We start from the raw sequence: 57671 nt of genomic DNA, 5'->3' as shown, positions 1-57671 counted from the left end.
GTCAGCACGGCCCTGGCGCGCGCCGGCTACGCCAGTGATTTTGAGCAGGTACCTTGGGCGCGGGCGTTGATGGGCGTGGGTGATGGTCGCTATGACGTGTTGGTCAATGCCTGGTACGACGAGGCGCGCACGCAACTGGGGCAGTTTTCCGCTGAATACCTGCTCAACCGCGTGCGGTTTATCAAGCGCCGGGACGACCCCATCGACTATCAGAACCTGGAACAGCTGCACGGTGAGCCCATCGCCGTGGTGCGCGGGTATGCCTATTCGGCGGCGTTCGACCAGGATGCGCAGTTGCAGAAAGTGCCGGTGCATAACTTCGCCATGGCCGTGCGCATGCTCGCGGCGCAACGCGTGAGGCTGACGCTGGAAGACGAGTATGTCGCCCGCTATTACCTGGCACGCGAGTCGCCACGGGTGCGCAATACGGTGGAGTTTTTACCCCAGCCGTTGAGTGAAAACAGCTTGCATATTCTGGTCAGCCTGAAGAACCCCGAGCATGCGCAGATCATTGCCGGTTTCGACCGCGAGATTGCCAAGATGAAGGTCGATGGCAGTTATGCGCGGTTGATGAAGGCGCATGGGATGTAGTTTGTAGTGCTCTTGCGGGCCTCTTCGCGAGCAAGCCCGCTCCCACATTCAACCGCGTACATCCTTTGTAATGCGGTCGAGTGTGGCAGCGGGCTTGCTCGCGAAGGCGGTCTAAGCCGCGCGGGTGTCCTTGATCAGGTGCGCCGCCAGCGTGCGCAACGGCCCCAGCTGCCGGCAGATCAACGCCAATTGTGTCTGCACCAACCGCTGCCCCTCATCGATCTCATCCGGCATCTGCTCCAGGTCCGCCGCCAGGGCTTCTTCGGCGTCGCTTTGAATCGCGATCGGCTGCTTGTTGGCCAGCCCCGTGGCGATCTCGTCGATACTCGCTGCCAGGCTGTTGCCGGCGCCGTCGATCAAGTGCTCACGCACTTCGGCCGGCAGCTGGGTTTCCCGGTGTGCGCCCAGCCCCGACAGGTAGCTGAGCAAGGTGTGCGACAGCACCAAAAAGCGGAAGCCTACGTCAGCTTCTTTGCGAAAGTGCCCAGGCTCCATCAGCATGTTTGCCAGCGTGGTGGACAGCGCCGCATCGGCGTTGTGCGCGTTGCGCCGGGCCAGGCGGTAGGCCAGGTCGTCGCTCTTGCCGGCGGCGTATTGCTGCATGATCTGGCGCAGGTAGATGCTGTTGCAGGTCAGGGTGTTGGCCAGCACCTTGTTCAGGCGCCGGCCTTGCCAGTCCGGCAGGAACAGGAACACCGCCAGGCCCGCGATCAGGCTGCCAATCAGCGTATCGAACAGCCGTGGCAGGAACAGCCCGTAGCCATCACCCACCTGGTTGAAGCAGAACAACACCATCAAGGTGATCGCCGCCGTGGCCAGGGTGTAGCGGGTGGTGCGGTTGATAAAGAACACCAGGCCGGCGGCGATGGCGAACAGCGATTGCACCAGCGGGCTTGGGAACAGGTCGAACAGGGCCCAGGCCACGGTCAGGCCGATGGCCGTGCCGATGATCCGTTGGCCGAGTTTGCGCCGGGTGGCGCCGTAGTTGGGCTGGCACACGAACAGGGTGGTGAGGATGATCCAATAACCCTGAGAGGCGTGAATCGCATGCAGGGTGCCGTAGCCAATGGTCAGCGCCAGGGCCAGGCGCAAGGCATGGCGAAACAGCAGCGAGGTCGGCGTCAGTTGCGTGCGCAGGCGCGTCCACATTTCCTTGAGGTTGCGTGGCGCACGGTCCAGCAGGTTGCTGTCGGTGGCGTCCGCGAGGGCGTCGGGGTTGCTGGCGTCGCCGAGCAGGCGGTCAAGCGTCGACAGGTTGGCTGCCAGGGCGCGCAACGAGCGCAGCAGGCCGCGCCAGGCAGGGTTGCTCTGAATGCGCAGGTGTTCCAGCGAGGCATTCAGGTCGCCCAGCGCTTCGGCAAAGCTGTCGTCATAAATGAATGGCTGGCGCAGCTGGATCGACTCGCCCAGGGTTTCGCAGGCTTTGCCCTGCTGGCGCAACAGGCGCTGACAGCGGAACAGCACGTCGCTGTGGAAAAAGGCGTCGGCCAGGGCGTTGTACGGGTAGTGCGAGGAGCTGGCGCGTTCGTGGATGTCCTGGGCGAGGAAGTACAGCTTCAAGTAGCGGCTGACCTTCGAGCCGGGCCGACCATTGCCCACGCGGTGCAGGATGATTTCCTTCGCCGCATTCAGCGCAGCTACAACGCGCCCGTTTTGCTGGGCGAGTTCCAGGCGGCGCGCCTCTACATCCAGCTGGCGGATCGGTTCGAACAGCGACGATTTGAGCTTGAGATAACGCCCCAGTTCGCGAAACAACCGCGCCAGGCTTTGCTGCACCGGCTGGTTGGAAAACAGTGCCTGCCACAGCACCGAGAGCACGCCATACCACGCGGCACCCGCCACCAGCAGCAACGGTTCGTGCCAGAAATCAGAGACGGCGCCCCCGCGCTGGTCCACACCAATCATGGTGTACACCGACAGAATCAGCGTCGCCGAAGCAATCGCGCCATAGCGTTCGCCCAGCGCACCCAGCATGGTCAGGCAGAAACTGGCCAGGGCCAGGGCGATCGCGAAAATCCACGGGTAAGGGAACAGCAGCTCCACCGACAGCGCGGCGATGCTGAAACACACCAGCGTCACCGCCAGAGCGTTGAGGCGGCCTTGCCAGCTGTCATCGGTCTCGGCCAGGGCGCTGGCGATAATCCCCAGGAACAGCGGGATCAGCAACGTCATTTCGTCCTGATACCAGCACAGCGCCATGCTGCCGGTGAGGGCGATGAACACCCGTACGCTGTAACTGAATTTATCCAGCGCCCACAGGCGCCGCATGGACTGCTTGAACGAGGTCGATGACATGAAGGCTGGAGTCTTCCGGGACGATGCCGCTAAATTGAGCTATCAAGGACGTCACGGCAAGCGTGGCGATCACATCAATTGCGCAAAATAACTTCTACGCCCGCCACAAAACAAATGTGGGAGCTGGCTTGCCTGCGATAGCGATGGTAAATCCAACGCCGCTATCGCAGGCAAGCCAGCTCCCACAGGGTTTTGCATTTCAAGGTTTAAGCGGCGTCAGGCGTATTGCGCGGCGGCGTAGCCCGACGCCCAGGCCCACTGGAAGTTGAACCCGCCCAGGTGACCGGTCACATCCAGCACTTCGCCGATGAAGTAGAGCCCAGGGCTTTTCAGCGATTCCATGGTCTTGGACGACACCTCCCGCGTGTCAACTCCACCCAGCGTGACCTCGGCCGTGCGATAGCCTTCAGTGCCCGCCGGCACCAGTTGCCAGCTCGACAGCTTTTGCGCGATGTCAGCGATTTCGGCGTGGGTGTACTGCTTCATCGGTTTGGACGCAAACCAGGTGTCGGCCAGCAGGTTGGCCATCTTCTTGGTAAAGATCTCACCCAGCAGGGTTTTCAACTCGCTGTTGGGGCGCTCGACCTGTTGCTGTTGCAGCCAGGCGTGGGCGTCGTGGTCGGGCAGCAGGTTGATTTCGACCGTGTCGCCGGTTTCCCAGTACGAGGAAATCTGCAAGATCGCCGGCCCGCTCAGGCCGCGGTGAGTAAACAGGATGTTCTCGCGAAAGCTCTGGTCGTTGCAGCTGACCAGGCAGTCCACCGAGGTGCCGGACAGCTCGCCGCACAAGTCCTTGAGCTGGTCGGTGATGGTAAACGGCACCAACCCTGCGCGGGTCGGCAGCAGTTCATGGCCGAACTGCTTGGCTACCTGATAACCGAACCCGGTAGCGCCCAAGGTCGGAATCGACAGGCCGCCCGTGGCGATTACCAGGGATTCGCAGCGCAACTCACCCAGGGTGGTTTGCAACTGATAACCGGCCTCCAGCTTGGCAATTTCCTGAACCGACGTGTCCAGGTGCATGCTCACGCCGGCTTGTATGCATTCATCGAGCAGCATGCCGAGAATGTCGCTGGACTTGTTATCGCAGAACAACTGGCCGAGCTTCTTCTCGTGGTACGGCACGCCATGCTTGGCCACCAGCCCGATAAAATCCCACTGGGTGTAGCGGGCCAGCGCAGACTTGCAGAAGTGCGCGTTGTGCGAGAGGAAGTTGGCCGGCTCGGTGTACATGTTGGTGAAATTGCAGCGGCCACCGCCGGACATCAGGATCTTTTTGCCGGCCTTGTTCGCGTGGTCGATCAACATCACCTTGCGCCCACGCCCGGCGGCGGTCAGCGCGCACATCAAGCCTGCGGCGCCGGCGCCAATGATCACAACTTCGGTCGAGCGCACAGCAATGTCCTCACAAAAAAATTGATCTGAAATGCAATCAAATGTGGGAGCTGGCTTGCCTGCGATGCATCAACTCGGTCGATCTGTCAGACCGAGTCGCCTGCATCGCGGGCAAGCCCGGCTCCCACATTGATTCGGTTCCTACATCAGGAACGCGGCGTTTTTACAGGATGCGCACGCGCAACGAACGGCCTTTGATTTTGCCGTCGTTCAAACGCTGCAGCGCCTGCTTGGCGATCCCGCGCTCCACGGCCACAAAGGCCTGGAAGTCAAAGATCGCGATTTTGCCGACCTGGGCACCCGGAATACCGGCTTCACCCGTCAATGCGCCGAGAATGTCACCTGGGCGAACCTTGTCTTTACGGCCAGCGGCGATGCACAGGGTGCTCATCTGCGGCAGCAACGGGCCGCCGCTTTGTGGCTTGAGGTTGTCCAGCTGGTCCCAGTTCAGCGGCGACTTCTGCAGTTGCTCGATGGCCTGGGCGCGATGCGCTTCGGACGGCGCCACCAGGCTGATGGCGATGCCGGTTTCGCCCGCGCGGCCGGTACGGCCTACACGGTGAATGTGGATTTCCGAGTCGCGGGCCAGTTCGACGTTGATCACCATGTCCAGCGAGTCAATGTCCAGGCCGCGCGCGGCCACGTCGGTGGCGACCAGCACCGAGGTGCTGCGGTTGGCGAACATCGCCAGTACCTGGTCACGGTCGCGCTGTTCCAGGTCGCCATGCAGGCCGACGGCGGAAATGCCTTTGGACGTCAGGTGATCCACGGTTTCCTGCACTTGCTGCTTGGTAAAGCAGAACGCCACGCACGAGGCCGGGCGGAAATGCGCCAGCACCTTGGTCACGGCGTCCATGCGCTCTTCCGGCGAGATCTCGTAGAAGCGCTGTTCGATCTGGTCGTCGGAGTGGAACGCTTCGGCCTTCACTTGCTGCGGCGCGCGCATGAACTTGGACGCCAGCTGCTTGATGCTCACCGGGTAGGTGGCCGAGAACAGCAGGGTCTGGCGGCGCGCCGGGGTCTTGCTGATGATGTCTTCGATGGCGTCGTAGAAGCCCATGTCGAGCATGCGGTCAGCTTCGTCGAGAATCAGTGTGTTCAAACCGTCCAGCACCAGCGAACCCTTGCGCAGGTGCTGCTGGATGCGGCCCGGTGTGCCGACGATGACGTGGGCGCCGTGTTCCAGCGAGGCAATCTGCGGTCCGAGGGACACGCCGCCGCACAGGGTCAGCACCTTGATGTTGTCTTCGGCGCGCGCCAGGCGACGGATTTCCTTGGCGACCTGGTCGGCCAGCTCACGCGTCGGGCACATCACCAGCGCCTGGCAGCCGAAGTAGCGCGGGTTGATCGGGTTCAACAGGCCGATGCCGAAGGCGGCGGTTTTGCCGCTGCCGGTCTTGGCCTGGGCAATCAGGTCCAGCCCCTTGAGGATCACCGGCAAGCTTTGCGCCTGGATCTGCGTCATCTCGACATAACCCAGCGAGTCGAGGTTAGCCAGCATGGCGGCGGAGAGCGGCAAAGTATTAAAAGCGGTGGCGATGGTAGTCACGGGACTGGCTCTGCAAAACAAAATGTCGCGCAGTGTAGCAGCCCGCCGGGGGTTTTCTCGCAAGTTCTAGACGAGGGGAGGCGGGCAGCGGCAGGTTAAGCGCTGCAAGCCGCAGGCTTGAGGCTTACAGCTTGACGCTTGCGGTTGCTTCTAATGCTCAATGTCGTGCTCACGGCTGACCACGCGTTTGCCGTCTTTTGGCGACAATTGCAGGAAGATCGCCGCCGCCAGCATCGCCATGATGCCCACGGTGACGAAGGTCAATTGGAACGCGCCGAGCACGGTGTCGACCCCATCGTTGCCCACTTCAGCGGTGAAACCACCCAGCAGCGCACCGGCGCACGCCACCCCAAGGCTCAGGGACAACTGCGCCACCACCGATAGCAAACTGTTGCCGCTGCTGGCCTGGGCGTCGTCGAGGTCGATCAGGGTGACGGTGTTCATTGCGGTGAACTGCAAGGAGTTGATCGCACCCAGCACCGCCAGCATTACCAGTAGAAGCGGATAGGGCGTCTGCTCGCTGACCAGGCCCATGCTCGCCAGCATGATGCCCAGCGCCAGGGTGTTGCCGGTCAGCACCACGCGGTAGCCCAGGCGCTCGATCAGCGGCCGGGCGATGGATTTGGCAAACATAGCCGCCGCCGCCAGGGGCAGCATGCTCATCCCGGCTTCGGACGGCGAGTAACCGAGCGCCACCTGCAACAGCAGCGGTACCAGAAACGGCAATGCGCCACTGCCCAGGCGGGCGAACAGGTTGCCGAGTATGCCCACGGCAAAGGTGCGCGTTTTGAACAGCACCGGCGAGAACAGCGGGTTGTCGATATACCCGGCGCGCAGCCAATACGCCGCCAGGCACGCCAGGCCGCCGAACAGCAGCAACATCACGCGCAAATGCGGCAAATGCAATTCGCCCAGGCCTTCCATGGCGATGGTGATCAGCACCATCGCCGCGCCAAACAGCACGAACCCCACGCTGTCGAAACGCGTGCGCTCGCTGCCGCGCAAGTCGGGGATGAGTTTCCACACGGCGTAGCATCCGATCATGCCCACCGGCAGGTTGATCAGGAAGATCCAGTGCCAGGTCAGGTATTGCACCATCCAGCCGCCCATGGTCGGGCCGAGCAATGGGCCGAGCAGGCCGGGAATGGTAATGAAGCCCATGATCCGCACCAGTTCGGAGCGCGGATAAGCGCGTAAGACGACCAGTCGCCCCACCGGCAGCATCAGTGCGCCGCCCAAGCCCTGGATGACCCGCGCGCCCACCAGCATGGTCAAGCTGCTGGACAGGGCACACAGCAGCGAGCCAATGCTGAACAGCATGATCGCGCCAAAGAAGATTTTTTTGGTGCCGAAGCGGTCGGCCACCCAGCCCGAGGCCGGGATCAGCAAGGCGACGGTGAGCATGTAAGCAATCACCACGCCTTGCATGCGCAGCGGGTTTTCCGCGAGGTCCCGGGCCATGGCCGGCAGTGCGGTGTTGAGAATCGTCCCATCCAGCGACTGCATGAAGAAGGCAATCGCCACCACCCAGGGGAGCCAGCGGGCGGTCTTGGCGTCGAGAGGGGCGCGATTGGGCATGAGCTACCTTTTTGTTAGCAGGCTATGTGTCGGCGATTATGCGCCATCCGTCGCTCCTTTTCCCACTGGCGGTTCGTCTAAATCTGACAGTGTCGCGTGCTCTCCGACGAGGTAATCCAGCAGCGCACGGTGCACCGCCAGCGCAGCCTCGCGGGATTCAAGGTCGAGCAAGTGGCCGGTGTGTTCGGCGACGGCGAACGTGCTGCGGCCCACATACTGTTTGAACAGCCGGGCCTCCACTGCCGGGGTGTACTCATCCAGCGCGCCGTTGATGAAATGCACCGGTGTTTCGATCTGCGTGAGCGCCGGCAAGTAGTTGCCATCGCCCAGCCCCAACACCTGGTGGATATGAAAGCGCGCCTGGCGGTACTCGGTGGTAGCCATGTTCGACAGGTGCCGGTGGTTATTGCGCTTGAGCCTGGGTGACAGGTATTTGCCGACCGTCTCGTTGAGCAGGTGACCGACGGCGGACTTGTCATCCGCTTCGATCAACACGCGCACGCGCTCCACATAGTCGAGCATGGCCTGGTTGAGGTTGGGCGCCAGGGCCATCACCACCGAGCTTTCGATAGAGGGCGGGTTGTGCGCCAGGGTCAGCAGCGTGGAGATGCCGCCCCAGGAGGCCGACACCAGGTGGCTGACCTGGAAACGTTCCACCAGGGCACGCAGGATTTGGACTTCGTCGTCCTTGGTGACCAGGTCAAGGTTGCTGTTGTGCTCGCGCGAAAGGCCGGAGAACGGCAGATCGAACAGCAGCACATTGAAGTGTTCCGCCAGGCATTTGCTGGTGCGGGCGAAGGAGCGGGTGGTGGACAGTGCCCCATTGACCATCAGGACGGTTTTCTTTTCCGAATCGTTACCGAGCTGCTCAACGTGAACGTTGTAGTGTTTGAACAGCCCTTCTATGACAAAACTTCCATGGTCCATGTCAACGCTCCAGCTTGCCCAATCCAGGCAAGGTCATGCATCACGTGCGCACACGTGGGGTTAGTGGCGGGGTGCCACTAACCGTTATAACGAGGTTTTTTACGGGCGACAACCGGCCGTGTTCGCGGGCGGCGAAGAAGGGAAATGACAGTAGGAGAGGATGGAAAAGTGATGTATGAAATCAGCGAGATCCCCTGTGGGAGCGGGCTTGCTCGCGAATACGGAGTGTCAGTTAACAGATAGGTCGACTGATACACCGTATTCGCGAGCAAGCCCGCTCCCACAGGGGTGGTGGTGTTTACAGGGTGAGAGTCAGGCGTTTGACCAACGCGCCTGGCAACAAGTTGGACGCGGTATTGCGCTGGCTATACGTACTGGCCGACAACAGCAACTCCCGCTCAGCCGTCAGCGCTTCCAGCTGTGAACCGAGCAACTGATAGACGCTGTCATCAAAACGCATGGTGCTGACCGGCGCCTTGATCTCGCCGTCTTCCACCCAGAAGGTGGCAAAGCGCGTCATGCCGGTCAGGCGGGCGGCCGGCAGGTCGGAGTAGTTCAAGTACCACAGGTTGCTGATGTACAGCCCGGTGCCCAACTGCTTGAGGATATCGGCCTGGGCGAGGCTGCCCGCCGCCATCTGCAAGGCGCTGGGCGACTCGTCGCTGCTGGCGCCGTTGGTGCTCAGGCCGTATTCGGCGGCGCTGCGCGAGTTGATCAACTGGCCCTCGGCTTTGCCCGCGTTGATCAGCGTGACGTCCCCGCGCGGGTAGCCTTCGGTGGAGAACGCCTGGCTCAGCGAGCCGCTGATCTGCTCATCGACTTTTACCAACGGGCTCAACGACTGCTCACCGGCATACAGCTTTTGCAACGAGCTGGCTTTGCTGGCGATGGCCTGAGCGGAAAACCCGCCCCAGGTGATGATGCTGATGATTTCTTCCAGCGCTGCCGGCGCCAGGTAGGCGCGGTACTGCCCAGGGGCGAGCTGGTGCAGCGGGCGCCCAAGAAACGCCAGTTGCTCGCGCGCCTGCTGGAAGCGTGCGGCGAATTCGGCGCTGTTCCAGGTGTGCCCGGCGTAGCTGGCTTTGACCGCTTCGCCATTGGCGTGGAACAGGCTGAAATCGAAGTTGAAACTGTTGGCCTGATGCCAGCCGAACGCGCCGTCGGAACTGGCGAACCCACGGCTGATCGGGCCAGCAGCGTAAAAGCCGACCAGGTCCACACCTTCTGCGGCCTGGCTGATGTCTTCCAACACCTGGGCCAGTTCGGGCAGCGGTCGTAACTGCTCGTTATGGCTTTGCCAGGCGTTGTGGTTCAGCAGCAGGTACGGGTCCTGTGGCAGCAAAGGCAAGGTTTCGCGCAGCTGTTGCAGGCCATCGGCGAGGCGCTGGCGGTCCAGTTCCGGCTCACCGGCCAGGGTAACGCCGAGGTCGGCGTGGCGGCCGTCGTTGATCAGCTTGAGGTTGAGGCTGGCCTGTTGCACCTGGCCGGCCTGGCGCACCTGGGCGTGGTTGAAGCGTACGAACTCGGATGATTCGTCTGCGTAGCCGAGGTGAAACTGTTCCTTGTCGGTGATGGCCTGCTTGAGCCAGTTCACCAGTGCCTTGAAGTTGTTCATCAGGCATCTCCCCCAAATACGTCGACATCACTGAACACACACGCCGGTGACGCGTGACCCACGCGAATCACTTGGTTGGGCTCGCCTTTGCCGCAATTCGGCGTGCCCAACACCTTGAAGGTGCTGGCGTCGCCGACGGCGCTGAGCTTGCGCCAGAACTGCGCGGAAATCGCACGGTAGTTGGGGTTCTTCACCACGCCTTTAAGCTCGCCGTTTTCGATCAGTTGGCCCCACTCGCAGCCGAACTGGAATTTATTGCGCGCATCATCAATGGACCATGAGCGGTTGGTGCTCATCAGAATGCCGCGCTCGATGCCGCTAACGAGTTCGGCCTGGGTTTTGTCGCCGGCCTCGATGTTCAAGTTGGCCATGCGGTCGATCGGCGCGCGGTTCCAGCTGCACGCGCGGCTGTTAGCGACCCCGCCGAGCCCCGAGCGAAATTGCGACAGCGCGCCGCCCAATGGCTTGAGCAGCAGACCGTCGCGGATCAGGAACTGCTTGGTGGCGCGGGTGCCGTCGTCGTCATGGCTGTAGCTGGCGAGCTGCTCGGGGATGTCCGGGTCGAACGTGACGTTGAGCAAGGGCGAGCCGTATTGCAGGTGGCCGAAGTCACTGGCCTTCACGAAACTGGTGCCTGCGTAGTTACGCTCGTCGCCGAGGATGCGGTCCAGTTCCAGCGGGTGACCGATGGACTCGTGGATCTGCAGGATCATCTGGTCGGGCATCAGCAGCAGATCACGCGGGCCGTTTGGTGTGTTGGGCGCGAGCAGCAGTTGCAGGGCTTCGTCGGCCACTTGGCGGGCGGCGCCGGCCAGGCCGAAGCGGCGAATCACGTTCGCACTGCCTTGCTGGCCGAAGTTGGTGCCGCCCAGGGTGCGGGTCTGGCTGTCGTTGCCGTCAAACGCGGTGACGCTCAGGCCCGGGTAGACGAAACGCTGAGCCTGGCGCAGTTCGGCACCGGCGCTGTTGAGGTAGATCTGCTCCACGCGGGTGGTGCCCAGGCTGACTTCCCAACTGACCAGACGCTCGTCCTTGGGCACGCTGGCAGACTCATCGCCCAGCAATTGGTAGCAGTCGCTCAAGGATGGGAAGGGCTGGTCGAGGTCCGGTGACAGGTAGTCGGCGACGTCACTGGAGACCGTCTGCGTGTGCAGGTCGAGCAGGGCGTGGGGCAAGATCCGCCGGGCTTGCTGTTCAGCGCGCTCAAGGGCGGCTTGCAGGCCGGCAAGGGAGATATCGTTGGTGGCGGCGTAGGCTTCCACGCCGTTCAGACGCACGGTGAGCATGGCGCCCTCGTCGTGGTTCAGGTGGGGCGGCTCGGCGACGTTTTTGCGCACTGAGAGGTACTGGCCGGACTCGCGCACGTAGCGCAGGGAGAAGAAGTCGGCGGTGGTGCGCAGGGCACTGAAGTGTTTTTTGAGGGTGGTGTGGTGGTCGAACATGGGGCCTTCCTTGTGGGCGGCTCGGCGCGGGCAGGCAAATAGAGTAGGCCTGGGCTGGGAGCTGATCAAGGAAAGAGGTTTTGCAGCGTCTGGTCGGGCCCTATCGGGGGCAAGCCCCCTCCCACATTTTGACCCTGTGCACCCGATCAAGTGTGGGAGGGGGCTTGCCCCCGATAGGAGCGCCGCGGTGTATCAGTTACTGCGCGGTCGGACCCACTTCACGCATCGGCTTGCCACGCACCGGCGCATCGCCTGCGACGTAGTAGTCGGCGGTGCTGCGCGGCAGCGGCTGACGGCCACGGATCTTGTCGGCGATTTTTTCGGCGATCATGATCGTCGGCGCGTTCAGGTTACCGGTGGTGATGATCGGCATGATCGACGCATCCACAACGCGCAGACCCTGCATGCCATGCACACGGCCTTCGCCATCCACCACAGCCATCTCGTCGGTGCCCATCTTGCACGAGCAGGACGGGTGGAACGCGGTTTCAGCGTGCTCGCGGATGAACTTGTCGAGTTGCTCATCGGTTTGCACTTCAATACCCGGGCTGATTTCGCGTCCACGGTATTGGTCCAGCGCCGGCTGTTGCATGATTTCACGGGTCAGGCGGATGCCGTCACGGAATTCCTGCCAGTCCTGCTCGGTGGCCATGTAGTTGAAGAGGATGCTCGGGTAATCCCGTGGGTTCTTCGACTTCAATTGCACGCGGCCACGGCTTGGCGAACGCATGGAACCCATGTGCGCCTGGAAACCGTGCTCTTTCACACCGTTGCTGCCGTTGTAGTTAATCGCCACCGGCAGGAAGTGGTACTGGATGTTCGGCCATTCGAATTCCGGACGCGAACGGATAAAACCGCCGGCCTCGAACTGGTTGCTGGCGCCGATGCCAGTGCCGTTGAACAGCCACTCGGCACCAATGGCCGGTTGGTTGTACCAAAGCAGCGACGGGTACAGCGACACTGGCTGGGTGCAGGCATATTGCAGGTACAGCTCAAGGTGGTCCTGCAGGTTTTCGCCGACGCCTGGCAGGTCGTGAACCACCGGAATATCGAGGCTTTCGAGCAGTTTGGCCGGGCCGACGCCGGAGCGTTGCAGCAGTTGCGGCGACGCGATTGCGCCGCTGCACACCAATACTTCTTTACGCGCACGGGCTTCAACGCGCTCTTCGGCGGCGCCGATCAGGTAACGCACGCCAACCGCACGCTTGCCTTCAAACAAGACTTTGTCGGTGAGGGCGTGGGTGACGATGGTCAGGGTCGAACGCTTTTTAGCCGTGTCCAGGTAACCGCGAGCGGTGCTGGCGCGACGGCCTTTAGGCGTGACGGTACGGTCCATCGGGCCGAAGCCTTCTTGCTGGTAGCCGTTCAAGTCGTCGGTGCGCGGGTAACCGGCCTGCACGCCGGCTTCAACCATGGCGTGGAACAATGGGTTGTTGCCGGCTTTAGGCGTGGTCACGCTGACCGGGCCATCGCCACCGTGGTAGTCGTTCGCGCCGATGTCGCGGGTTTCGGCTTTACGGAAATACGGCAGGCAGTCGAGGTAAGTCCAGTTTTCCAGACCTGGCAGCTTCGACCAGTTGTCGTAGTCCATCGCGTTGCCACGGATGTAGCACATGCCGTTGATCAGCGAGGAACCGCCCAGGCCCTTGCCGCGACCGCATTCCATCCGGCGACCGTCCATGTGTGGCTCTGGATCGGTTTCGTAGGCCCAGTTGTAGCGACGGCCTTGCAGCGGGAACGCCAGCGCGGCCGGCATTTGGGTACGGAAGTCAAAACGGTAATCCGGGCCGCCGGCTTCCAGCAGCAGGACGGTGACGCCTTCGTCTTCGGTCAGACGGGTCGCCAGGGTGTTACCGGCGGAGCCGGCACCCACAATGATGTAATCGTATTCTTGGGACATAAATGCACCCTCTTTGAAGTGTGGTCAGGTCGGGCCTCATCGGGGGCAGCCCCCTCCCACAATTTGAATGGTGAATACCTTCAAATGTGGGAGGGGGCTTGCCCCCGATGGCGGCCTCAAAGGCAACACAAAGCTCGGGATTTAGAACACCGAGGCGTAGTCGCCCAGCTCAACCTGTACCGATTTGATGCGGGTGAAGTTGTTCAGCGAGCTGATGCCGTTCTCACGGCCCACACCGGATTGCTTGTAGCCACCGACCGGCATCTTGGCGTCGGATTCGCCCCAGGCGTTGATCCAGCAGATACCCGCTTCCAGCTGATGAATCACGCGGTGAGCGCGGTTCAGGTCTTTGGTCACAAGGCCTGCGGCCAGGCCGAAGTCGGTGTCGTTGGCGCGGCGGATCACTTCTTCTTCGGTCTCGTAAGTGAGGATGCTCATCACTGGGCCGAAGATTTCTTCACGGACGATGGTCATCTCGTCGGTGCAGTCGGTGAACACGGTCGGGGCCACGTAGGCGCCTTTGGCGAAGTTGCCATCGGTCAGACGGTCGCCGCCGCACAGGACGCGGGCGCCTTCTTCCTTACCTTTGGCGATGTAGCCGAGCACGCTTTCCATGTGGGCGAAGCTGACCAGCGGGCCGAAGTTGGTGTTCTCGTCTTGCGGGTCGCCAATGCGGATGCGCGCAACACGCTCAACGATCTTGGCTTCGAAGGCTGCCTGCAGGTGCTTAGGCACAAAGACACGAGTGCCGTTGGTGCAGACCTGGCCGGAGCTGTAGAAGTTGGCCATCATCGCGATGTCGGCCGCGCGATCCAGGTCGGCGTCTTCGAACACGATCAGCGGCGACTTGCCGCCCAGTTCCATGGTCACTTCTTTGAGCGAAGAGCTCGAAGCGCTGGCCATGACTTTCTTGCCGGTGTCGGTGCCGCCGGTGAACGAGACTTTCTCGATGCGCGGGTGCTCGGTCAGCCAGGTGCCGACTTCACGGCCGCTGCCGGTCAGGACGTTGAACACGCCTGCCGGCACGCCAGCTTCGGTGTAGATCTCAGCCAGTTTCAGGGTGGTCAGCGAGGTGACTTCGCTTGGCTTGAAGATCATCGCGTTACCGGCAGCCAGGGCCGGTGCGGATTTCCACAGGGCGATCTGGATCGGGTAGTTCCACGCGCCGATACCGGCGACCACGCCCAGCGGCTCGCGGCGGGTGTAGACGAACGAGGTGTCGCGCAGAGGGATCTGCTCGCCTTCGATGGCCGGCACCAGGCCTGCGTAGTATTCCAGCACGTCGGCGCCGGTGACGATGTCGACGTATTGGGTTTCGGAGAAGGCTTTACCGGTGTCCAGGGTTTCCAGCGCGGCCAGCTCATCGTTGCGCTCACGCAGGATGTCGACGGCACGGCGCAGGATGCGCGAACGCTCCATGGCGGTCATCGCGGCCCAGATTTTCTGGCCTTTTTCGGCGCTGACCACGGCACGTTCAACGTCTTCCTTGGTAGCACGTTGCACTTGGGCGAGAACTTCACCGTTAGCCGGGTTGATGGCTTCGAAGGTGGCATCGCTGCCAGCGTCGCTGTAGCCGCCGTCAATGTAGAGTTTTTGCAGTTCGAAACGGGCCATAAAGTCCTCGCAAGTGCATAAGTGGTTGGCGTTACCCGCCGCCGGTGAGCCATGGGGTTTCTGGCAACACTGAGCGGCAGACGTTCAGGGGTTGAGCGGTTATGTGTGCTCTAACTCACCTGCTTGGCCAATTGGAAATCCATGTATTCGTAAGCGATCCGTTGCGCCTGCTCCGTGTCGAAAGCGTCTCCCGACAGGGCGCCGCGCAACCACAAACCGTCGATCAAAGCCGCCAGGCCCCGGGCTGCGCTGCGTGCATCTTCCAGCGGCAGCACTCGGCGAAACTGGCAGCACAGGTTGGAATACAGACGGTGATCGTTGATCCGCTGCAGCCTGTGCAATGACGGGTGGTGCATGCTGGTTGCCCAGAAGGCCAGCCAGGTTTTCATCGCCGGGCCGTTGACTTGGCTGGCGTCGAAGTTGCCGCCGATGATCACCTGCAGGTGGGCACGGGGGCTGTCGTCTTTCAACGCTTGCCGGCGTTCGTGGACGTTCTCGATCAGCACATTCATCAAGTACCGCATCGTCGCGGCGATCAGGCCATTCTTGTCCTGAAAGTAGTGACTGATGATGCCGTTCGAGACGCCGGCCAAACGGGCGATCAGCGCAATGCTGGCATCTCCCATTCCGACCTGATCGATGGCCGTCAAAGTGGCTTCGATCAACTGCTGGCGGCGTATGGGTTGCATACCGACCTTGGGCATGTAGCACCTCTCCTTAGGCCTGCCGGTGGGCGATAAACGTCCGTCGGCTGAAGGCCAGTCTATTTTGTTTTGATTGAACGTTCAATCAACAAAGAATAAGATCTGCGACAAATGGTCGCGACCTGCAGATATTTCCTACCTGTGAGCCACTGCCTCTGACACCTGCAAAAACCCTTGAAACAGGCCGTATCAGGGCCTGGCCACTGCTTCGGCGCGGCTCAAGAATTTTCGGGGTGTCTTTATAACACCCGTCCGTCGACTGCCGAAAAATCGATGTCCCGGGATAACCGTTGCCTTGTGTTTCTCTCTCGCACTGCCTGGAGCATCTGCGCCATGAGTTCTGCCTCTCTTATAAAGACCCCGCCGGAAAAGGTCCGGGTCAACGGTTGGGTGTTCTACACCTCCACCGCGCTCATTCTGTTGTTGACCGCCATTCTGATCATCGCCCCGCAGGAGGCCGGGCGCATGCTCGGCGTAGCACAGGCGTGGCTGTCGAAAAGCTTCGGCTGGTACTACATGGTGGTCATCGCTGCCTACCTCGTGTTTGTGGTCGGCCTGGCGTTTTCGTCCTACGGCAAGTTGAAACTGGGCAGCAAGGACGACACCCCGGACTTCAGCTACGGCGCCTGGGCCGGCATGCTGTTCTCGTCCGGCATCGGCATCTCGCTGTTGTACTTTGGTGCCTCGGAGCCTTTGGACCACTACTTCAACCCGCCCGAAGGCACGGCCGCCAGCAATGGCGCGGCACGCCAGGCGTTGCAACTGACGTTCCTGCACTGGGGCCTGCACGGCTGGGCGATCTATGCCTTGGTCGGCCTGGCTGTGGCGTACTTCGCGTATCGCCACAACCAGCCGCTGGCCTTGCGTTCGGCGCTGTACCCGCTGGTGGGCGAGCGTTGGGTGAAGGGCGCGGCCGGCCACGCGGTGGACGGTTTCGGCATGTTCGTGACCCTGCTGGGCCTGGTGACCAACCTGGGGATTGGCTCGATGCAAGTGTCGTCGGGGCTTGAAAACCTGTTCGGCATGGCGCACAGCAACACCAACCTGTTGATCGTGATCATCGTGATGAGCACCGTGGCGACCATCGCTGCCGTGTCGGGTGTGGAGAACGGCATTCGCCGCCTGTCCAACCTCAACATCGTGCTGTTCAGCGGCTTGCTGATCTTTGTGCTGCTGTTCGGCCCCACCCTGCACCTGCTCAATGGCTTGGTGCAGAACACCGGCGACTACCTCAACGGTATCGTGCTGAAAACCTTCGACCTGTATGTGTACGAAGGCGACGCCGACAAGACCGAGCGCTGGATGGGCCTGTGGACGCTGTTCTACTGGGCCTGGTGGATTTCCTGGGCGCCGTTTGTGGGCATGTTCATCGCGCGTATTTCCCGTGGCCGCACCGTGCGTGAACTGGTGGCCGGCGTGCTGCTGATCCCGCTGGGCTTCACCTTGGCGTGGTTGTCGATCTTCGGTAACTCGGCGCTGGACCTGGTGCTCAACCACGGTGCCGTGGAGTTGGGCAAGACGGCGCTGGAACAACCGTCGATGGCCATCTACCAATTGCTGGAGCATTACCCGGCGTCGAAAATCGTGATCGGCGTGTCGATTTTCGTGGGCTTTGTGTTGTTCCTGACCCCGGCGGATTCCGGCGCGGTGATGATGGCCAACCTGTCGTGCAAAGGCGGCAATGTGGACGAAGATGCGCCGCACTGGCTGCGGATCTTCTGGTCGGTCGTGATCACCCTGGTGACCATCGGCCTGCTGTTTGCCGGCAACTTCGAAGCCATGCAAACCATGGTGGTGCTGGCGGGGCTGCCGTTCTCGGTGGTGCTGATTCTGTTCATGTTCGGTTTGCACAAGGCGATGCGCCAGGATGTGGCCATCGAACAGGAGCAGGCGCAATTGGCCGAACGTGGTCGTCGTGGTTTCAGCGAGCGTTTGACCGCCTTGGACCTGCAACCGAGCCAGGGCACGGTACAGCGCTTTATGGACAAACACGTTACGCCTGCGTTGGAAGAAGCGGCGAGTGTGCTGCGTGACCAAGGGCTGGAAGTGCAGACGCTGCTGGGTAAATCCAAGCGCTGCATCGGTGTGCGTATCGAGATGGAAGAGGGCAACCCGTTTGTCTATGAAGTGAGCCTGGATGCGTATTCGTCGGCACCGAGCGACTTGCCCGAAGAAGAGCGCACACGTTACTACCGGGCCGAGGTCTACCTGCACAACGGACCTCAAGAGTACGACCTGATGGGCTTTACCCAGGAACAGATCACCCGGGACGTGCTCGATCAGTTTGAAAGCCATCGGCAGCTCCTTGGCCGTGTCTATAGCTGATGGTTGAAGACGGGTGGTGTCCTCACCGACACCACTGAGTCCAAATATGTAAACAGAACTAAATGTGGGAGGGGGCTTGCCCCCGATAGCAATGTGTCAGTCAGTACTTCTGTTACTGATACACCGCAATCGGGGGCAAGCCCCCTCCCACATTGACCCAGTTTCTACATTGAGATGTGCAGTGTTTGTCAGCCCAGGTTCTTGCCCAGCAGGGCATGGTAAAGCTCGCTGTCCCCCAATATCCCGACCACCTGGTTGTTGTTATGCAACACCAGCTTGTTCCCGGTGTGATAACGAATCTGCAACGCATCGCGCATGCCGATATTGGAGTCCACCAGCGTCGGTACCCGGCCCAACCCTTCCACGGCTTGCCCCGGTGCCCAGTTCTGCAGGTTCATCACCGCTCCATTCTGGCGGGCGCCCTGGATCGTGTTGCCTTCGGCCAGGTCCAGCCAGGAATCGCCGCCCGGATCGAGGCACACCGAGCCGTTGACCCGCGTGCAGTTGTCCAGCGTGCGCATCAGGCTGCGGCCGCACAGCACGTTCAGCGGGTTGGTATGGGCGACGAAGGTGCGCACATAGTCATCCGCCGGGTTCAGCACGATCTCTTCCGGCACGCTGTACTGGATGATCTTGCCGTCCTTCATGATCGCGATGCGGCTACCCAATTTGAGCGCCTCATCGAGGTCGTGGCTCACGAACACGATGGTCTTGCTCAGCTTGCGTTGCAGCTCCAGCAGTTCATCCTGCAGGCCTTGGCGAATGAGTGGGTCGAGGGCTGAGAAGGGTTCGTCCATCAGCAGGATATCGGCGTCCATTGCCAACGCGCGGGCCAGGCCGACGCGCTGCTGCATGCCGCCGGACAGCTCGTCGGGCTTCTTGTTGCGCCATTGGGCCAGGCCCACCAGCTCGAGCTTTTCATCCACCAGCGCGCGGCGTTCTTTCTCCGGACGGCCCTGCATCTCAAGGCCGAAGCTGATGTTTTCACGCACCGTCAGCCACGGCATCAATGCGAACTTCTGGAACACCATGGCGATGCGCTTGGTGCGCATCATTTTCAGCTCGGCCGGGGTGCACGAAGCGATGTCGATCTGGCGACCTTCATGCTCCACAAACAGCTGGCCACGGCTGACGGTGTTGAGGCCGTTGATGCAACGCAGCAAGCTCGATTTGCCGGAACCGGACAGGCCCATCAGCACGCAGATCTCTCCTTTCTCAATATCCAGGCTGGCTTTTTCAACGCCGACAATCTGCCCGGTCTTTTTCAGGATTTCGTTGCGGTGCATGCCCTGGTCAAGCAGCTTGAGGGCTTCGCGCGGGTCTTTGGAGAAGATCACATCGACATTGTCGAATCGGATAATGCTCATGCATCACCCCCTACTTTGGCGTCGGGTTGTTTGCAGATGCGGTCGAGCATGATGGCCAGCAACACGATTGCCAGGCCGGCTTCAAAGCCCAGGGCGATGTCGGCGGTGTTGAGTGCGTTGACCACCGGCTTGCCGAGGCCGTCAGCGCCCACCAGGGCCGCGATCACCACCATCGACAACGACAGCATGATGCATTGGGTAATGCCGGCGGCAATGCTCGGCATGGCGTGGGGCAGTTCAATGCGTGAGAGCAACTGACGGCGCGAGCAGCCAAAGGCCTTGCCGGCGTCCATCAATTCTTGCGGCACATCGCGGATGCCCAGGTAGGTGAGGCGGATCGGCGCGGCAATCGCGAACACCACCGTGGAAATCAGCCCGGGCACCACACCCAGCCCGAAGAGGGTCAGGGTAGGGATGAGGTAGACGAAGGTCGGCACGGTCTGCATCAGATCGAGCACCGGCCGCATCAGGGTGTAGAACATCGGTTTGTGCGCGGCAACAATGCCCAGCGGCACGCCAATGACCACGCAGACCAGGGTGGCGAACAGCACCTGCGCGAGGGTTTCCATGGTTTCCTGCCAGTACCCCAGGTTCAGGATCAGCAGGAAGGAGGCGATGACAAATACCGTCAGGCCCCATTTGCGTTGAATGAAGTGAGCGAGTAGCGCAATCAGACCGATCAATGCCAGCGGATTGAACCAGGTCAGCGCAAACGTCACGCCGTGGATCATCGTTTCCAGGGTCGATGCGATTGCGTCGAAGTAGTTGGCACCGTGTTGGGTCAACCATTCGACGAAGGCAGCGATGTACTGGCCTAGTGGGATTTTATGTTCAGTCAGCATGGTAGTGAATGTCCACATGCGAAGGGGAAAACATCCCGGGCCAGCGCACCGGCCCGGGGTCAGCGATTACTTGTCCAGGTAAGCTTTGACGGCCTCCAAACCGGGTTTGCCATCCACGGTGGTCACACCGGCCAGCCAGGTGTCGAGCACTTGGGGGTTCTTCTTCAGCCAGGCTTTGGCTGCGGCGTCGGGCTTCATCTTGTCGTCAAGGACGTTACCCATCAGGGTGCTTTCCATGTTCAAGGTGAACGACAGGTTTTTCAGCAATTGGCCAACGTTGCTGCATTCCTGGGTGTAGCCCTTGCGAACGTTGGTGTAGATGGTGGCCTGGCCGTAGTTGGGGCCGAACGAGTCATCGCCACCGGTCAGGTACTTCATCTTGAAGCGGGTGTTCATCGGGTGCGGTTCCCAGCCCAGGAACACGATGGCCTGGTCACGCTTGGAGGCGCGTTCCACTTGCGAGAGCATCCCGGCTTCGCTGGACTCGACCACTTTGAAGCCGGCGGTTTTCAGGCCGAAGGCGTCTTTGTCGATGAGGGTCTGGATGGTGCGGTTGCCGTCGTTGCCTGGCTCGATGCCGTAGATCTTGCCGCCCAGTTCATCCTTGAATTTGACGATGTCGGCGAAGTCTTTCAGGCCCTTGTTGTACAGCGCCTCCGGGACCGCCAGGGTGTACTTGGCGTTTTCCAGGTTGGCGCGCACGGTTTCCACGGTGCCGGCATCACGGTACTGCTTGATGTCGTTTTCCATGGTCGGCATCCAGTTGCCGAGGAAGATGTCCATGTTCTTGCCGTCGGCCAGTGACTTGTAAGTCACCGGTACCGAAATCATCGTGGTGCGCGGCTTGTAGCCCAGACCCTTGAGGACTTCGCTGGTGGTCGCGGTAGTCACGGTAATGTCGGTCCAGCCGACATCGGAGAAGTTGACGGTCTTGCACTGTTCCGGTTCTGCAGCGTGTGCCAGGACTGGCAGACTCAGCATGGCGGCCAACAACAACGAGGGTGAACCTTTCATCGGGGTAGACTCCTGTGTCTTTTCTGGCGGCATTCGCCGCGCTTTATAAGTGTTGCGGTTGGGGCGTGCATCGCGGCGACGGCACGGTGCCTTGCAAACGAGTCGAGACTGATCATGTACCAGTGAAAATCTGACGCCTACAGGGGGCGTCGTATCCAGTACAGGGATGGTCGTATCCAGTGTCGGTGACGTCGCTTACAGGTTTTTCCAATGGCAAAACCGCAGTTTTTACCAATCTGCACCGCTAAAAACGGCCAAAACGCCCGATCGCACGGGAGCGACGCTGGTGAGCATGGTTACGTCGGTGTGAGACGCCGTGAGGGCAAGCAAAAGCTTGATGATGCCGCCATCTGGGCGATCTGAGCGTAGCACCTCGTTCAAGCCTGGCCGTGCTTATCGAGGAGTTCTACCGCAATGGCTATCAGTGTTTTCGACCTGTTCAAGATCGGCATCGGGCCTTCTAGTTCTCACACCGTCGGCCCCATGCGCGCCGCGGCGTTGTTCGTCCAGGCATTACGTGAACGTGAACTGTTGGAACAGGTCAGGCGCGTTGAAGTTCAGCTGTACGGCTCATTGTCGGCCACCGGTATCGGCCACGGCAGCGACACCGCCACCATCATGGGCCTGATGGGCGAGTGGCCGGACGCAATCGACCCGGCGCACATCGGCCTGCGTATTCACACCCTGCGCGAGACCGACACGCTCTTGCTCGACGGCCGCCTGCCGGTGCCCTTCGTCTGGGCGCGCGACATGCGCCTGCTCGACGAAAACCTGCCGTTTCACCCTAACGCCATGACCCTTGTGGTGTTCGGCGATGACGGCGAGCTGCACCGCGATACCTACTATTCGGTCGGCGGCGGTTTTGTGGTGGACCAGGCCCAGGCGCAAAGCGGCGTGGCTGACATGGACCGTACCGAGCTGCCGTATGATTTTTCCAGCGCTGTAGAGCTGTTGCAGCTGTGCAAAACCCATAACCTGCGCGTGGCCGAGTTGATGCTGGCCAACGAAAAGACCTGGCGCAGTGAAGACGAAATCCGCAGCGGCCTGATGAAGCTCTGGCGCGCCATGCAGGATTGCGTGGAGCAGGGCCTCAAGCACGAAGGCATCTTGCCGGGTGGCTTGAACGTGCGGCGCCGCGCCGCCAAGTTGCACCGCAGCTTGCAGGAGCTGGGCAAGCCGAACGTGATTGGCTCGACCTTGAGCGCGATGGAGTGGGTCAACCTGTTCGCCCTGGCGGTGAATGAGGAAAACGCAGCGGGTGGGCGCATGGTCACCGCACCGACCAATGGCGCGGCGGGGATCATCCCGGCGGTGCTGCACTACTTCATGAAATTCAGCGACGAGGTCACCGAAGCCAACGTGGTCGACTATTTGCTCAGCGCGGCGGCCGTGGGAATTTTGTGCAAAAAGAACGCCTCGATTTCCGGCGCCGAAGTCGGCTGCCAGGGTGAAGTGGGTTCGGCGTGCGCCATGGCCGCGGCGGGGCTGGCGGAAATTCTTGGCGCCACGCCGGAACAATTGTGCAACGCCGCCGAAATCGGCCTGGAACACAACCTCGGCCTGACCTGCGACCCGGTGGGCGGGCTGGTGCAAGTGCCATGCATCGAGCGCAATGCGATTGCTGCGGTGAAAGCGATCAACGCCGCGCAAATGGCACTGCGTGGGGATGGCCAGCACTTCATCTCCCTGGACCGGGTGATCCGCACCATGCGCGATACCGGCGCGGACATGCATGACAAGTACAAAGAAACCTCGCGGGGCGGGTTGGCGGTGAGTGCGGTTGAGTGTTGATCCAGTGATACCGCCATCGCAGCAACACTGCTCCCACATTTGGAATGCATTCCCTTGTGGGAGCTGGCTTGCCTGCGATGGCGTTAGTTGCAGCAACACTGCTCATAAAGTGAACACCCGGATCCAAAAGCGCCACCTTTTAGCGCGTCGCAAACAGATAAGTAGCCCCCAAACGATTTCCCGTCCGCCCACCGTGTTCCCGTGCGTGCGGTGACAGACGTTTCCTACGCCCGCAAAGCGCCTTCCCACAAGTGCTACCGATCTGCTCACACCCTGTGAGCGGGCGCGCTCCGACGTCCTTTTCGGGGCCTATCCCGCACTTCCCACGCGGGCTTATATAGACGCGTCATCAGGTCGTTTTCAGGAGTTATTGAATGGCCATTCAATTTTAGGCATGGCATTTGCTCTATCAATTCAAAGCCTCTCCTTTCCAGGGTGAGCGCAATAACAAGAGCCTCGCCTGAGGCCATCACCCGCTTTGTGTGAGGAGATACCGCGATGACGTCGTTCAACTCCGGGGCTCAACCCCAGAACCGTGCGCCTCAATCCATCGGCTTTTTGCTGCTGGACAATTTCACGCTGATTTCCCTGGCCTCGGCAGTGGAACCCCTGCGCATGGCCAACCAGCTGTCCGGCCGCGAGCTGTATCGCTGGACAACCCTGAGTGTCGACGGAAACCAGGTGTGGGCCAGCGACGGTCTGCAAATCACCCCCGATGCCTCCATGCACAAAGCCCCGGCCCTGGACACTGTGATCGTGTGCGGCGGCGTGGGAATACAGCGTACCGTTACCCGTGAGCACGTATCGTGGCTGCAAAGCCAGGCGCGTCAGTCGCGTCGTCTCGGCGCGGTGTGCACCGGCAGTTGGGCCTTGGCCTGCGCCGGTTTGCTCGACGGTTTTGATTGCAGCGTGCACTGGGAATGCCTGGCGTCGATGCAGGAAGCCTTCCCGCGCGTGGCCATGAGCACGCGCCTGTTCACCCTCGACCGCAATCGCTTCACCAGCTCCGGCGGCACCGCGCCGCTGGACATGATGCTGCACCTGATCAGCCGCGACCACGGCCGTGAACTGTCCGCCGCCATCTCCGAAATGTTTGTGTACGAACGCATCCGCAACGAACAGGATCACCAGCGCGTGCCGCTCAAGCACATGCTCGGCACCAACCAGCCGAAGCTGCAGGAAATCGTCGCGCTGATGGAAGCCAACCTCGAAGAGCCGATCGACCTGGACGAGTTGGCGGTGTACGTCGCCGTGTCGCGTCGTCAGCTGGAGCGGCTGTTCCAGAAATACCTGCACTGCTCGCCGTCGCGTTATTACCTGAAGCTGCGCCTGATTCGTGCGCGGCAACTGCTCAAGCAAACGCCGATGTCGATCATCGAAGTGGCCTCGGTGTGCGGGTTTGTGTCCACGCCGCACTTTTCCAAGTGCTACCGCGAATACTTCGGCATTCCGCCGCGCGATGAGCGCGTGGGGTCCAACACCACCCAGCAAGTGGCGATGATGCCGATTCCACAGGCGCTGGTGTTGTCACCGTTGTCCGGGCCGATGTCGGCGTTGAGCCAGGCCAGGAATGAGTCGACGTTTGCGAGTGTGAGGCTCTAGACCGAGTCGGCTTCATCGCAGGCAAGCCAGCTCCCACAGTTTGATCTGTGAATACAGTCAAATGTGGGAGCTGGCTTGCCTGCGAAAGCGATCTATCAAGCGCCAGAGTTCTGCTTGAACTGCACCAACGCCGGCAACAACTGCTTGTCGATCGCCTGGCGCACCGCCGGCAAGATCGTCGCACTGCCGGTGTACATCTGTTCCACCATGCCCTTGAGCGCCTTGGCCCGTGCAGCGCTCAAACCACGTACCGCGCACTCGCAAGCCTGCTCGGCGGTGGCACCGCTGGAGACTTCAAAACCCAGCGAGCGCAGTTGGCCCAGCAGGTCATCCTGGTCAATCAAATCCGCGTGCATCATGACGTTCATCCTGGTGTAGGGAGCGGGGACTGACTGGGATTCTGGTAGGCCCCCGGCCGGTCGGCAAGGGCAGAATTGACGAATGGCTCATATGGCTATGAGCAGGTCGTTTTCGGGTCATTTACCGAAAGAAGTAATAGGCACACTGAATGCCAGGCACGCACCTTGAAGGTTTGGTCACCCTCGGGATGTCACGCTCACACCAAGCACTCTGCCCCGATCCAGTCACGGCTTGATCGGGGCTTTTTTTGCCTGGGGTTTTGTGGTGATTGCACTGGCCTCTTCGCGAGCAAGCCCGCTCCCACATTTTGAATTGTGAACGCAGTCCAATGTGGGAGCGGGCTTGCTCGCGAAGGGCGCGCCGCGGTCTACCGCTGCAACACCAGAATCCTAGAGAGCAACTCATCCCGGTCAACGTAACAACCCTGAAAATGCCGCGCCCCGGAAGCCGGGTCAAACGCATTGCGCGCATGCAAGGTGCGGCGGTTATCAAAGCACCACAACTCCCCCGGATTCAGCCGTTTGACCAGCCTGAAACGGTCCTCGCGGGTCATCGCAACAAAGCGCCGATACGCGCGATACAACAACGGCATCTGCTCCACCGGCGCCTCGAACGGCCCGCGCAGAAAGTTGGCCATGCGGATCTCCGCCACGTCACCCAAGGCATCCAGCGCAATGATCGGCGCCAGGCGGCGATAGTCGCTGTGACGGTCTTTATTGCGAAACTCCACGGGGATTTCACACAACGCGCGAAACGCTTCAGGGTCTTCGCTGCGCAGCGCATGGGCGATGGCGAACCCATCGACAAAAATGCTCTCGCCGCCCGTGGCCTCGTTCACCAGGCAATGCAGAAATTGCAGCCCCGGTTGCAGCTCGCGCGTTGGCAAATCGCTGTGCAACGGCAGGTTAAAGGCGGTGTACGCATTGCTGTCAGCGTCGGCCTTGGACTGCACGTTGAACAGCACACCGAAGTTGCTCTCGCGGATAAACGAAATGCGCTTGGCGATCAGCGCCAGCGAGCCAGGTTCGGTGGGCACGCCACGGATTTGCGTGAGGCCCGAGTCACGCAAGGCCAGCAACCATTGCAGCAGGATGTTCGGGTCTTGCATCACGGCCGCGTAGTCGAAAACGGGCAACGCGAAGGTGCTGTCCCATCGCTGCGATGCGGGCTTGGCTGCACGGCGTTCGGCGCGTGATTCGTCGTCATAGGCATGGGCCCGCAACCAGCCCGGATCGTAGTGGCTGCGATGGCCGCCGCTCCATTGCACACTCAGGCATCCCTGATCGATATGCGCGCTGACGGCCGTCAGGTGTTCGTCGACATCGACAATCTCGAGCACCTGCTCGCGGGTCACGCTGTACACGCATTGCGCGCACGGGCAGTTGTCGCGCAGCCACTGATGATGAAACGGGCTCACCCGCCCATCGGCCCATTGCACGCGTAGCTGATCGGTCAGCACCTGCACCTCGGCGAGGTCGCTGATCGTTGGGTAGGTACGAAAATCGGCAACAGCGGCGGCGGTTTGCATGGTGGCTCCTTATTGTTTTTTGGGCGGCAATCCAATCACGCGGCCGAGGAGGGCGGGGCGCGCCAACTCGGCCTGCTGCGCGCTGATCGCGGTGAGTTTTGCCAGGGTGGCCTCGGTAAACGGCGCCGAATGCGGACCGGCGAGATCGACGTGCAGCAGCATCTGTTCGTTGCCCGCCAATTCCTTCTCGTCGCCCACCAAGTGCAGGCTGTGATAGAGGTGCAGGCGCTTGGCATCGTGGGCGATCAGCTGAGTGCGCACCTCTACCTCGGCACCGAGTTTCACCTCATGCAGGTAGTTCAGGTGCAGCTCCAAAGTGAACAGTGAATGGCCGCTGGCCTCACGGTTTTCACTGTCCAAACCCAGGGTGTCCATCAGTGCGTCGGTGGCGTAGCTGAAGATCAGCAGGTAGAACGCATCGCGCAGGTGGCCGTTGTAATCCACCCAATCGGGCTGGATTTTGGTGGTGTAGGTGGTCAATGCAGGCATGTCTGGGATTCCAGGTCATTACTCGGTCAACTGTGGGAGCGGGCTTGCCTGCGATGGCGGCGGTGAGTCGTACACCGCTGTCGCAGGCAAGCCCGCTCCTACAGGAAATCAACAGCCGTTACTCAGCGAAGCTCATACCGTGTTTGGCTTTGGTGGTCTTCACCGCCTCAAGCACCGCCAACAGGCAATCATCACGATAGCGTTCCAGCGCCGAAATGCTGTGTGTGCCCAACTGCTCACTGGTGCCATCGACCACATCGTCGATCAACTTGTCGGTCAGCTCCGGCGCCGGCAAATACGTCCACGGCAACTGCAGCGCCGGGCCGAACTGCGCCATGAAGTGGCGCATACCGGCATCGCCGCCCGCCAGCGTGTAGGTGAGGAAGGTGCCCATGAACGACCAGCGCAAGCCGGCGCCAAAGCGGATCGCATCGTCGATTTCACCGGTGGTCGCCACGCCGTCATTCACCAGGTGCAGCGCCTCACGCCACAGCGCTTCGAGCAAGCGGTCAGCGATAAACCCCGGCACTTCCTTACGCACGTGCAACGGGCGCATGCCAAGGGATTCATACACCTTGATCGCCGCCTGAATCGCTTCGGGCGCGGTGTTTTGGCCGCCCACCACTTCCACCAGCGGCAGCAGGTAAACCGGGTTGAACGGGTGGCCGACCACGCAGCGTTCCGGGTGGGTGGAACCTTCGTAGAACTCACTCGGCAACAGACCCGAAGTACTCGACCCAATCAGTGCATTCGGCTTGGCCGCCGCGCTGATTTTGCTGTGCAGTTCCAGTTTCAGCTCCAGGCGTTCCGGGGCGCTTTCCTGGATGAAGTCGGCGTCTTTCACGCACGCTTCAATGGTGGTGACAAAGCGCAGGCGGTCTGGAGACGCACCCGGTGCCAAACCTTGTTTCTCCAACGCGCCCCAGGCGTTGGCGACGCGCTTGCGCAGGGCCGCTTCGGCGCCGGGCGCGGGGTCCCAGGCGACCACATCCAGGCCGTGGGCGAGGGCGCGAGACACCCAGCCGCTGCCGATAACGCCACTGCCGAGGGCGGCGAAGGTTTTGATTTCAGTGATAAAGCGCATGGCAATTTCCTAAAGTATTCGCAAATTCTGTGTGAGGAACCGGTTCAAATGTGGGAGCGGGCTTGCTCGCGAAGGCGGTGTGTCAGTTGTTGCATTCGGTGACTGATTCACCGCCCTCGCGAGCAAGCCCGCTCCCACCTTTTTAATTCGGTTTTGGCAGGAAGTTAGCCGCGCTTGGTCAGGCCCATCTTGATTCGACCTTGCGCCGGGGTCATGACCCGTGCGCCGAGGCGGCTGAGGATTTCACTGGCGCGTTCCACCAGTTGGCCGTTGGTGGCGAGCACGCCCTTGTCCAGCCACAGGTTGTCTTCCAGGCCGACGCGCACGTTGCCGCCCAGCAGCACCGCTTGGGCCGCCATCGGCATTTGCATGCGGCCGATACCAAAGCCGGCCCACACCGCGTCGGCGGGCAGGTTGTCGACCATGGCTTTCATCGTGGTGGTGTCGGCCGGCGCGCCCCAGGGGATGCCCAGGCACAGTTGGAACAGCGGGTTGTCGAGCAGGCCTTCCTTGATCATCTGCTTGGCGAACCATAGGTGGCCGGTGTCGAAGATTTCCAGCTCGGCCTTAACGCCCAGCTCCTGGATACGCTTGGCGCCAGCACGCAGCTGGGCCGGGGTGGAGACGTAAATGGTGTCGCCATCGCCAAAGTTCAGCGTGCCGCAGTCCAGGGTGCAGATTTCCGGCAGCAGCTCTTCCACGTGCGCCAGGCGCGTCAGCGGGCCGACCAGGTCGGTGTTGGGGCCAAACTCCATCGGGTGTTCGCCGCCGCCGATTTCCAGGTCGCCGCCCATGCCGGCAGTAAGATTGACGATGATGTCGATGTCGGCCTCGCGGATGCGCTCCATCACTTCGCGGTACAGCGCGACGTCGCGGCTGAATTTGCCGGTTTGCGGGTCACGCACGTGGCAGTGCACCACGGTGGCACCCGCCTTGGCGGCTTCCACGGCGGCGGCGGCGATTTGTTTGGGCGTGACCGGCACGTGTGGGCTTCTGCCGGTCGTGTCGCCAGCACCGGTGAGTGCGCAGGTGATGATGACGTCGTGGTTCATGAGTCGGTTCCTTACAGGCGGGCGTAGTGATGCCGCTCGCAGCCAACAGCGGCTGCGACGCGGTGATTCGGATCAGGTTATTGGCTGGTCAATTGCAGGTTGGCTGCGGCCGGTTTGCCATCGAAGGTGGTCACGCCTTCAAGCCAGCGCTGCTGGTCCTGCGGGTGGTCCTTGAGCCACTGCCTGGCGGATTCGAGCGCGTCTTTGTGATCCAGCAACGGCTGCATCATTCGGCTCTCGTCGGCGGCGGTGAAGGTCAGGTTGGTCAGCAGCTTGTGCACGTTCGGGCATTGTTCGGCGTAGGTCGGCGAAGTGACGCTCCACACCGTGGCCATGCCTTCGTTCGGGCCCAGGGCGTCGTCGCTGCCGGTGAGGTAGGTCATGGCAACGTTGACGTTCATCGGGTGTGGCGCCCAGCCAAAGAACACCACGGCTTCCTTGCGGCGTACCGCGCGGTCGACGGCGGCGAGCATGCCGGCTTCGCTGGACTCCACCAGCTGGAATTTGCCCAGTCCGAACTGGTTTTTGGCGATCATCGCCTTGATCTGGGTGTTGGCGCCCGAACCTGGCTCGATGCCGTAGATCTTGCCGCCCAGTTCTTTCTCGAACCTGGCGATGTCGGCGAAGGTTTTCAGGCCCTTGTCCGCCAGGTAAGTCGGCACGGCGAGGGTGGCGCGTGCGTCTTCCAGGCTGGGTTTTTCCAGGACTTTGACTTGCTTGGCGTCGACAAATGGCGTGATGGTCTGGGTCATCAGCGGGTTCCAGTAACCCAGGAACAGGTCCAGGCGTTGGTCGCGAATGCCGGCGAAGATGATTTGCTGGGAGGCGCTGGTCTGTTTGGTCTTGTAGCCGAGGCCGTCGAGCAACACTTGGGTCATGGCGCTGGTAGCGATCACGTCGGTCCAGTTCACCACGCCCATGCGCACGTTCCGGCAAGATTCTGCATCGGCCGCGAGTACGCTGGTGCTCAAAATGGCGCTGGCGCTGAGTGCAAGCACGCAGCGGCTGATCAGTCGGTTCATGGTGGTTCCCTCGGCAGGTCGTTATTGTGGGTTCCGGCGTCTTTGTGCGCCGTGGCATCAAGTTACGTACCTTCGGGCTCGACAAAACGCACGGCGGCGACCCGCTCTTGCACTGCAGCGACCTGTGCTCTTGAATGGCCGGTTGAACTGGCGTATCACAGTGAACACGCTGCCCGTCTTACGAGAGCGCCACCATGTCCCAGGATTTCTATTTCTTGCTGATGCCGGGTTTCTCGGCCATTGGCTTTATCTCTGCGCTGGAACCGCTGCGCGTCGCCAACCGCTTTCGCGGCGAGCTGTACCGCTGGCACGTGCTGAGCGCCGATGGCGGCGCGGTATTGGCGAGCAATGGCATGTCGGTCAACGCCGACGCCGCATTGGAACCGCTGAAAAAAGGCGCGACCTTGATGGTGGTTGCCGGCTTCGAACCCTTGAAGTTCACCACGCCTGCGCTGGAGCACTGGCTGCGCCGCCTCGACCACGACGGCGTCACCCTCGGCGCCATCGACACGGGCGCCTGTGTGCTCGCCGAGGCCGGCTTGCTCGATGGCCACCGCCTCACGCTGCATTGGGAAGCCATTGACGCCTTTAAGGAATCTTATCCACAGCTCACCGTGACCCAGGAGCTGTTCGAAATCGACCGTCGTCGCATCACGTGCGCGGGCGGCACGGCGTCCATCGACCTGATGCTCGACCTGATCGCCCAGGCCCACGGCCCGGACCTTGCGATCCAGGTTTCCGAGCAATTCGTACTCGGGCGCATCCGCCCACGCAAAGACCACCAGCGCATGCAGATCGCCACGCGCTACGGCATCAACAACAAAAAGCTGGTGCAAGTGATCGGTGAAATGGAACAACACACCGAACCGCCGCTGACCACCCTGGCACTGGCCGAGGCGATCAAAGTCACCCGGCGCCAGTTGGAGCGGTTGTTTCGTCTGCATTTGAACGACACGCCAAGCAACTTCTACCTCGGCCTGCGCCTGGAAAAAGCCCGGCAGCTATTGCGTCAGAGCGACATGAGTGTGCTGGAGGTGAGTATTGCGTGCGGGTTTGAGTCGCCTTCTTACTTCACGCGCAGCTATCGGGCGCGGTTTGCCAAGTGCCCAAGGGAGGATCGGCGACGAGAGGTGGTTTGACGGGCAATTATAGTTAATTATACTCGCCACTATAATTTATAGTCCTTTCCATAATTGAGTATAAAGCATGTCGAAGAACAGCGGCTTCGTGTTTCGCCGCCCCGCCCTGGCAAGCAGCATTGCCGATGGTCTGGTGGGGGCCGGTATTCAGGATTTTACCTCTGGCCTGTTTCTCGCGGCGCCGCGCCGCACCGGCAAAAGCACCTTTTTGCGTGAAGACCTGATCCCCGAGTGTCAGCTGCGGGGTTGGCTGGCGGTGTATGTCGATCTCTGGGCCGACAAAGAGAAAGATCCGGCGGAATTGATCGCCAGCGCCATTGCCGCTGCGCTGGTTCCCTTTGAGAAGGGCATTCGCAAATTGGCCAAGAACATTGGCATCGAGAAACTAAGCTTTCTGCGCACCCTGTCCTGGGACTTCACCAAGCCACAATTGCCCGTCGGTGCCACACTGACCCAAGCCCTGGAGTTGCTGCACAGCGCGGCGGAAAAACCTGTGGTGCTGGTGATTGACGAAGCCCAGCACGCCTTGACCACCGAGTCCGGTATCAACGCGATGTTCGCGTTGAAGGCCGCCCGGGATCAGCTCAACCAAGGCCGTGACGAGGAGGGCAGCGGCTTGCGCCTGGTGTTCACCGGTTCCAACCGCGACAAGCTGGCGCATTTGGTGTTGGGCAAAAGCCAGCCGTTCTTCGGCTCCAGCATCACGCCGTTTCCCTTGCTCGGCAAAGCGTTCACCCAAGCCTACACCGCGCACCTCAACGCGCATTTGGCCAGCACCAATCAGTTCGACGCCGCCGACATTGATGAGGCGTTTGAGTTGGTCGGCCGTCGCCCCGAGATGCTGCGCACCATCATCGGTGAAGTGGCGCTGGAACTGGGTGAGGCCAGCAACCTGGGCCAATTGCTGCACAGTCGCGCCGAATTCCTGCGCGCGGGCGTGTGGACGGAGTTCGAAAGTGCCTGGAACAACCTCACCGTCCCCCAGCGCGCTGTGCTGGAGGTGATGGTGGCGCGTTCACAAAACAATGAACCCTTCGCGCCCTTTACCGACAGCACCCTCACGGCGGTCAGCAAGGCGCTGGAAGACATGGGCAGCGATGTGGTGCCGGGCACCCAGACCATACAGGCGTGCATTGATGCGCTGCGCGACAAGGAGCTGGTGTGGAAGTCGAGCCGTGGCGGGTATGCCCTGGAAGACAAGTCATTCGGGGATTGGCTGCTGCACAAGCGCTGAAGCGCACCACAAAACCAATGTGGGAGGGGGCTTGCCCCCGATAGCGGTGGGTCAGCAGCCTATAAGTGACTGACACCCCGACATCGGGGGCAAGCCCCCTCCCACATTTGATATGCGTCGTGGTTTATTTCTTTACCAGCGCCGAGCACGCCGCTTTGTAAGCCTCGTGCTGATACTTGTTCAGCGAAGCCGGCAACTCAAAGTTGTGCTTCTTGTTCTGCGCATTGATGGTCTGCGGCGACAGCAGTGTCACCTCAACCCCCTCCAGCAACTGAAACACGCCTTCAATCTTGAACGTGGTCGGGCCACCGGCAAATTCGCCTTTCTTGCTGCGCTTCTTGATCGCGATGCGGGTGATGGCGTTTGCCTGCACAAACGCCTTCACCTGGGCGGCGAAGGCTTTGACGTTCGCCGCTTCATCGTCATCTTCAAGCGCGATTTTCTTGGTGGCCAGGGCGACGTGGGTCAGCGCCTGATTGTCCTGAGAGGCGACAGCAATGATGGCTTCGCTGCCTTTGATTTCGATGCCGCAGATAGTCATTCAATGGCCTATTAAAAATGGGGCTGAGTGGCGAGTATCAGTAATGCCGGTCTTCTTCTTGATGTTGATAGATCTGATGCGCCGTCCAGAACATCAGTATCGAGAACACCACCATCAGGCCGACGCTTACGCTCATGATGTAGAAGTTAGGCGAACTCGATTTAAAGTTCGCCTTGATGTTATGCACCGTCGGAAACCATTTTGAGTACACCACGGGGACCGGGCCGCCCACTTCGTAGCCAGGGTCGTCGACGTAGCTGCTGTTGTTCACCATGCCTTCGATGCGTTGGCCTTCATGCTCGAAGGCGTAATACACGTTGATGCTGGAGGCCCAGGCGCTGAGGCGTTCCAGCTGGGTGATGTGCCCGATGGTTTCGATGGGCGCCGCCTTTATCAGTGCAAAAGGTGCGCCCCGGCTCACCGACAAACTCAGCATCAGCGACAGTATCAGCATGGCCAAAAACAGCAGGGCGGCGCGCGTGTAGAGGAAATCCCTCTGCGCTTCGCGTGGGTAATACATGTGAATTCCTTTTCAATAATCCTTGGCGCTTGCAACCGGCTTATTCCTGGCCGATCGACTCCAAAAACTCCGACCGCTCATCACTCATCCGTGCCAGGCAGTCATTCTGCTGGATCGCGTAGTCCTTGCTGCCATTCACCGCCGGAAAGGTGTCCACTGCGCAATCGGCGTCACGCAGTTTTTCCCACTTTTGCTGAGCATCCTTCAGACGAGCGGTAATGTCGGCCAATTGCGACTTGTTACTGCCATAGGTCGAACCCATGCGTTCCAGCAGGCCTTGATAGTTGTCTTTGAGCAATTGTTCGGCGGTGGTTTTGTTGTAAGTGGCGCATTCCAGGGTTTGTTTGTCGTTTTCGATGCCATCGCAGGGCGTGTTGTCGGTGTCTTCGGCCGCGTGGACGCCGGTTGCGATGAGTGCCAAAGCCAGGAAAATCGATTTCATTGCGCCGTCTCATTTCAGGTGATGCGGAATTCTGGCTCAAGCGTAAGACAAAGAACAGTCGTCAGTCAGACGTGTCATGTAGGCCTTTGTCGCGGATTGACGCTTTCGGCAATTCCCCTGTCGTTTTTGCACCCGGTTCGTTCAGCCCCTGGGCATATGCTGGCCCCAAAGCGCCGGCAGACGATTCGGCGCATGAATCGCCAATAAGGGGACGCCTGATGAGCCCAGCGCAATTGCACGCCGACAGCATCGTTATCGACGGGCTGATCATTGCCAAGTGGAACCGCGACCTGTTCGAGGACATGCGCAAAGGTGGGCTGACCGCCGCCAACTGTACCGTGTCGGTGTGGGAAGGCTTCCAGGCCACGATCAACAACATCGTGGCCAGCCAGACCCTGATCCGTGAGAACAGCGACCTGGTGATCCCGGTGAAAACCACCGCCGACATCCGCAATGCCAAGGAGCAGGGCAAAACCGGCATCATCTTCGGCTTCCAGAACGCCCATGCGTTTGAAGACCAGTTGGGCTACGTCGAGATCTTCAAGCAGCTCGGGGTTGGCGTGGTGCAGATGTGCTACAACACCCAGAACCTGGTGGGCACCGGTTGCTACGAGCGCGATGGCGGCCTGTCGGGCTTTGGCCGTGAAGTCGTCGGCGAAATGAACCGCGTCGGCATCATGTGCGACCTGTCCCACGTCGGCTCCAAAACCAGCGAAGAAGTCATCCTCGAATCGAAAAAGCCGGTGTGCTACTCCCACTGCCTGCCGTCCGGGCTCAAAGAGCACCCACGCAACAAATCCGATGAAGAACTCAAGTTCATCGCCGACCACGGCGGTTTTGTTGGCGTGACCATGTTTGCGCCATTCCTGGCCAAGGGTATTGATTCGACCATCGACGACTACGCTGAAGCCATCGAATACACCATGAACATCGTCGGCGAAGACGCCATCGGCATCGGTACGGACTTCACCCAGGGCCATGGCCAGGATTTCTTTGAAATGCTGACCCATGACAAGGGCTACGCCCGCCGCCTGACCAGCTTCGGCAAGATCATCAACCCGCTGGGCATCCGCACCGTGGGCGAGTTTCCGAACCTCACCGAGACCTTGCTCAAGCGCGGCCACAGCGAGCGCGTGGTGCGCAAGATCATGGGTGAGAACTGGGTCAACGTCCTCAAGGACGTCTGGGGCGAATAAGCCACCGCCAACACTTCTTTTCCCCAGGCCATCCGGTGCCTGGGGCATTCAAACGAATTTTCTGGAGTTAAGTTTCCATGGCCAAGATCGCCCCGCAATTGCCTATCGAAGTCGACAGCGAAACCGGTGTCTGGACCTCCGACGCCCTGCCGATGCTGTACGTGCCGCGCCATTTCTTCGTCAATAACCACATGGGCATTGAAGAAGTGCTGGGCAGCGAGGCCTACGCCGAAATCCTCTACAAGGCTGGCTACAAATCCGCCTGGCACTGGTGTGAAAAAGAAGCTGAATGCCACGGCCTGGAAGGCGTCGCGGTGTTCGAACACTACATGAAGCGCTTGTCGCAACGCGGCTGGGGCCTGTTCAAGATTCAGGACATCGACCTCGACAAAGGCACCGCCAGCGTCAAGCTCGAGCACTCGGCATTTGTCTACGTGTACGGCAAGGTCGGGCGCAAGGTCGACTACATGTTCACCGGCTGGTTTGCCGGCGCCATGGACCAGATTCTGCAGGCGCGCGGCAGCCAGATCCGCACCGTGGCCGAGCAAGTGTACGGAGGCTCCGAAGAGGGCCACGACGACGGCCTGTTCACCGTCAAGCCGTTGTAAGTCGAGGAACCGTGCCATGGCTTTCGAAGCAATGTTCGCGCCGATCCAGATCGGCAAACTGACCATCCGCAACCGCGTGCTCAGTACCGCCCACGCCGAGGTGTATGCCACCGACGGCGGCATGACCACCGACCGCTATGTGAAGTATTACGAAGAGAAAGCCAAGGGCGGGATCGGCCTGGCGATCTGCGGCGGTTCTTCCAGTGTGGCCATCGACAGCCCGCAAGGCTGGTGGAAATCGGTGAACCTGGCCGACGACCGCATCATCCCGCACTTCCAGAACCTGGCCGATGCCATGCACAAGCATGGCGCCAAGATCATGATCCAGATTACCCACATGGGCCGTCGCTCACGTTGGGACGGTGAGCATTGGCCCACGCTGCTGTCGCCGTCTGGCATCCGCGAGCCGGTGCACCGCGCCACCTGCAAAACCATCGAGCCGGAAGAAATCTGGCGCGTGATCGGCAACTACGCCAGCGCGGCGGCGCGCGCCAAGGCCGGTGGCCTGGACGGCGTGGAGTTGTCGGCGGTGCACCAGCACATGATCGACCAGTTCTGGAGCCCGCGCGTCAACAAGCGCACTGACGAATGGGGCGGCAGCTTCGAAAATCGCATGCGTTTCGGCCTTGAGGTATTGAAGGCTGTGCGGGCTGAGGTCGGCCCGGATTTCTGCGTCGGCATCCGCCTGTGCGGCGATGAATTTCACCCGGACGGCCTGTCCCACGAGGACATGAAACAGATCGCCAAGTATTACGACAACACCGGCATGTTGGACTTTATCGGTGTGGTCGGCTCGGGCTGTGATACCCACAACACCCTGGCCAACGTGATCCCGAACATGAGTTATCCACCGGAGCCGTTTTTGCACTTGGCCGCCGGCATCAAGGAAGTGGTCAAGGCTCCGGTGCTGCACGCGCAGAACATCAAGGACCCGAACCAGGCCACGCGCATTCTGGAAGGCGGCTACGTGGACATGGTCGGCATGACCCGTGCGCACATCGCCGATCCGCACCTGATCGCCAAGATCAAGATGGGCCAGATCGACCAGATCAAGCAGTGCGTCGGCGCCAACTATTGCATCGACCGCCAGTACCAAGGGCTGGACGTGCTGTGCATCCAGAACGCCGCGACCTCGCGTGAATACATGGGCGTGCCGCACATCATCGAGAAATCCACCGGGCCCAAACGCAAAGTCGTGGTGGTCGGTGCCGGGCCTGCCGGGATGGAAGCGGCCCGCGTCGCCGCCGAGCGTGGGCATGACGTGACGTTGTTCGAGAAGAAAGAGTTTATCGGCGGGCAAATCACCACCGCTTCCAAAGCGCCGCAGCGCGACCAGATTGCCGGTATCACGCGCTGGTTCCAGCTGGAGCTGGCACGCCTGAACGTGGACCTGCGCCTGGGCGTGGCGGCGAACGCCGATGCGATCCTCGACTTGCGCCCGGACGTGGTGGTGCTGGCCGTCGGCGGGCACCCGTTCCTGGAGCAGAACGAACACTGGGGCGCAGCAGAAGGCCTGGTGGTCAGCAGTTGGGACGTGCTCGACGGCAAGGTCGCGCCGGGCAAAAACGTGCTGGTGTACGACACCATTTGTGAATTCACCGGCATGTCGGTCGCGGACTTTTTGGCGGACAAAGGCAGCCAGGTCGAGATCGTCACCGATGACATCAAGCCGGGCGTGGCCGTGGGTGGCACGTCGTTCCCTACGTACTACCGCAGCATGTACCCCAAAGAAGTGATCATGACCGGCGACATGATGCTGGAAAAGGTCTACCGCGAAGGCGACAAGCTGGTGGCGGTGCTGGAGAACGAATATACCGGCGCCAAGGAAGAACGCGTGGTCGATCAAGTGGTGGTCGAGAACGGCGTGCGTCCGGATGAAGAGATCTACTACGCGCTCAAGCAGGGTTCGCGCAACAAAGGCCAGATGGACATCGAAGCGCTGTTCGCGATCAAGCCGCAGCCGTGCCTCAGCGAGCCGGGCGAGGGGTACTTGCTGTTCCGCATCGGTGATTGTGTGGCGCAGCGTAATACCCACGCCGCGATCTATGACGCCCTGCGCCTGTGCAAGGATTTCTGACGAGGTGAACTCGGCCAAAAAGGTGGGAGGGGGCTTGCCCCCGATGGCGGCGGGCCAGGTGATACAGCTGTAGCTGACCCACCGCTTTCGGGGGCAAGCCCCCTCCCACATTCAGGCCAGTTTCACAGTAGATATGTGCGGTTTGTGGGAGCTTCACCATGTTGAACACCTTGCTGCCTGTTCTTTTGTTCGCGGCGCTGGGCCTGGCTTTGCTGGGCGCCCTGCGCCGGGTGAACATGTGGCGCCGCGGCCGTGCCTCCAAGGTCGACCTGCTCGGCGGCCTGCTGGCCATGCCCAAGCGCTACATGGTCGATCTGCACCACGTGGTGGCCCGCGACAAATACATCGCCAACACCCACGTCGCCACCGCCCTGGGCTTTGTGCTCTCGGCGTTGCTGGCGATTCTGGTGCACGGTTTCGGCCTGCATAACCGCATCCTCGGCTACGCCTTGCTGCTGGCGTCGGTGCTGATGTTTGTCGGCGCCACGTTTGTCTACCTGCGCCGTCGCAACCCGCCGTCGCGCCTGTCGAAAGGCCCGTGGATGCGCCTGCCGAAAAGCCTGATGGCGTTCTCGGTGAGCTTCTTCCTGGTGACTTTGCCGGTGGCCGGGATTCTGCCGGCCGACTTCGGCGGCTGGCTGCTGGCTGCATTACTGAGCCTGGGCGTGCTGTGGGGCGTGTCGGAAATGTTCTTCGGCATGACCTGGGGCGGCCCGATGAAACACGCCTTCGCCGGTGCGCTGCACCTGGCCTGGCACCGCCGCGCCGAACGCTTTGGTGGCGGCCGCTCCACCGGCCTGAAGCCGCTGGACTTGAGCGATAAAACCGCGCCGCTGGGCGTGGAAAAACCCAAGGACTTTACCTGGAACCAACTGCTCGGCTTCGACGCCTGCGTGCAGTGCGGCAAGTGCGAAGCCGCGTGCCCGGCGTTCGCCGCCGGCCAGCCGTTGAACCCGAAGAAATTGATCCAGGACATGGTCGTCGGCCTGGCCGGTGGCACTGATGCCAAGTTCGCCGGCAGCCCGTATCCCGGCAAACCGGTGGGCGAACACGGCGGCAACCCGCACCAGCCGATCGTCAACGGGCTGGTGGATGCCGAAACCCTGTGGTCATGCACCACCTGCCGCGCCTGCGTGGAAGAGTGCCCGATGATGATCGAGCACGTGGACGCCATCGTCGACATGCGCCGCCACCTCACCCTGGAAAAAGGCGCGACGCCGAACAAGGGTGCCGAAGTCCTGGAAAACCTGATCGCCACCGACAACCCCGGCGGTTTTGCACCGGGCGGCCGCCTGAATTGGGCGGCGGACCTGAACCTGCCGCTGTTCAGTGAAAAAGGCAGCGCCGACGTGTTGTTCTGGGTCGGCGACGGTGCCTTCGACATGCGCAACCAACGCACCCTGCGCGCCTTCGTCAAAGTACTGAAAGCGGCCAAGGTCGACTTCGCGGTGCTCGGCCTGGAAGAGCGCGACAGCGGCGACGTCGCGCGGCGTCTGGGCGATGAAGCCACGTTCCAACTGTTGGCCACGCGCAATATCCAGACCCTGGAAAAATACTGCTTCAAGCGCATCGTCACCTGTGACCCGCACAGCTTCCACGTACTGAAAAACGAGTACGGCGCCTTCAACGGTAACTATCGGGTGCAGCACCACAGCACCTTTATGGCCGAACTGATCGGCGAAGGCGCGTTGAACCTGGGTCAGCACAAAGGCAACAGCGTGACCTATCACGACCCTTGTTACCTGGGCCGTTACAACGGCGAATACGAGGCGCCGCGCCAAGTGCTGCGCGCGCTGGGCATCGAGGTCAAGGAAATGCAACGCTCGGGCTTCCGCTCACGCTGCTGCGGTGGCGGTGGCGGTGCACCGATCACCGACATTCCCGGCAAGCAACGTATTCCCGACATGCGCATGGACGACATCCGCGAAACCGGCGCCGAGCTGGTGGCCGTGGGTTGCCCGCAGTGCACGGCGATGCTGGAAGGCGTGGTTGAACCACGCCCATTGATCAAGGACATCGCCGAACTGGTGGCTGACGCTTTGCTTGAGGACGCAGCACCGGCCAAGTCTGCAACCCAACGTGAACCTGCGGAGGTGCATTGATGAGCGATATTATCCGCCGCGACCCACGGGCCGAATGGATCGCCCGTAACCGCCTGCACCCACTGCATGCGGCGATGCAGCCGCAGCAACACAGCTGGATGGGACCCAACGGCGTCATCCGCAAGAACGTACATGGGGTCGGTTTTATCGGCCCTAACGGTATCAAGCGTATCGACCGCAGCGGTGCCCAGCAGGGCGGCGCGGCCAAGCGCACAGCGGCGGTGGAGGTGCTGTTGCCATTGCATCAGGTGCCAGCGCCAGCGTTTTACATCAGCGTGGTGCCGGACATGGTCGGCGGCCGCCTGAGCAGCCACGACCGCGACGTGCTCGGCTTGGCGCGGCAACTCGCCGGCAGCGACGGCGCCGTGCTGGCGGTGGTGTTTGGCGAACACAAGGAAAGTGCCTTTGCCACGGCGGGCGTTGATCGCCTGCTGGTGTTGGAAGGTCACGCATTCGACGGTTATTCACCGGAGCAACGCGTGCAAGGCCTGCGGGCTGTGGATAACCAGTTCAACCCGCGCCACTGGCTGCTGCCGGACAGCCGCAGCGGCGGTGGTGAGCTGGGGCGGCGCTTTGCCGCGAGCCTCAAGGAACGCCCGGCTACCCGGGTGTGGCAGATCAAGGGCGAGGAGTGCATCGGCCGCGCGGGTGCGGGCCAGGAAGACCTGGCCCGGCCATTGCCGCGCCTGATCCTGGCGGCCGTGGAGTGCGCCGAACCGGTCAGCGAAACACGTCACGAAGCGTTGCCCGTGGAGTTATCCACACCCTTGGCGCGCAGCTTGCCGCGTATTGAAGACCTCGGCGCGGTGGCGGTGGACCCCGGCGCGACTCCCATGGCCGAAGCGGAGTTTATTTTCTCCGGCGGCAATGGCGTGAAGGACTGGGCACTGTTCCACCGGACCGCCGCGGCGCTGGGCGCCACCGAAGGCGCCTCGCGGGTGGCGGTGGACGATGGCTTTATGGCGCGTGATCGACAGGTCGGCGCCAGTGGCACCTGGGTCACGGCGCGGGTTTACGTGGCCGTGGGCATTTCCGGGGCGATCCAGCACCTGCAAGGCATTGGCGCCTGCGACAAGGTGGTGGCAATCAACCTCGACCCCGGCTGCGACATGATCAAGCGTGCCGACCTGTCGGTGATCGGCGAGAGCGCCGCGATTCTGCAAGCCTTGATCGCTGCGGTCGAGGCCTACCGTAACGGCGCCAAGCGCGATGCGGCTTAAGGACATGACCATGACAACGCCTGTAATCAGCTTGGTATCCATCGGCGCCCACCCCACTTCCGGCCGGCCACGCCGCGCGGAGCAGGATGCCCGCGCCGTCGAGTTGGGCCTGCAAATGGCAGGGGATAAGTTGCAGGTGCTGCACGCCGGCAACATTCACGAGCCGACGTTGCGCAGTTACCTGGGCATGGGTTTGGCGCAATTGCACGTGCTTGAGCAGCCGGCCGGCGCTGACGCCTTGCCGGCCCTCAGCGATTACCTGCGCGATGCCGGTGCCCAGGTGGTGCTCACCGGCAGCCAGGCGGAAACCGGCGAGGGCTCGGGCATGTTGCCGTTTCTGCTGGCCGAGCAACTGGGCTGGCCGCTGATTGTCGGGCTGGCGCAGGTGGAGTCCATCGACGGCGGCATCGCCCACGTGCTGCAAGCCTTGCCGCGCGGCCAACGGCGGCGCTTGAAAGTGCGCCTGCCGTTTCTGGCCACGGTGGATAACGCCGCGCCCAAGCCACGGCAAAGCGCCTACGGGCCTGGGCAGCGCGGCGAATTGGCCGCCCATGACGTCGAGATCGAGCAGGACGAGTTATTCACAGGTGCGGTGCTGCAGCCGGCCAAGCCTCGGCCCAAGCGCCTCAAGGTGATCAAGGCCAAGAGCGGCGCCGACCGTATGAAGGCCGCCACGGCCAAGGCCAGCGGCGGCGGTGGACAAGTGCTCAAAGGGGTGAGCCCCGAGGCGGGTGCCGAGGCCATTCTCAAGCTGCTTATTGAAGAAGGCGTGGTGCGCTGATGCCCTGTGGGAGCTGGCTTGCCTGCGATAGCCTCACGTCGGTCTAACTGATAAACCGAGTTGCCTGCATCGCGGGCAAGCCCGGCTCCCACATTTGATTAGTGGGCTTACCCACAATCCCTGTTGATCCACCTGTGGATAACCTGTTCGCGGCTGTCCACACTCCCTGTATATCAAGCCCTGCAGCCCGCTGTACGAAAAACAACCAGCCTAACCGACGGTTTTTGCTTGGGTTTTTCCACAAGCGTGGGCATCGCCCGAGACACACTTGCCCCCATAGTCTGTTGGCGCTTCTGTGGATAAGATGTTCGCTATCGGCTACAGGCCTTATAAACAAAGGCTTTCAATAGGTTGTTCAAAATATGATCAATTTGTCTGGTTTGCCGACGAAAACCCCTGAATCGCCTGAATTGTGAAGCTTTGACGCGGTTTTCCACAGCATTGATAAAGTTGCCCCCAAAGTCTGTTGGTGCTTCTGTGGATAAGGTGTTTGCGTACTTCTACAGGCCATGCAATTAGAGGCTTTCAGAGGTCTGGTTAATAAATGATCAGGTGCTGTGAAAACTGCAAGACTTGAATAAGTCACGGATTTTCTTCATTTAATTCAAAGGGGAAGGAGCACTTGCCCACAATTGCTGTGGGTGGCTTTGTGGATAAGTTGTTGGGCGAAGGCTGGAGGGCAGGGCTGTAAAGGGTTGCAAGGCAGTTGATCAACTTTTGAACAGTGCGCAAACCTATTGTGGGAGCGGGCTTGCTCGCGAAAGCGGTGTGTCAGTCGCCAGATGGGCTGGCTGATCCGCCGCATTCGCGGGCAAGCCCGCTCCCACATTTTGATCGGTCGCGTGTCAGTTACTCGTGTACGGCCACGCCCTTGAGATACGGCGCAGGCGCAGCGCCCAGGTTGCTCAGCAAACGCTCGCTGTACCAATCCACAAAATTCACCACACCAAACTCATACGTCTTGGAGTAAGGCCCTGGCTGATAGGCGGTGGAGTTGATCCCGCGCTGGTTTTCTTCAGCCAGGCGACGGTCTTGGTCGTTGGTGGCGTCCCACACCTTGCGCATGCGCTCCACGTCGTAGTCCACGCCTTCGACGGCGTCCTTGTGCACGATCCACTTGGTGGTAACCATGGTTTCCTGGGCGCTGATCGGCCACACGGTGAACACGATGATGTGATCGCCCATGCAGTGGTTCCACGAGTGCGGCAAGTGCAGGATGCGCATCGAGCCCAGGTCCGGGTTCTTGATGCGGCCCATCAGCTTGTTGCAGCCTTGTTTGCCGTCCAGGGTCATCGACACCGTGCCCTTGAGCAGTGGCATGCGCACGATGCGGTTACGCAGGCCGAAGCTGGCGTGGGCGTAAGGGATCTTCTCGGCATCCCACGCGGCGGCGGAAGCGGCGACGTGGTCCTTGAAGGCCTGGTCGGCGCGCGGGTCGGTGACGTCGTCCCACTCCAGCAGGGTTTTCAACAGTTCCGGGTGCGAGGCGTTGCAGTGGTAGCACTCGCGGTTGTTTTCCAGCACCAGCTTCCAGTTGGCCTTTTCGAACAAGGTGGTCTGGATCGCCACCTTGGTGTTTTCCATGTCGTAGGGTTCCATGTAGTGGTTCAGCGTCGACAGGAAGTCGTCGATGGCCGGCGGGTTCTCGGCCAGGCTGATGAAGATGTAGCCGCCGGCGGTCTTCACGTTCACGGGTTTCAAGCCGTACTGCTTCATGTCGAAGTCGGCGCCCATCTCGGTGCCGGCGAACAGCAGGCGGCCGTCCAGCTCGTAGGTCCACTGGTGGTAGTGGCAGACGAGTTTGGCGACCTTGCCCTTGTCGCTGGTGCACAGGCGTGAGCCACGGTGACGGCACACGTTGTGAAAGGCATGCACCACGCCCTCGGCGCCACGGATCACGATGATCGGGTTCTTGCCCACTTGCAGGGTCAGGTAGTTGCCCTTGGTGGGAATCTCGCAGGTCATGCCGGCGATCAACCACTCTTTCTGGAAGATCTCCTGCATGTCGATATCAAACAGCCGCTCGTCAGAGTAAAACGGCTGCGGCAGCGAAAAAGTGCGCTCGCGCTCTTGCAGCATTTGCGCGGTGGCCTTGCGTGCGGGTTCCAGCGGATCGCCCAAGCTTAAGGTTGCGGTGACGTCCATCGTGTGTGTCCTCAGGGCCATTCTGTGTGGCCGGCGAAAAGTGGCTAATCAGGTTTTGCAGCAAGGCGTAAAGAAAGCGTCTGTGTTGGGAGCGAGTGTGGGCCCGGCAAAGGCCAGAACCTTGTCCATTAGCGACATGGCCCACTCTGATCCCGACGCGCAACCCCCGTGGTATGGGGGCTGGTCGCGATAAGTATGTGAATGTCGCAGATAGGTAAATGGACGCTTCTCGCGTTACGCAGAATCGCCACCATCAGGCCGATATACGGCTGCGGAGAACAGCATGTCCAACAGCTTCCTGAATCCGGTCACCACCCAGACCTGGGCCAATGGTCGGCACATTGTCCGTTGCGTCAAAGTCATCCAGGAAACCTGGGACGTGCGCACCTTCTGCTTTATGGCCGACCAGCCGATCCTGTTCTTTTTCAAGCCGGGGCAGTTCGTCACCCTGGAGCTGGAAATCGACGGCCAGCCGATCATGCGCTCCTACACCATCTCCAGTTCACCGTCGGTGCCGTACAGCTTTTCGGTGACGATCAAGCGCGTGCCGGGCGGCAAAGTCTCCAACTGGCTGCACGACACGCTGCACGAAGGCCAGGAGCTGGCGGTGCACGGGCCGGTGGGGCTGTTCAATGCCATCGATTTCAGCAACCCGAAAGTGCTGTATCTGAGCGGCGGCGTCGGCATCACGCCGGTGATGTCCATGGCGCGTTGGTATTACGACACCAACGCCAATGTCGACATGACGTTTATCCACAGCGCGCGCTCGCCCAAAGACATCATTTACCACCGCGAGCTGGAACACATGGCGTCGCGAATCGACAACTTCAGCCTGCACCTGATCTGTGAAAAACACGGCCTCGGCGAGCCCTGGGCCGGTTATCGCGGCTACCTGAACCACAAGATGCTCGAACTGATGGTGCCGGACTTCCTTGAGCGCGAAGTGTTCTGCTGCGGCCCTACGCCGTACATGAACGCGGTGAAGCGTCTGCTGGAAGTGGCGGGCTTTGACATGACGCGCTACCACGAGGAGTCCTTCGGCGCGACGCCGCCGGAAGCGCGTGCCGACGCGGTGGAGCAAGCCGAACAGGCCGCCGACGCCCCCGAAATCGACTTGGCCGATCTGCATCAGGTGGAGTTCATTGCGTCGGGCAAGAGCATTCGCGTGGCGCCGGGCGAAACCGTCCACGCCGCTGCGGCCAAGCTTGGTTTGCTGATTCCCAAAGCCTGCGGCATGGGCATCTGCGGCACCTGCAAGGTGATGAAGCTGGGCGGGGAGGTCGAGATGGACCACAACGGCGGGATTACCGAGGAAGACGAGGCCGAAGGCTACATCCTGTCGTGCTGCAGTGTGCCGAAGGGTGATGTGCGTATCGAGTTCTGATAGGCCGAACCCTCAAGCGGGCGGGGCAAATGTGGGAGGGGGCTTGCCCCCGATGGCAGTGGAACAGTCACTGATGCATTGACTGAAAGACTGCTATCGGGGGCAGGCCCCCTCTCACATTTTGTTCAGTGGTGAATTCAGGCGCCCATCACTTCGCGTATATCGGCTGCCAATTCGCGCACGCGCTCTTCCTCGGTATCCCACGCACACATGAACCGCGCGCCACCTTTGCCGATGAAGGTGTAGAAGCGCCAGCCCTTGGCCGTCAGCGCCTCTATGGCCGCTTCCGAGAGCTGCAGGAACACGCCGTTGGCTTGCACCGGGAACATTAACTCCACACCAGGAATGTCCGCCACCAGGCTGCTCAGCAATTGCGCGCAGTGGTTGGCGTGGCGGGCGTGTTTGAGCCAGGCGTCGTTTTCCAGCAGGCCCACCCACGGCGCCGAGAGGAAGCGCATTTTCGACGCCAACTGACCGGCCTGTTTGCAGCGGTAATCGAAGTCTTCAGCCAATTTGTGGTTGAAGAACAGGATGGCTTCACCCACCGCCATGCCGTTTTTCGTGCCGCCGAAGCACAATACGTCCACGCCGGCTTTCCACGTCAGGTCGGCCGGGGAGCAGCCGAGGAACGCGCAGGCGTTGGAGAAACGTGCGCCGTCCATGTGCAGGTTCAGGCCCAGTTCCTTGCAGGTGGCACTGATCGCGCGGATTTCTTGCGGGGTGTACACGCTGCCGACTTCGGTGGCTTGGGTCAGGGTGACCACGCGTGGTTTGGGGTAGTGAATGTCCTGGCGCTTGAGCGCGATCTCGCGGATCGACTCGGGGGTCAGCTTGCCGTTTTCAGTGCGGGCGGTGAGCAGCTTGGAGCCGTTGGAGAAAAACTCCGGCGCGCCGCATTCGTCGGTTTCGACGTGGGCGGTTTCCGAGCAAATCACGCTATGGTAGCTCTGGCACAGCGAGGACAACGCCAGGGAGTTGGCGGCGGTGCCGTTGAAGGCGAAGAATACTTCGCAGTCGGTCTCGAACAGATTGCGGAAACCGTCGGCGGCGCGGTGGGTCCATTCATCATCGCCGTAGGCGCGCTGATGGCCCTGGTTGGCGAGTTCCATGGCGGCCCAGGCTTCCGGGCAAATGCCGGAATAGTTGTCGCTGGCGAATTGTTGGCTCTTGTCGGTCATGGCCCATTCCTGTGGTCGATGTTGGTGCGCACTGTAACCAAGAATGTTGGGCGGGCGCACGCACTGTAAATGCAAAGTCACTGGGGAATTATGCACGGTACTGAAACGATTCCTGCCAAGCACGCGCGCGATGGCGCCCTGGACCTGCTCAAGTGGCTGGCGCTGCTGAGCATGGTCCTGGATCACCTACGCTATGTCGGCTTGAGCCTGGATGGCCTGTACGTGCCGGGGCGCCTGGCATTCCCCTGGTTTTGCCTGGCGATTGCGGCGAACCTGCACCGGGTCAAAGATGCGCCGGTAACGGGCCAATGGCGTTACCTGGGCTGGTTGTTGCTGTTCAGTGTGATCAGTGAAGTACCGTACCGACTGTTTATCGACGATGCCGATACCTTGAACGTGTTGCCGACTCTGGCGCTGGGTCTGCTGGTTGCCCGAGGATGGCAGCAGAAGGCGCTTGTTGATCGAGGATTGGCGCTGATTGCCCTCGTGCTGGGCGTGGTGTTTTCCACTCAACTGATGTTCGGGATTTTCGGTGTATTGCTGCCGCTGGCGATGCTGCTGGTGTTCAGTCGGCCATGGTATTTCGGTGTGTTGCCGGGGTTGGTCTGCGTGGCGGCGAATCAATGGCAGATTTTGCTCAACAGCGGCTCAACCGTGGCGCTGACCGGGTTGGCCGCCTGCCTGATCGCACCTTTGGCTGGCGTGGTCTTATTGCGACATGCCCAAAACGTCTCGCCGCCCGCCATGCGGCGCTGGGCGTATGCACTCTATCCCGTGCATTTTCTGCTGCTGCTACTCGTGCGCCAGATCATCGCCTAACCCCTGTGGGAGGGAGCTTGCCCCCGATTGCGGTGTGTCAGCCAGCCTAGGTGCGAGCTGATCAACCGCTATCGGGGGCAAGCCCCCTCCCACATTTGCGACACGCCAACCCTGTGACGCCGCCGCCCATGCGGCGCTGGGCGTATGCACTCTATCCCGCGCATTTCCTGCTGCTGCTACTCGTGCGCCAGATCATCGCCTAACCCCTGTGGGAGGGGGCTTGCCCCCGATTGCGGTGTGTCAGCCTGCCTAGGTGCGAGCTGATCCGCCGCTATCGGGGGCAAGCCCCCTCCCACATTTGCGACACGCCAACCCTGTGACGCCACCGCCCATGCGGCGCTGGGCGTATGCCCTCTATGCCGTGCATTTCCTGCTGCTGCTACTCGTGCGCCAGATCATCGCCTAACCCCTGTGGGAGGGGGCAAGCCCCCTCCCACATTTGCGACACGCCAACCCTGTGACGCCGCCGCACATGCGGCGCTGGGCGTATGCCCTCTATCCCGTGCATTTCCTGCTGCTGCTACTCGTGCGCCAGATCATCGCCTAACCTCTGTGGGAGGGGGCTTGCCCCCGATTGCGGTGTGTCAGCCAGCCTAGGTGCAAGCTGATCCGCCGCTATCGGGGGCAAGCCCCCTCCCACATTTGCGACACGCCAACCCTGTGACGCCGCCCGCCATGCGGCGCTGGGCGTATGCACTCAATCCCGAGCATTTTCTGCTGCTGCTACTCGTGCGCCAGATCATCGCCTAACCCCTGTGGGAGGGGGCTTGCCCCCGATTGCGGTGTGTCAGCCAGCCTAGGTGCAAGCTGATCCGCCGCTATCGTGGGCAAGCCCCCTCCCACATTTGATCGGTGTTGTTGCCGCTATGTCGTAAACGCACCTTTGCGTGGCGTCCGTAGGCATTTGACCTGTCTGCGCCAGCCCTACCATCGCATCAAAGGCCCTGCACGGGCCTCAACAATACGAAAGGCTGGGAGAGACGCGATGTTCAGCAAAAAAGACCAGATCCAGGGATATGACGACGCCTTGCTGGCGGCGATGAATGCCGAGGAGCAGCGTCAGGAAGATCATATCGAGCTGATCGCGTCCGAGAACTACACCAGCAAACGCGTGATGGAAGCTCAGGGCAGCGGCCTCACCAACAAATACGCCGAAGGCTACCCCGGCAAGCGCTACTACGGCGGCTGCGAGCATGTGGACAAGGTTGAAGCCCTGGCCATCGAGCGCGCCAAGCAGCTGTTCGGCGCCGATTACGCCAACGTGCAGCCGCACTCCGGCTCGTCCGCCAACAGCGCGGTGTACCTGGCGCTGCTGAACGCCGGCGACACCATCCTCGGCATGAGCCTGGCCCATGGCGGTCACTTGACCCATGGCGCCAAAGTGTCGTCCTCGGGCAAGCTGTACAACGCGGTGCAATACGGCATCAACACTGACACCGGCCTGATCGACTACGACGAAGTCGAGCGCCTGGCGGTGGAGCACAAGCCGAAGATGGTGGTGGCCGGTTTCTCCGCTTACTCCAAAACCCTGGATTTCCCGCGTTTCCGCGCGATCGCCGACAAGGTTGGCGCGCTGCTGTTCGTCGACATGGCCCACGTCGCCGGCTTGGTGGCCGCCGGTTTGTACCCGAACCCGCTGCCGTATGCCGATGTGGTCACTACCACCACCCACAAAACCCTGCGCGGTCCGCGTGGCGGCTTGATCCTGGCCAAGGCCAACGAAGAGATTGAGAAAAAACTCAACGCCGCCGTATTCCCCGGCGCCCAGGGCGGCCCGCTGATGCATGTGATCGCCGGCAAGGCGGTGTGCTTCAAGGAAGCGGCGGAGCCTGGCTTCAAGGTCTACCAGCAACAAGTGATCGAAAACGCCCAGGCCATGGCCAGTGTGTTTATCAAACGTGGCTACGACGTGGTGTCCGGCGGCACCGACAACCACCTGTTCCTGGTCAGCCTGATCCGTCAGGGCCTCACCGGCAAAGAGGCGGACGCCGCCCTTGGTCGCGCCCACATCACCGTCAACAAGAACGCCGTGCCGAATGACCCGCAGTCGCCGTTCGTGACCTCGGGCCTGCGCATCGGCACCCCGGCGGTGACCACACGTGGCTTCAAAGTGCCGCAGTGCATTGAGCTGGCCGGCTGGATCTGCGACATCCTCGACAACCTCGGCGACGCCGATGTCGAGGCCAACGTGGCCAAGCACGTGTCTGCCCTGTGCGCTGATTTCCCGGTTTATCGCTGAGCGCGGTTTTGGAGTAATGACTATGCAACGCTACTCGGGCTTCGGCCTCTTCAAGCACTCACTCAGCCACCACGAAAACTGGCAGAAGATGTGGCGCACGCCCACACCGAAAAAGGTCTACGACGTGGTCATCGTCGGCGGCGGCGGGCATGGTCTGGCGACCGCCTACTATCTGGCCAAAGAACACGGCATCACCAATGTGGCCGTGGTCGAGAAAGGCTGGCTGGGCGGCGGTAACACCGCGCGCAACACCACCATCGTGCGTTCCAACTACCTGTGGGACGAGTCGGCGCACCTGTACGAACACGCGATGAAACTGTGGGAAGGCCTGTCCCAGGACCTGAACTACAACGTGATGTTCTCCCAGCGTGGCGTCTACAACCTGTGCCACACCCTGCAAGACATCCGTGACTCCGAGCGCCGCGTCAGCGCCAACCGCCTCAACGGCGTGGACGGCGAACTGCTCAACGCCAAACAAGTGGCCGACGAGATCCCGTACCTCGACTGCTCGAAAAACACCCGCTACCCGGTACTCGGCGCCACCGTGCAACGGCGCGGCGGCGTGGCCCGTCACGATGCTGTGGCGTGGGGTTTTGCGCGAGCTGCCGACGCCCTCGGCGTGGACTTGATCCAGCAGACCGAAGTGATCGGCTTTCGCAAGGAAAACGGCGTGTGCATCGGTGTGGAAACCAACAAGGGCTTTATCGGCGCCAAGCGTGTCGGCGTAGTGACGGCCGGTAACTCCGGGCACATGGCTTCGCTCGCGGGCTTCCGCCTGCCGATCGAATCCCACCCGCTGCAAGCGCTCGTTTCCGAGCCGATCAAGCCGATTATCGACAGCGTGATCATGTCCAACGCCGTGCACGGTTACATCAGCCAGTCCGACAAGGGCGACCTGGTGATCGGCGCCGGCATCGACGGCTACAACGGCTATGGCCAGCGCGGCTCGTACCCGGTGATCGAACACACCATTCAGGCCATCGTCGAGATGTTCCCGGTGCTGTCGCGCGTACGCATGAACCGTCAATGGGGCGGCATCGTCGACACCACGCCGGACGCCTGCCCGATCATCTCCAAGACGCCAGTGCCGAACATGTTCTTCAACTGCGGTTGGGGCACCGGTGGCTTCAAGGCCACGCCGGGCTCAGGCAACGTGTTTGCCGCCAGCCTCGCCAAGGGTGAAATGCACCCGCTGGCCGCGCCTTTCTCCATCGACCGTTTCCACAACGGTGCGTTGATCGACGAACACGGCGCTGCGGCCGTCGCCCACTAACAGGAGAAATTTCCTATGTTGCATATCTTCTGTCCTCACTGTGGCGAACTGCGCTCCGAAGAGGAATTCCACGCGTCCGGCCAAGCGCACATCCCGCGCCCGCTGGACCCGAATGCCTGCACCGATGAGCAGTGGGGCGACTACATGTTCTTCCGCGATAACCCCCGTGGCCTGCACCACGAGCTGTGGATTCACGCCGCCGGTTGCCGCCAGTATTTCAACGCCACGCGCGACACCCTGACCTACGAAATTCTTGAAACCTACAAGATTGGCGAGAAGCCGCAATTCACCGCCAAGGCTTCTGGAGAGAAGGTATGAGCCAGATCAATCGCCTGTCCAACGGTGGCCGCATCGACCGCAACAAAGTCCTGACCTTCAGCTTCAACGGCCAGAGCTACAAGGGCTTTGAGGGCGACACGCTGGCCGCCGCCTTGCTGGCCAATGGCGTCGACATCATCGGCCGCAGCTTCAAGTACTCGCGCCCGCGCGGCATCTTTGCCGCCGGTGCCGAAGAGCCGAACGCGGTGCTGCAGATCGGCGCCACCGAAGCCACGCAAATCCCTAACGTGCGTGCCACGCAACAGGCGCTTTACCAGGGTTTGGTCGCCACCAGCACCAACGGCTGGCCGAGCGTGAACAACGACATGATGGGCATTCTCGGCAAGGTCGGCGGCAAGCTGATGCCACCGGGTTTCTACTACAAAACCTTCATGTACCCGCAATCGTTCTGGATGACGTACGAGAAGTACATTCGCAAGGCAGCAGGTCTGGGGCGCTCGCCCACCGAGAACGACCCGGACACCTACGACAACTTCAACCGTCATTGTGACGTGCTGGTCGTTGGCGCAGGCCCTGCCGGTTTATCGGCCGCCCTGGCGGCTGCGCGCAGCGGCGCGCGAGTGATCATCGCCGACGAGCAGGAAGAATTCGGCGGCTCGCTGCTGGATTCGCGCGAAAGCCTCGACGGCAAGCCGGCCACCGAGTGGGTTGCCAGTGTGATCGCTGAGCTCAAGGCTCTGCCGGACGTGGTGCTGCTGCCTCGCGCCACCGTCAACGGTTACCACGACCACAACTTCCTGACCATTCACGAACGCCTCACCGACCACCTCGGTGACCGTGCGCCGATTGGCGTGGTGCGTCAGCGCATCCACCGTGTGCGCGCCAAGCGCGTGGTGCTGGCGACCGGTGCCTGCGAGCGCCCGCTGGTGTACGGCAACAACGACGTGCCGGGCAACATGCTCGCCGGCGCGGTCTCGACTTACGTGCGTCGTTACGGCGTGGCACCCGGTAAAAAGCTGGTGCTCTCGACCAACAATGACCACGCCTACCGCGTGGCGCTGGACTGGTTCGACGCGGGCCTCACCGTCGTCGCCGTGGCCGATGCGCGCCACAACCCTCGCGGTGCGCTGGTGGAAGAAGCCCGCGCCAAAGGCATTCGCATCCTCACCGGCAGCGCCGTGATCGAAGCGCGTGGCAGCAAGCACGTGACCGCTGCTCGCGTCGCCGCCATTGACGTTAAAGCGCACAAAGTCACCAGCCCCGGTGAGTGGCTGGACTGCGACCTGGTCGCCAGCTCCGGCGGCTACAGCCCGGTGGTTCACTTGGCCTCGCACTTGGGCGGCAAGCCAACCTGGCGTGAAGACATCCTCGGTTTCGTACCGGGCGAAGCACCGCAAAAACGCGTGTGCGTCGGTGGGATCAATGGCGTCTACGGCCTTGGCGATTCCCTGGCCGATGGCTTTGAAGGCGGCGTGCGCGCGGCCAGCGAAGCCGGTTTTGCGCCGGTGGAAGGCACGCTGCCCAAAGCCTTGAGCCGTCTGGAAGAGCCGACCCTGGCGCTGTTCCAAGTGCCTCACGAGAAAGCCACTGCACGGGCGCCGAAGCAATTTGTCGACCTGCAAAACGACGTCACCGCCGCCGCTATCGAACTGGCGACCCGCGAAGGGTTCGAGTCGGTCGAGCACGTCAAACGCTATACCGCGCTGGGGTTCGGCACTGACCAGGGCAAGCTCGGCAACGTCAACGGCCTGGCCATCGCGGCCCGATCGCTGAACGTGACCATCCCGCAGATGGGCACCACGATGTTCCGCCCCAACTACACGCCGGTCACCTTCGGCGCCGTAGCGGGCCGCCACTGTGGGCACATCTTCGAACCGGTGCGCTACACCGCGCTGCACGCCTGGCACGTGAAAAACGGCGCCGAGTTTGAAGACGTCGGCCAGTGGAAACGCCCGTGGTACTTCCCGCGCAACGGTGAAGACCTGCACGCCGCCGTCAAACGCGAATGCCTGGCGGTGCGCGACAGCGTCGGCCTCCTGGATGCGTCGACCCTCGGCAAGATCGACATTCAAGGCCCGGATGCCCGCGAGTTCCTCAACCGCATCTACAGCAATGCCTGGACCAAGCTCGACGTGGGCAAGGCGCGCTACGGCCTGATGTGCAAGGAAGACGGCATGGTCTTCGACGACGGCGTGACCGCCTGCCTCGCTGACAACCACTTCCTGATGACCACCACCACCGGCGGCGCCGCGCGCGTATTGCAATGGCTGGAGATCTATCAACAGACCGAGTGGCCAGACCTGAAGGTGTACTTCACTTCGGTCACCGACCACTGGGCAACCATGACCCTGTCCGGCCCCAACAGCCGCAAGCTGCTGGCCGAAGTGACTGATATCGACCTGGACAAGGACGGCTTCCCGTTCATGACCTGGAAAGAAGGCCTGGTCGGCGGCGTGCCGGCGCGGGTGTTCCGTATCTCGTTTACCGGCGAGCTGTCGTTTGAGGTCAACGTGCAGGCCGACTACGCCATGGGCGTGCTCGAGCAGATCGTCGAGGCGGGCAAAAAGTACAACCTGACCCCGTACGGCACCGAGACCATGCACGTGCTGCGGGCCGAGAAGGGTTTCATCATCGTCGGCCAGGACACCGACGGCTCGATGACCCCGGACGACCTGAACATGGGCTGGTGTGTAGGCCGCACCAAACCGTTCTCTTGGATCGGCTGGCGCGGGATGAATCGCGAAGATTGTGTGCGTGAAGACCGCAAGCAACTGGTGGGCTTGAAGCCGATTGACCCGACGGTGTGGCTGCCGGAAGGCGCGCAGCTGGTGTTCGATCCGAAGCAGACGATCCCGATGAAGATGGTCGGCCACGTGACCTCAAGCTATGCGCATAACTCGCTGGGTTACTCGTTTGCGATGGCGGTGGTGAAGGGCGGTTTGAAGCGCATCGGCGAGCGGGTGTTCTCACCGCAGGCCGATGGCAGCGTGATCGAGGCGGAGATTGTGTCCTCGGTGTTCTTTGACCCCAAAGGTGAGCGGCAGAACATCTGATAGACCGAGGTGCCTGCATCGGGGGCAAGCCCCTCCCACATTGTGAAATGCATTCCCCTGTGGGAGGGGGCTTGCCCCCGATGAGGCCAGTAGCCCCACAACAGAATTCAGATAGGTGCTTTATGACAGCAGCCAATGTTTACCAACAACGCCCCACCGCCGGTGCCAAGGCCGAGTCGTCGCTGCACCATGCCGACCTCGCCAGCCTGGTGGGCAAGGGCCGCAAGAACGCCGGCGTGACCGTGCGTGAAAAGAAACTGCTCGGCCACCTGACCCTCCGTGGCGATGGCCACGATGCGGCCTTCGCTGCCGGCGTGCACAAAGCCCTCGGCATCGAACTGCCTGGCGCCCTGCAAGTCATCATCAACGGCGAAACCAGCCTGCAATGGCTCGGCCCGGATGAGTGGCTGCTGGTGGTGCCTAGCGGTGAAGAATTTGCCGCCGAACAAAACCTGCGGGCTGCCTTGGGCGACCTGCATATCCAGGTCGTCAACGTCAGCGGCGGTCAGCAGATCCTCGAACTCAGCGGCCCGAACGTGCGCGACGTGCTGATGAAGTCCACCAGCTACGACGTGCACCCCAACAACTTCCCGGTGGGCAAGGCGGTGGGCACGGTGTTCGCCAAGTCCCAACTGGTGATCCGCCACACGGCTGAAGACACTTGGGAACTGGTGATTCGTCGCAGCTTCTCGGACTACTGGTGGTTGTGGCTGCAAGATGCCTCGGCCGAATTCGGCCTGAGTGTTCAAGCCTGATCGAATGAACACCAGAGGGCTGTTGTGGCGAGGGGCTTGCCCCCCGTTGGAGCGCGCAGCGGTCCCAGGATTCGCGTATTTTTTCTGAAACAGCCGAGTGGCAGGTTTTGGGGCTGCTTCGCCGCCCAACGGGGGGCAAGCCCCCTCGCCACAAGGGCCTGAGGATTCACTATGAGCCGCGCACCTGATACATGGATTTTGACCGCCGACTGCCCCAGCGTGCTCGGCACGGTGGACGCGGTCACCCGCTACCTGTTCGAACAGGGCTGCTACGTCACCGAGCACCATTCGTTCGATGACCGACTCTCGGGCCGGTTTTTTATTCGCGTGGAATTCCGCCAGCCCGACGGGTTTGACGAGCAGGCGTTTCGCGACGGCCTGGCCACGCGCGGTGAAGCGTTTGGGATGATCTTCGAGCTGACGGCGCCGAATTACCGGCCAAAAGTCGTGATCATGGTCTCCAAGGCCGATCACTGCCTCAACGACCTGCTGTACCGCCAGCGCATCGGCCAACTGTCGATGGACGTGGTCGCCGTGGTGTCCAATCACCCTGACCTCAAGCCATTGGCCGACTGGCACCAGATTCCCTACTACCATTTCCCCCTCGACCCCAACGACAAGCCGTCCCAGGAGCGTCAGGTGTGGCAAGTGATTGAAGAGACCGGCGCCGAACTGGTGATTCTTGCGCGCTACATGCAAGTGCTGTCGCCGGAGCTGTGCCGCAAGCTGGATGGCAAGGCCATCAATATCCATCACTCGTTGCTGCCGGGGTTCAAAGGCGCCAAGCCGTACCACCAGGCCTACAACAAGGGCGTGAAACTGGTTGGCGCCACCGCGCATTACATCAATAACGATCTGGATGAAGGTCCGATCATCGCCCAGGGCGTGGAGGTGGTGGACCACAGCCACTATCCCGAGGATTTGATTGCCAAGGGGCGGGATATCGAAGGGCTGACGTTGGCCCGGGCGGTGGGGTATCACATTGAGCGGCGGGTGTTCTTGAACGCCAATAGAACGGTGGTGCTTTGACTGACGCCATCGGGGGCAAGCCCCCTCACACCTTTGATAGGTGAATGCAATCAAATGTGGGAAGGGGCTTGCCCCCGATGAGCCCTGACAAACAACGCAAACACAGCATCTGTAACCCGAGCACTTAAACGCGCTGCCTGCCTGGGCAACGCGGTTCCATAAAAACAACAGCGAGGTGAAAGCATGTCTGGTAATCGTGGTGTCGTGTATCTCGGCAACGGCAAGGTCGAAGTACAGAAAATCGACTATCCCAAAATGCAGGACCCCCGTGGCAGGAAGATTGAGCACGGCGTCATCCTGCGCGTGGTCTCCACCAACATCTGCGGCTCCGACCAACACATGGTGCGCGGCCGCACCACCGCCCAGACCGGCCTGGTCCTGGGGCACGAAATCACCGGCGAAGTGATCGAGAAGGGCAGCGACGTCGAAAACCTGAAAATCGGCGACCTGGTCTCGGTGCCGTTCAACGTCGCATGCGGCCGCTGCCGCTCCTGCAAGGAACAACACACCGGCGTGTGCCTGACCGTCAACCCGGCCCGTGCCGGTGGCGCATACGGTTATGTCGACATGGGCGACTGGACCGGCGGCCAGGCCGAATACGTGCTGGTGCCGTACGCCGACTTCAACCTGCTGAAACTGCCGGACCGCGACAAGGCCATGGAGAAAATTCGCGACCTGACCTGCCTCTCCGACATCCTGCCAACCGGCTACCACGGCGCCGTCACCGCTGGCGTTGGTCCGGGCAGCACGGTGTATATCGCCGGTGCCGGCCCGGTTGGCTTGGCCGCGGCCGCTTCGGCGCGGTTGCTGGGCGCCGCTGTGGTGATCATCGGCGACGTCAACCCGATCCGCCTGGCACACGCCAAGGCGCAGGGCTTTGAAATTGCCGACCTGTCCAAAGACACGCCGCTGCACGAACAGATCGCCGCACTGCTGGGCGAGCCGGAAGTTGACTGTGCCGTCGATGCCGTAGGCTTCGAAGCCCGTGGCCACGGCCATGAAGGCGCCAAGGCAGAAGCACCGGCCACCGTGCTCAACTCGCTGATGGGCGTGGTCCGCGTGGCGGGCAAAATCGGTATCCCTGGCCTGTACGTCACCGAAGACCCAGGCGCCGTCGACGCCGCCGCGAAAATGGGCAGCCTGAGCATTCGCTTCGGTCTGGGCTGGGCTAAATCCCACAGCTTCCACACTGGCCAAACCCCAGTGATGAAGTACAACCGCCAGCTGATGCAGGCAATCATGTGGGACCGTATCAACATTGCTGAAATTGTTGGTGTGCAGGTCATCAGCCTGGATGACGCGCCGCGTGGGTACGGCGAGTTCGATGCCGGTGTGCCGAAGAAGTTTGTGATTGATCCGCATAAGTTGTTCAGTGCGGCATAAGGCTTAGGCCAAACAAAAGGGCGACCCATGGGTCGCCCTTTTTGCGTCGAGTGCTTAAGCCTGCAAGCGCTGTGAGCAAGTCGTTTGGCCGACGACGATCAAAATGTGGGAGCTGGCTTGCCTGCGATGGCGGCGGGCCAGTTGACCTATCCTTGGCTGACCCACCGCTATCGCAGGCAAGCCAGCTC

General features: G+C 61.4%; 45 protein-coding genes and 3 pseudogenes (1 of these 48 only partly in view). 24 read left to right on the top strand and 24 right to left on the bottom strand.

Annotation, left to right across the window (positions count from 1 at the left end; translation table 11 throughout):
* Positions 1-591 carry the 3' portion of a substrate-binding periplasmic protein gene (locus AACU78_RS07420; RefSeq protein WP_106575618.1) on the top strand. The gene continues 147 nt to the left of window position 1, outside the view, so 591 of the gene's 738 nt are visible here — the last part of the coding sequence; the start codon falls outside the window, past its left edge; its stop codon occupies positions 589-591.
* A 111-nt stretch (positions 592-702) separates the two neighbouring features.
* On the opposite strand, the gene yccS is transcribed toward AACU78_RS07420, so the two are convergent.
* The 10 genes from yccS to betI all read right to left on the bottom strand — a co-directional run bounded on the left by yccS (position 703) and on the right by betI (position 15610).
* Positions 703-2886: a YccS family putative transporter gene (gene yccS / locus AACU78_RS07415; RefSeq protein ID WP_106575617.1), complete on the bottom strand. Its 2184-nt coding sequence runs from the start codon at positions 2884-2886 to the stop codon at positions 703-705.
* A 216-nt stretch (positions 2887-3102) separates the two neighbouring features.
* Complete coding sequence (locus AACU78_RS07410) at positions 3103-4281, bottom strand: NAD(P)/FAD-dependent oxidoreductase (protein ID WP_106575616.1); 1179 nt, start codon at positions 4279-4281, stop codon at positions 3103-3105.
* A 163-nt stretch (positions 4282-4444) separates the two neighbouring features.
* On the bottom strand, positions 4445-5782 hold the full coding sequence (dbpA, locus tag AACU78_RS07405; RefSeq protein ID WP_234452441.1) for an ATP-dependent RNA helicase DbpA: 1338 nt from the start codon (positions 5780-5782) through the stop codon (positions 4445-4447).
* Between the two features lie 198 nt (positions 5783-5980).
* Entirely contained in the window at positions 5981-7408 is a 1428-nt protein-coding gene (gene mdtD, locus AACU78_RS07400) for a multidrug transporter subunit MdtD (RefSeq protein WP_106575614.1), read from the bottom strand.
* Between the two features lie 36 nt (positions 7409-7444).
* Complete coding sequence (locus AACU78_RS07395) at positions 7445-8335, bottom strand: alpha/beta fold hydrolase (protein WP_106575613.1); 891 nt, start codon at positions 8333-8335, stop codon at positions 7445-7447.
* A gap of 298 nt (positions 8336-8633) precedes the next feature.
* Complete coding sequence (locus tag AACU78_RS07390; RefSeq protein WP_106575612.1) at positions 8634-9950, bottom strand: TldD/PmbA family protein; 1317 nt, start codon at positions 9948-9950, stop codon at positions 8634-8636.
* The gene (locus AACU78_RS07385; RefSeq protein WP_106575611.1) at positions 9950-11392 is read right to left on the bottom strand and encodes a TldD/PmbA family protein; all 1443 of its coding nucleotides are present in this window, start codon (positions 11390-11392) and stop codon (positions 9950-9952) included. The genes AACU78_RS07390 and AACU78_RS07385 overlap by 1 nt, the downstream gene beginning before the upstream one ends.
* A gap of 196 nt (positions 11393-11588) precedes the next feature.
* Positions 11589-13292, bottom strand: coding sequence for a choline dehydrogenase (betA, locus tag AACU78_RS07380; protein WP_106575610.1), 1704 nt, complete (start codon positions 13290-13292; stop codon positions 11589-11591).
* 141 nt (positions 13293-13433) lie between these two features.
* Positions 13434-14906 carry a betaine-aldehyde dehydrogenase gene (betB, locus tag AACU78_RS07375; protein ID WP_106575609.1) on the bottom strand — a complete coding sequence of 491 codons (1473 nt, stop codon included), beginning with the start codon at positions 14904-14906 and terminating at the stop codon, positions 13434-13436.
* Positions 14907-15016: 110 nt separating this feature from the next.
* On the bottom strand, positions 15017-15610 hold the full coding sequence (gene betI / locus AACU78_RS07370) for a transcriptional regulator BetI (RefSeq protein WP_106575608.1): 594 nt from the start codon (positions 15608-15610) through the stop codon (positions 15017-15019).
* 390 nt (positions 15611-16000) lie between these two features.
* Between betI and AACU78_RS07365 the strand changes: the two genes are divergently transcribed.
* Positions 16001-17935, top strand: a complete 1935-nt coding sequence (locus tag AACU78_RS07365; RefSeq protein WP_256586899.1) for a BCCT family transporter — start codon at positions 16001-16003, stop codon at positions 17933-17935.
* Between the two features lie 188 nt (positions 17936-18123).
* On the opposite strand, the gene choV is transcribed toward AACU78_RS07365, so the two are convergent.
* The 3 genes from choV to AACU78_RS07350 form a co-directional block, all read right to left on the bottom strand.
* Entirely contained in the window at positions 18124-19302 is a 1179-nt protein-coding gene (gene choV / locus AACU78_RS07360) for a choline ABC transporter ATP-binding protein (RefSeq protein ID WP_106575606.1), read from the bottom strand.
* Positions 19299-20144 carry a choline ABC transporter permease subunit gene (choW, locus tag AACU78_RS07355; protein WP_076017809.1) on the bottom strand — a complete coding sequence of 282 codons (846 nt, stop codon included), beginning with the start codon at positions 20142-20144 and terminating at the stop codon, positions 19299-19301. The genes choV and choW overlap by 4 nt, the downstream gene beginning before the upstream one ends.
* A 66-nt stretch (positions 20145-20210) precedes the next feature.
* Positions 20211-21158: a choline ABC transporter substrate-binding protein gene (locus tag AACU78_RS07350; RefSeq protein ID WP_106575605.1), complete on the bottom strand. Its 948-nt coding sequence runs from the start codon at positions 21156-21158 to the stop codon at positions 20211-20213.
* Positions 21159-21572: 414 nt separating this feature from the next.
* Here AACU78_RS07350 and AACU78_RS07345 point away from each other — a divergent pair, with 414 nt between their 5' ends.
* Positions 21573-22949 (top strand): L-serine ammonia-lyase, encoded by a 1377-nt coding sequence (locus AACU78_RS07345; protein ID WP_106575604.1) that lies wholly within the window; start codon positions 21573-21575, stop codon positions 22947-22949.
* A 498-nt stretch (positions 22950-23447) separates the two neighbouring features.
* Positions 23448-24551: a GlxA family transcriptional regulator gene (locus tag AACU78_RS07340; protein ID WP_005792167.1), complete on the top strand. Its 1104-nt coding sequence runs from the start codon at positions 23448-23450 to the stop codon at positions 24549-24551.
* A gap of 95 nt (positions 24552-24646) precedes the next feature.
* Here the strand turns inward: AACU78_RS07340 and AACU78_RS07335 are convergent, their stop codons facing one another.
* The 6 genes from AACU78_RS07335 to AACU78_RS07310 form a co-directional block, all read right to left on the bottom strand.
* A complete protein-coding gene (locus AACU78_RS07335) occupies positions 24647-24910 on the bottom strand; it encodes a hypothetical protein (RefSeq protein WP_106575603.1) in 264 nt (87 codons plus the stop codon).
* Positions 24911-25278: 368 nt separating this feature from the next.
* Complete coding sequence (locus AACU78_RS07330; protein WP_106575602.1) at positions 25279-26439, bottom strand: gamma-butyrobetaine dioxygenase; 1161 nt, start codon at positions 26437-26439, stop codon at positions 25279-25281.
* Between the two features lie 9 nt (positions 26440-26448).
* On the bottom strand, positions 26449-26928 hold the full coding sequence (locus AACU78_RS07325; RefSeq protein WP_106575601.1) for a thioesterase family protein: 480 nt from the start codon (positions 26926-26928) through the stop codon (positions 26449-26451).
* A gap of 118 nt (positions 26929-27046) precedes the next feature.
* Positions 27047-28012, bottom strand: a complete 966-nt coding sequence (locus AACU78_RS07320; RefSeq protein WP_106575600.1) for an L-carnitine dehydrogenase — start codon at positions 28010-28012, stop codon at positions 27047-27049.
* Between the two features lie 164 nt (positions 28013-28176).
* Positions 28177-29064, bottom strand: coding sequence for a 3-keto-5-aminohexanoate cleavage protein (locus tag AACU78_RS07315; protein WP_106575599.1), 888 nt, complete (start codon positions 29062-29064; stop codon positions 28177-28179).
* Positions 29065-29141: 77 nt separating this feature from the next.
* Complete coding sequence (locus AACU78_RS07310) at positions 29142-30086, bottom strand: choline ABC transporter substrate-binding protein (protein ID WP_106575598.1); 945 nt, start codon at positions 30084-30086, stop codon at positions 29142-29144.
* 194 nt (positions 30087-30280) lie between these two features.
* Here AACU78_RS07310 and AACU78_RS07305 point away from each other — a divergent pair, with 194 nt between their 5' ends.
* Together AACU78_RS07305 and AACU78_RS07300 are read left to right on the top strand one after the other, a co-directional pair.
* On the top strand, positions 30281-31225 hold the full coding sequence (locus AACU78_RS07305; protein WP_106575597.1) for a GlxA family transcriptional regulator: 945 nt from the start codon (positions 30281-30283) through the stop codon (positions 31223-31225).
* Between the two features lie 67 nt (positions 31226-31292).
* Positions 31293-32459, top strand: coding sequence for an AAA family ATPase (locus AACU78_RS07300; RefSeq protein WP_106575596.1), 1167 nt, complete (start codon positions 31293-31295; stop codon positions 32457-32459).
* Positions 32460-32583: 124 nt separating this feature from the next.
* Here the strand turns inward: AACU78_RS07300 and AACU78_RS07295 are convergent, their stop codons facing one another.
* The 3 genes from AACU78_RS07295 to AACU78_RS07285 are packed head-to-tail and all read right to left on the bottom strand — an operon-like array spanning position 32584 to position 33962.
* Positions 32584-33000 carry a DUF3010 family protein gene (locus AACU78_RS07295; protein ID WP_106575595.1) on the bottom strand — a complete coding sequence of 139 codons (417 nt, stop codon included), beginning with the start codon at positions 32998-33000 and terminating at the stop codon, positions 32584-32586.
* A gap of 37 nt (positions 33001-33037) precedes the next feature.
* Positions 33038-33520 (bottom strand): hypothetical protein, encoded by a 483-nt coding sequence (locus tag AACU78_RS07290; protein WP_106575594.1) that lies wholly within the window; start codon positions 33518-33520, stop codon positions 33038-33040.
* 40 nt (positions 33521-33560) lie between these two features.
* On the bottom strand, positions 33561-33962 hold the full coding sequence (locus AACU78_RS07285; RefSeq protein WP_056857778.1) for a lysozyme inhibitor LprI family protein: 402 nt from the start codon (positions 33960-33962) through the stop codon (positions 33561-33563).
* 218 nt (positions 33963-34180) lie between these two features.
* Between AACU78_RS07285 and AACU78_RS07280 the strand changes: the two genes are divergently transcribed.
* The 6 genes from AACU78_RS07280 to etfB all read left to right on the top strand — a co-directional run bounded on the left by AACU78_RS07280 (position 34181) and on the right by etfB (position 41946).
* Entirely contained in the window at positions 34181-35158 is a 978-nt protein-coding gene (locus AACU78_RS07280) for a dipeptidase (RefSeq protein WP_106575593.1), read from the top strand.
* Positions 35159-35235: 77 nt separating this feature from the next.
* A complete protein-coding gene (locus AACU78_RS07275) occupies positions 35236-35766 on the top strand; it encodes a DUF5943 domain-containing protein (RefSeq protein ID WP_106575592.1) in 531 nt (176 codons plus the stop codon).
* 16 nt (positions 35767-35782) lie between these two features.
* Entirely contained in the window at positions 35783-37843 is a 2061-nt protein-coding gene (gene dgcA / locus AACU78_RS07270; protein ID WP_106575591.1) for a dimethylglycine demethylation protein DgcA, read from the top strand.
* A 158-nt stretch (positions 37844-38001) separates the two neighbouring features.
* Positions 38002-39945, top strand: a complete 1944-nt coding sequence (gene dgcB, locus AACU78_RS07265; protein ID WP_106575590.1) for a dimethylglycine demethylation protein DgcB — start codon at positions 38002-38004, stop codon at positions 39943-39945.
* Positions 39945-41165, top strand: coding sequence for an electron transfer flavoprotein subunit alpha (gene etfA, locus AACU78_RS07260; protein ID WP_106575589.1), 1221 nt, complete (start codon positions 39945-39947; stop codon positions 41163-41165). Before dgcB ends, etfA begins: the two co-directional genes overlap by 1 nt.
* A 10-nt stretch (positions 41166-41175) precedes the next feature.
* Positions 41176-41946 carry an electron transfer flavoprotein subunit beta gene (etfB, locus tag AACU78_RS07255; RefSeq protein ID WP_106575588.1) on the top strand — a complete coding sequence of 257 codons (771 nt, stop codon included), beginning with the start codon at positions 41176-41178 and terminating at the stop codon, positions 41944-41946.
* Between the two features lie 849 nt (positions 41947-42795).
* On the opposite strand, the gene gbcA is transcribed toward etfB, so the two are convergent.
* Positions 42796-44091, bottom strand: a complete 1296-nt coding sequence (gene gbcA, locus AACU78_RS07250) for a glycine-betaine demethylase subunit GbcA (protein ID WP_106575586.1) — start codon at positions 44089-44091, stop codon at positions 42796-42798.
* A 283-nt stretch (positions 44092-44374) separates the two neighbouring features.
* On the opposite strand from gbcA, the gene gbcB reads away from it, so the two are divergent.
* On the top strand, positions 44375-45475 hold the full coding sequence (gbcB, locus tag AACU78_RS07245; RefSeq protein WP_106575585.1) for a glycine-betaine demethylase subunit GbcB: 1101 nt from the start codon (positions 44375-44377) through the stop codon (positions 45473-45475).
* 137 nt (positions 45476-45612) lie between these two features.
* On the opposite strand, the gene AACU78_RS07240 is transcribed toward gbcB, so the two are convergent.
* Positions 45613-46653, bottom strand: a complete 1041-nt coding sequence (locus tag AACU78_RS07240; RefSeq protein ID WP_106575584.1) for a threonine aldolase family protein — start codon at positions 46651-46653, stop codon at positions 45613-45615.
* Between the two features lie 90 nt (positions 46654-46743).
* Between AACU78_RS07240 and AACU78_RS07235 the strand changes: the two genes are divergently transcribed.
* The 11 genes and pseudogenes from AACU78_RS07235 to fdhA all read left to right on the top strand — a co-directional run bounded on the left by AACU78_RS07235 (position 46744) and on the right by fdhA (position 57483).
* Positions 46744-47472: a TraX family protein gene (locus AACU78_RS07235; RefSeq protein WP_106575583.1), complete on the top strand. Its 729-nt coding sequence runs from the start codon at positions 46744-46746 to the stop codon at positions 47470-47472.
* 95 nt (positions 47473-47567) lie between these two features.
* A pseudogene (locus AACU78_RS07230) lies at positions 47568-47675 on the top strand (TraX family protein); the annotation flags it as partial.
* Between the two features lie 236 nt (positions 47676-47911).
* A pseudogene (locus AACU78_RS07220) lies at positions 47912-48019 on the top strand (TraX family protein); the annotation flags it as partial.
* Positions 48020-48105: 86 nt separating this feature from the next.
* Positions 48106-48222, top strand: a pseudogene (locus AACU78_RS07215) (TraX family protein); the annotation flags it as partial.
* A 235-nt stretch (positions 48223-48457) separates the two neighbouring features.
* Positions 48458-49711 carry a serine hydroxymethyltransferase gene (gene glyA, locus AACU78_RS07210; protein WP_106575582.1) on the top strand — a complete coding sequence of 418 codons (1254 nt, stop codon included), beginning with the start codon at positions 48458-48460 and terminating at the stop codon, positions 49709-49711.
* A gap of 22 nt (positions 49712-49733) precedes the next feature.
* The gene (locus AACU78_RS07205; RefSeq protein ID WP_010207084.1) at positions 49734-50984 is read left to right on the top strand and encodes a sarcosine oxidase subunit beta; all 1251 of its coding nucleotides are present in this window, start codon (positions 49734-49736) and stop codon (positions 50982-50984) included.
* A 15-nt stretch (positions 50985-50999) separates the two neighbouring features.
* A complete protein-coding gene (locus AACU78_RS07200) occupies positions 51000-51302 on the top strand; it encodes a sarcosine oxidase subunit delta (protein ID WP_073525868.1) in 303 nt (100 codons plus the stop codon).
* The gene (locus tag AACU78_RS07195; RefSeq protein ID WP_106575581.1) at positions 51299-54316 is read left to right on the top strand and encodes a sarcosine oxidase subunit alpha; all 3018 of its coding nucleotides are present in this window, start codon (positions 51299-51301) and stop codon (positions 54314-54316) included. The genes AACU78_RS07200 and AACU78_RS07195 overlap by 4 nt, the downstream gene beginning before the upstream one ends.
* Before the next feature lie 122 nt (positions 54317-54438).
* Positions 54439-55071: a sarcosine oxidase subunit gamma gene (locus AACU78_RS07190; protein WP_106575580.1), complete on the top strand. Its 633-nt coding sequence runs from the start codon at positions 54439-54441 to the stop codon at positions 55069-55071.
* A gap of 171 nt (positions 55072-55242) precedes the next feature.
* On the top strand, positions 55243-56100 hold the full coding sequence (gene purU / locus AACU78_RS07185) for a formyltetrahydrofolate deformylase (protein ID WP_032883972.1): 858 nt from the start codon (positions 55243-55245) through the stop codon (positions 56098-56100).
* 183 nt (positions 56101-56283) lie between these two features.
* Positions 56284-57483 carry a formaldehyde dehydrogenase, glutathione-independent gene (fdhA, locus tag AACU78_RS07180; protein WP_034116135.1) on the top strand — a complete coding sequence of 400 codons (1200 nt, stop codon included), beginning with the start codon at positions 56284-56286 and terminating at the stop codon, positions 57481-57483.
* The last annotated feature ends 188 nt before the right edge of the window (positions 57484-57671 follow it).

Origin of the sequence: Pseudomonas sp. R9.37 (genome assembly GCF_963878885.1) — a bacterium.
Taxonomy (GTDB): Bacteria; Pseudomonadota; Gammaproteobacteria; order Pseudomonadales; family Pseudomonadaceae; genus Aquipseudomonas.
Note: the sequence above shows the minus strand (reverse complement) of the source record. Positions and strands in the feature narration are given on the sequence as shown.

What these genes read in the sequence shown, in the direction of transcription:
- yccS (WP_106575617.1), bottom strand. Translation starts at nt 2,886, where the DNA reads ATGTCATCGACCTCGTTCAAGCAGTCCATGCGGCGCCTGTGGGCGCTG.
- dbpA (WP_234452441.1), bottom strand. Translation starts at nt 5,782, where the DNA reads ATGCTGGCTAACCTCGACTCGCTGGGTTATGTCGAGATGACGCAGATC.
- mdtD (WP_106575614.1), bottom strand. Translation starts at nt 7,408, where the DNA reads ATGCCCAATCGCGCCCCTCTCGACGCCAAGACCGCCCGCTGGCTCCCC.
- AACU78_RS07395 (WP_106575613.1), bottom strand. Translation starts at nt 8,335, where the DNA reads ATGGACCATGGAAGTTTTGTCATAGAAGGGCTGTTCAAACACTACAAC.
- AACU78_RS07390 (WP_106575612.1), bottom strand. Translation starts at nt 9,950, where the DNA reads ATGAACAACTTCAAGGCACTGGTGAACTGGCTCAAGCAGGCCATCACC.
- AACU78_RS07385 (WP_106575611.1), bottom strand. Translation starts at nt 11,392, where the DNA reads ATGTTCGACCACCACACCACCCTCAAAAAACACTTCAGTGCCCTGCGC.
- betA (WP_106575610.1), bottom strand. Translation starts at nt 13,292, where the DNA reads ATGTCCCAAGAATACGATTACATCATTGTGGGTGCCGGCTCCGCCGGT.
- betB (WP_106575609.1), bottom strand. Translation starts at nt 14,906, where the DNA reads ATGGCCCGTTTCGAACTGCAAAAACTCTACATTGACGGCGGCTACAGC.
- betI (WP_106575608.1), bottom strand. Translation starts at nt 15,610, where the DNA reads ATGCCCAAGGTCGGTATGCAACCCATACGCCGCCAGCAGTTGATCGAA.
- choV (WP_106575606.1), bottom strand. Translation starts at nt 19,302, where the DNA reads ATGAGCATTATCCGATTCGACAATGTCGATGTGATCTTCTCCAAAGAC.
- choW (WP_076017809.1), bottom strand. Translation starts at nt 20,144, where the DNA reads ATGCTGACTGAACATAAAATCCCACTAGGCCAGTACATCGCTGCCTTC.
- AACU78_RS07350 (WP_106575605.1), bottom strand. Translation starts at nt 21,158, where the DNA reads ATGAAAGGTTCACCCTCGTTGTTGTTGGCCGCCATGCTGAGTCTGCCA.
- AACU78_RS07345 (WP_106575604.1), top strand. Translation starts at nt 21,573, where the DNA reads ATGGCTATCAGTGTTTTCGACCTGTTCAAGATCGGCATCGGGCCTTCT.
- AACU78_RS07340 (WP_005792167.1), top strand. Translation starts at nt 23,448, where the DNA reads ATGACGTCGTTCAACTCCGGGGCTCAACCCCAGAACCGTGCGCCTCAA.
- AACU78_RS07335 (WP_106575603.1), bottom strand. Translation starts at nt 24,910, where the DNA reads ATGATGCACGCGGATTTGATTGACCAGGATGACCTGCTGGGCCAACTG.
- AACU78_RS07330 (WP_106575602.1), bottom strand. Translation starts at nt 26,439, where the DNA reads ATGCAAACCGCCGCCGCTGTTGCCGATTTTCGTACCTACCCAACGATC.
- AACU78_RS07325 (WP_106575601.1), bottom strand. Translation starts at nt 26,928, where the DNA reads ATGCCTGCATTGACCACCTACACCACCAAAATCCAGCCCGATTGGGTG.
- AACU78_RS07320 (WP_106575600.1), bottom strand. Translation starts at nt 28,012, where the DNA reads ATGCGCTTTATCACTGAAATCAAAACCTTCGCCGCCCTCGGCAGTGGC.
- AACU78_RS07315 (WP_106575599.1), bottom strand. Translation starts at nt 29,064, where the DNA reads ATGAACCACGACGTCATCATCACCTGCGCACTCACCGGTGCTGGCGAC.
- AACU78_RS07310 (WP_106575598.1), bottom strand. Translation starts at nt 30,086, where the DNA reads ATGAACCGACTGATCAGCCGCTGCGTGCTTGCACTCAGCGCCAGCGCC.
- AACU78_RS07305 (WP_106575597.1), top strand. Translation starts at nt 30,281, where the DNA reads ATGTCCCAGGATTTCTATTTCTTGCTGATGCCGGGTTTCTCGGCCATT.
- AACU78_RS07300 (WP_106575596.1), top strand. Translation starts at nt 31,293, where the DNA reads ATGTCGAAGAACAGCGGCTTCGTGTTTCGCCGCCCCGCCCTGGCAAGC.
- AACU78_RS07295 (WP_106575595.1), bottom strand. Translation starts at nt 33,000, where the DNA reads ATGACTATCTGCGGCATCGAAATCAAAGGCAGCGAAGCCATCATTGCT.
- AACU78_RS07290 (WP_106575594.1), bottom strand. Translation starts at nt 33,520, where the DNA reads ATGTATTACCCACGCGAAGCGCAGAGGGATTTCCTCTACACGCGCGCC.
- AACU78_RS07285 (WP_056857778.1), bottom strand. Translation starts at nt 33,962, where the DNA reads ATGAAATCGATTTTCCTGGCTTTGGCACTCATCGCAACCGGCGTCCAC.
- AACU78_RS07280 (WP_106575593.1), top strand. Translation starts at nt 34,181, where the DNA reads ATGAGCCCAGCGCAATTGCACGCCGACAGCATCGTTATCGACGGGCTG.
- AACU78_RS07275 (WP_106575592.1), top strand. Translation starts at nt 35,236, where the DNA reads ATGGCCAAGATCGCCCCGCAATTGCCTATCGAAGTCGACAGCGAAACC.
- dgcA (WP_106575591.1), top strand. Translation starts at nt 35,783, where the DNA reads ATGGCTTTCGAAGCAATGTTCGCGCCGATCCAGATCGGCAAACTGACC.
- dgcB (WP_106575590.1), top strand. Translation starts at nt 38,002, where the DNA reads ATGTTGAACACCTTGCTGCCTGTTCTTTTGTTCGCGGCGCTGGGCCTG.
- etfA (WP_106575589.1), top strand. Translation starts at nt 39,945, where the DNA reads ATGAGCGATATTATCCGCCGCGACCCACGGGCCGAATGGATCGCCCGT.
- etfB (WP_106575588.1), top strand. Translation starts at nt 41,176, where the DNA reads ATGACAACGCCTGTAATCAGCTTGGTATCCATCGGCGCCCACCCCACT.
- gbcA (WP_106575586.1), bottom strand. Translation starts at nt 44,091, where the DNA reads ATGGACGTCACCGCAACCTTAAGCTTGGGCGATCCGCTGGAACCCGCA.
- gbcB (WP_106575585.1), top strand. Translation starts at nt 44,375, where the DNA reads ATGTCCAACAGCTTCCTGAATCCGGTCACCACCCAGACCTGGGCCAAT.
- AACU78_RS07240 (WP_106575584.1), bottom strand. Translation starts at nt 46,653, where the DNA reads ATGACCGACAAGAGCCAACAATTCGCCAGCGACAACTATTCCGGCATT.
- AACU78_RS07235 (WP_106575583.1), top strand. Translation starts at nt 46,744, where the DNA reads ATGCACGGTACTGAAACGATTCCTGCCAAGCACGCGCGCGATGGCGCC.
- glyA (WP_106575582.1), top strand. Translation starts at nt 48,458, where the DNA reads ATGTTCAGCAAAAAAGACCAGATCCAGGGATATGACGACGCCTTGCTG.
- AACU78_RS07205 (WP_010207084.1), top strand. Translation starts at nt 49,734, where the DNA reads ATGCAACGCTACTCGGGCTTCGGCCTCTTCAAGCACTCACTCAGCCAC.
- AACU78_RS07200 (WP_073525868.1), top strand. Translation starts at nt 51,000, where the DNA reads ATGTTGCATATCTTCTGTCCTCACTGTGGCGAACTGCGCTCCGAAGAG.
- AACU78_RS07195 (WP_106575581.1), top strand. Translation starts at nt 51,299, where the DNA reads ATGAGCCAGATCAATCGCCTGTCCAACGGTGGCCGCATCGACCGCAAC.
- AACU78_RS07190 (WP_106575580.1), top strand. Translation starts at nt 54,439, where the DNA reads ATGACAGCAGCCAATGTTTACCAACAACGCCCCACCGCCGGTGCCAAG.
- purU (WP_032883972.1), top strand. Translation starts at nt 55,243, where the DNA reads ATGAGCCGCGCACCTGATACATGGATTTTGACCGCCGACTGCCCCAGC.
- fdhA (WP_034116135.1), top strand. Translation starts at nt 56,284, where the DNA reads ATGTCTGGTAATCGTGGTGTCGTGTATCTCGGCAACGGCAAGGTCGAA.